The sequence below is a fragment of the Massilia aurea genome, from assembly GCF_024753205.1.
Lineage (GTDB): Bacteria > Pseudomonadota > Gammaproteobacteria > Burkholderiales > Burkholderiaceae_D > Telluria > Telluria aurea.
On record NZ_JANUGZ010000002.1, the window covers coordinates 861,927 to 919,597 of the forward strand.

General features: G+C 61.5%; 48 protein-coding genes and 1 tRNA gene (1 of these 49 only partly in view). 23 read left to right on the forward strand and 26 right to left on the reverse strand.

Annotated features, from left to right (window positions below; all coding sequences use genetic code 11):
• From hutU to ada, 3 genes are all read right to left on the reverse strand, one after another.
• A protein-coding gene (gene hutU, locus NX775_RS09345; protein ID WP_258835749.1) for a urocanate hydratase crosses the window boundary here: on the reverse strand, window positions 1-637 show its beginning. It extends 1,073 nt beyond the left edge of the window; only the first 637 of its 1,710 coding nucleotides appear in the window; the start codon lies at window positions 635-637; its stop codon lies beyond the left edge, outside the window.
• 126 nt (window positions 638-763) lie between these two features.
• On the reverse strand, window positions 764-2,431 hold the full coding sequence (locus tag NX775_RS09350) for an amidohydrolase (RefSeq protein WP_258835750.1): 1,668 nt from the start codon (window positions 2,429-2,431) through the stop codon (window positions 764-766).
• Window positions 2,432-2,528: 97 nt separating this feature from the next.
• Complete coding sequence (ada, locus tag NX775_RS09355; protein WP_258835751.1) at window positions 2,529-3,641, reverse strand: bifunctional DNA-binding transcriptional regulator/O6-methylguanine-DNA methyltransferase Ada; 1,113 nt, start codon at window positions 3,639-3,641, stop codon at window positions 2,529-2,531.
• 157 nt (window positions 3,642-3,798) lie between these two features.
• Here ada and hutC point away from each other — a divergent pair, with 157 nt between their 5' ends.
• The 8 genes from hutC to NX775_RS09395 all read left to right on the forward strand — a co-directional run bounded on the left by hutC (window position 3,799) and on the right by NX775_RS09395 (window position 10,227).
• Entirely contained in the window at window positions 3,799-4,512 is a 714-nt protein-coding gene (gene hutC, locus NX775_RS09360; protein ID WP_502572602.1) for a histidine utilization transcriptional repressor HutC, read from the forward strand.
• A gap of 86 nt (window positions 4,513-4,598) precedes the next feature.
• Window positions 4,599-5,003, forward strand: coding sequence for a response regulator (locus NX775_RS09365; protein WP_258835753.1), 405 nt, complete (start codon window positions 4,599-4,601; stop codon window positions 5,001-5,003).
• Between the two features lie 233 nt (window positions 5,004-5,236).
• Complete coding sequence (gene trxA, locus NX775_RS09370) at window positions 5,237-5,563, forward strand: thioredoxin TrxA (RefSeq protein ID WP_183556197.1); 327 nt, start codon at window positions 5,237-5,239, stop codon at window positions 5,561-5,563.
• Between the two features lie 148 nt (window positions 5,564-5,711).
• Complete coding sequence (gene rho, locus NX775_RS09375) at window positions 5,712-6,974, forward strand: transcription termination factor Rho (protein ID WP_183556196.1); 1,263 nt, start codon at window positions 5,712-5,714, stop codon at window positions 6,972-6,974.
• A 188-nt stretch (window positions 6,975-7,162) separates the two neighbouring features.
• Window positions 7,163-7,432, forward strand: a complete 270-nt coding sequence (locus NX775_RS09380; protein ID WP_183556195.1) for a type B 50S ribosomal protein L31 — start codon at window positions 7,163-7,165, stop codon at window positions 7,430-7,432.
• Window positions 7,433-7,572: 140 nt separating this feature from the next.
• Window positions 7,573-9,291 (forward strand): ArnT family glycosyltransferase, encoded by a 1,719-nt coding sequence (locus tag NX775_RS09385; RefSeq protein ID WP_258835754.1) that lies wholly within the window; start codon window positions 7,573-7,575, stop codon window positions 9,289-9,291.
• A gap of 265 nt (window positions 9,292-9,556) precedes the next feature.
• On the forward strand, window positions 9,557-10,021 hold the full coding sequence (locus NX775_RS09390; protein WP_258835755.1) for a hypothetical protein: 465 nt from the start codon (window positions 9,557-9,559) through the stop codon (window positions 10,019-10,021).
• 121 nt (window positions 10,022-10,142) lie between these two features.
• Window positions 10,143-10,227, forward strand: a tRNA-Leu gene (locus tag NX775_RS09395).
• Between the two features lie 239 nt (window positions 10,228-10,466).
• Here the strand turns inward: NX775_RS09395 and NX775_RS09400 are convergent.
• Complete coding sequence (locus NX775_RS09400) at window positions 10,467-11,204, reverse strand: hypothetical protein (protein ID WP_258835756.1); 738 nt, start codon at window positions 11,202-11,204, stop codon at window positions 10,467-10,469.
• A gap of 510 nt (window positions 11,205-11,714) precedes the next feature.
• Here NX775_RS09400 and NX775_RS09405 point away from each other — a divergent pair.
• The 5 genes from NX775_RS09405 (at window position 11,715) to NX775_RS09425 (ending at window position 15,825) form a co-directional block, all read left to right on the forward strand.
• Entirely contained in the window at window positions 11,715-12,491 is a 777-nt protein-coding gene (locus NX775_RS09405) for a hypothetical protein (protein ID WP_258835757.1), read from the forward strand.
• A 335-nt stretch (window positions 12,492-12,826) separates the two neighbouring features.
• The gene (locus NX775_RS09410) at window positions 12,827-13,210 is read left to right on the forward strand and encodes a DUF6869 domain-containing protein (protein WP_258835758.1); all 384 of its coding nucleotides are present in this window, start codon (window positions 12,827-12,829) and stop codon (window positions 13,208-13,210) included.
• 137 nt (window positions 13,211-13,347) lie between these two features.
• Complete coding sequence (locus NX775_RS09415) at window positions 13,348-13,635, forward strand: hypothetical protein (RefSeq protein ID WP_258835759.1); 288 nt, start codon at window positions 13,348-13,350, stop codon at window positions 13,633-13,635.
• Between the two features lie 627 nt (window positions 13,636-14,262).
• On the forward strand, window positions 14,263-14,535 hold the full coding sequence (locus NX775_RS09420) for a hypothetical protein (protein WP_258835760.1): 273 nt from the start codon (window positions 14,263-14,265) through the stop codon (window positions 14,533-14,535).
• Window positions 14,536-15,225: 690 nt separating this feature from the next.
• Window positions 15,226-15,825: a DUF4114 domain-containing protein gene (locus tag NX775_RS09425; protein WP_258835761.1), complete on the forward strand. Its 600-nt coding sequence runs from the start codon at window positions 15,226-15,228 to the stop codon at window positions 15,823-15,825.
• Between the two features lie 178 nt (window positions 15,826-16,003).
• Here NX775_RS09425 and NX775_RS09430 read toward each other — a convergent pair whose 3' ends face one another.
• The 3 genes from NX775_RS09430 to NX775_RS09440 form a co-directional block, all read right to left on the reverse strand.
• Window positions 16,004-17,272, reverse strand: a complete 1,269-nt coding sequence (locus NX775_RS09430) for a sensor histidine kinase (protein ID WP_258835762.1) — start codon at window positions 17,270-17,272, stop codon at window positions 16,004-16,006.
• Window positions 17,269-18,822 (reverse strand): ATPase domain-containing protein, encoded by a 1,554-nt coding sequence (locus NX775_RS09435; RefSeq protein ID WP_258835763.1) that lies wholly within the window; start codon window positions 18,820-18,822, stop codon window positions 17,269-17,271. The genes NX775_RS09430 and NX775_RS09435 overlap by 4 nt, the downstream gene beginning before the upstream one ends.
• 178 nt (window positions 18,823-19,000) lie before the next feature.
• Entirely contained in the window at window positions 19,001-19,756 is a 756-nt protein-coding gene (locus NX775_RS09440) for a substrate-binding periplasmic protein (RefSeq protein WP_258835764.1), read from the reverse strand.
• Between the two features lie 303 nt (window positions 19,757-20,059).
• Between NX775_RS09440 and NX775_RS09445 the strand changes: the two genes are divergently transcribed.
• Together NX775_RS09445 and NX775_RS09450 are read left to right on the forward strand one after the other, a co-directional pair.
• The gene (locus tag NX775_RS09445; RefSeq protein WP_258835765.1) at window positions 20,060-23,371 is read left to right on the forward strand and encodes an MHYT domain-containing protein; all 3,312 of its coding nucleotides are present in this window, start codon (window positions 20,060-20,062) and stop codon (window positions 23,369-23,371) included.
• Window positions 23,368-24,363, forward strand: coding sequence for a response regulator (locus NX775_RS09450; protein WP_258835766.1), 996 nt, complete (start codon window positions 23,368-23,370; stop codon window positions 24,361-24,363). The genes NX775_RS09445 and NX775_RS09450 overlap by 4 nt, the downstream gene beginning before the upstream one ends.
• 383 nt (window positions 24,364-24,746) lie before the next feature.
• Here the strand turns inward: NX775_RS09450 and NX775_RS09455 are convergent, their stop codons facing one another.
• From NX775_RS09455 to NX775_RS09470, 4 genes are all read right to left on the reverse strand, one after another.
• Window positions 24,747-25,925: a glycosyltransferase family 4 protein gene (locus tag NX775_RS09455; protein WP_258835767.1), complete on the reverse strand. Its 1,179-nt coding sequence runs from the start codon at window positions 25,923-25,925 to the stop codon at window positions 24,747-24,749.
• Between the two features lie 255 nt (window positions 25,926-26,180).
• The gene (locus tag NX775_RS09460) at window positions 26,181-27,110 is read right to left on the reverse strand and encodes an NAD-dependent epimerase/dehydratase family protein (RefSeq protein ID WP_258835768.1); all 930 of its coding nucleotides are present in this window, start codon (window positions 27,108-27,110) and stop codon (window positions 26,181-26,183) included.
• A 1-nt stretch (window position 27,111) separates the two neighbouring features.
• Entirely contained in the window at window positions 27,112-28,152 is a 1,041-nt protein-coding gene (gene gmd / locus NX775_RS09465; RefSeq protein WP_258835769.1) for a GDP-mannose 4,6-dehydratase, read from the reverse strand.
• Between the two features lie 287 nt (window positions 28,153-28,439).
• Entirely contained in the window at window positions 28,440-30,752 is a 2,313-nt protein-coding gene (locus tag NX775_RS09470; protein WP_258835770.1) for an NADP-dependent malic enzyme, read from the reverse strand.
• 148 nt (window positions 30,753-30,900) lie between these two features.
• Between NX775_RS09470 and thiL the strand changes: the two genes are divergently transcribed.
• On the forward strand, window positions 30,901-31,869 hold the full coding sequence (gene thiL, locus NX775_RS09475) for a thiamine-phosphate kinase (RefSeq protein ID WP_258835771.1): 969 nt from the start codon (window positions 30,901-30,903) through the stop codon (window positions 31,867-31,869).
• Here thiL and NX775_RS09480 read toward each other — a convergent pair.
• Both NX775_RS09480 and NX775_RS09485 read right to left on the reverse strand, forming a co-directional pair.
• On the reverse strand, window positions 31,851-34,475 hold the full coding sequence (locus NX775_RS09480; RefSeq protein ID WP_258835772.1) for an EAL domain-containing protein: 2,625 nt from the start codon (window positions 34,473-34,475) through the stop codon (window positions 31,851-31,853). The two genes, thiL and NX775_RS09480, sit on opposite strands and share 19 nt — an antisense overlap.
• Complete coding sequence (locus tag NX775_RS09485) at window positions 34,472-36,505, reverse strand: sensor histidine kinase, YfiR-like protein-associated (RefSeq protein WP_258835773.1); 2,034 nt, start codon at window positions 36,503-36,505, stop codon at window positions 34,472-34,474. The genes NX775_RS09480 and NX775_RS09485 overlap by 4 nt, the downstream gene beginning before the upstream one ends.
• Window positions 36,506-36,906: 401 nt before the next feature.
• Between NX775_RS09485 and NX775_RS09490 the strand changes: the two genes are divergently transcribed.
• Window positions 36,907-37,389: a CinA family protein gene (locus NX775_RS09490; protein WP_370660568.1), complete on the forward strand. Its 483-nt coding sequence runs from the start codon at window positions 36,907-36,909 to the stop codon at window positions 37,387-37,389.
• Between the two features lie 163 nt (window positions 37,390-37,552).
• On the forward strand, window positions 37,553-40,387 hold the full coding sequence (locus NX775_RS09495) for a M16 family metallopeptidase (protein ID WP_258835774.1): 2,835 nt from the start codon (window positions 37,553-37,555) through the stop codon (window positions 40,385-40,387).
• Between the two features lie 38 nt (window positions 40,388-40,425).
• On the opposite strand, the gene NX775_RS09500 is transcribed toward NX775_RS09495, so the two are convergent.
• The 8 genes from NX775_RS09500 to NX775_RS09535 form a co-directional block, all read right to left on the reverse strand.
• A complete protein-coding gene (locus tag NX775_RS09500) occupies window positions 40,426-41,421 on the reverse strand; it encodes a ferritin-like domain-containing protein (RefSeq protein WP_258835775.1) in 996 nt (331 codons plus the stop codon).
• Between the two features lie 2 nt (window positions 41,422-41,423).
• Entirely contained in the window at window positions 41,424-41,834 is a 411-nt protein-coding gene (locus tag NX775_RS09505; RefSeq protein ID WP_258835776.1) for a DCC1-like thiol-disulfide oxidoreductase family protein, read from the reverse strand.
• On the reverse strand, window positions 41,824-43,587 hold the full coding sequence (gene menD / locus NX775_RS09510) for a 2-succinyl-5-enolpyruvyl-6-hydroxy-3-cyclohexene-1-carboxylic-acid synthase (RefSeq protein ID WP_258835777.1): 1,764 nt from the start codon (window positions 43,585-43,587) through the stop codon (window positions 41,824-41,826). Before menD ends, NX775_RS09505 begins: the two co-directional genes overlap by 11 nt.
• Window positions 43,584-45,020 carry a polysaccharide pyruvyl transferase family protein gene (locus NX775_RS09515; RefSeq protein ID WP_258835778.1) on the reverse strand — a complete coding sequence of 479 codons (1,437 nt, stop codon included), beginning with the start codon at window positions 45,018-45,020 and terminating at the stop codon, window positions 43,584-43,586. Before NX775_RS09515 ends, menD begins: the two co-directional genes overlap by 4 nt.
• Before the next feature lie 75 nt (window positions 45,021-45,095).
• Entirely contained in the window at window positions 45,096-46,004 is a 909-nt protein-coding gene (locus NX775_RS09520; protein WP_258835779.1) for a hypothetical protein, read from the reverse strand.
• 75 nt (window positions 46,005-46,079) lie between these two features.
• Complete coding sequence (locus NX775_RS09525) at window positions 46,080-47,648, reverse strand: serine hydrolase domain-containing protein (protein ID WP_258835780.1); 1,569 nt, start codon at window positions 47,646-47,648, stop codon at window positions 46,080-46,082.
• A 20-nt stretch (window positions 47,649-47,668) separates the two neighbouring features.
• Window positions 47,669-48,553, reverse strand: a complete 885-nt coding sequence (locus NX775_RS09530; RefSeq protein ID WP_258835781.1) for an HTTM domain-containing protein — start codon at window positions 48,551-48,553, stop codon at window positions 47,669-47,671.
• A 54-nt stretch (window positions 48,554-48,607) separates the two neighbouring features.
• Entirely contained in the window at window positions 48,608-49,198 is a 591-nt protein-coding gene (locus tag NX775_RS09535; protein WP_258835782.1) for a hypothetical protein, read from the reverse strand.
• Window positions 49,199-49,718: 520 nt separating this feature from the next.
• Between NX775_RS09535 and NX775_RS09540 the strand changes: the two genes are divergently transcribed.
• Window positions 49,719-50,069 carry an ArsR/SmtB family transcription factor gene (locus tag NX775_RS09540; protein WP_258835783.1) on the forward strand — a complete coding sequence of 117 codons (351 nt, stop codon included), beginning with the start codon at window positions 49,719-49,721 and terminating at the stop codon, window positions 50,067-50,069.
• Window positions 50,066-51,073, forward strand: coding sequence for a cation diffusion facilitator family transporter (locus NX775_RS09545; RefSeq protein ID WP_258835784.1), 1,008 nt, complete (start codon window positions 50,066-50,068; stop codon window positions 51,071-51,073). Before NX775_RS09540 ends, NX775_RS09545 begins: the two co-directional genes overlap by 4 nt.
• Window positions 51,074-51,114: 41 nt before the next feature.
• Here the strand turns inward: NX775_RS09545 and NX775_RS09550 are convergent, their stop codons facing one another.
• The gene (locus tag NX775_RS09550) at window positions 51,115-51,642 is read right to left on the reverse strand and encodes an FKBP-type peptidyl-prolyl cis-trans isomerase (protein ID WP_258835785.1); all 528 of its coding nucleotides are present in this window, start codon (window positions 51,640-51,642) and stop codon (window positions 51,115-51,117) included.
• Between the two features lie 48 nt (window positions 51,643-51,690).
• Window positions 51,691-52,581: a tRNA cyclic N6-threonylcarbamoyladenosine(37) synthase TcdA gene (gene tcdA / locus NX775_RS09555; protein WP_258835786.1), complete on the reverse strand. Its 891-nt coding sequence runs from the start codon at window positions 52,579-52,581 to the stop codon at window positions 51,691-51,693.
• 86 nt (window positions 52,582-52,667) lie between these two features.
• Here tcdA and pdxH point away from each other — a divergent pair, with 86 nt between their 5' ends.
• On the forward strand, window positions 52,668-53,924 hold the full coding sequence (pdxH, locus tag NX775_RS09560; protein WP_258835787.1) for a pyridoxamine 5'-phosphate oxidase: 1,257 nt from the start codon (window positions 52,668-52,670) through the stop codon (window positions 53,922-53,924).
• A gap of 104 nt (window positions 53,925-54,028) precedes the next feature.
• Here the strand turns inward: pdxH and msrA are convergent, their stop codons facing one another.
• The 3 genes from msrA to NX775_RS09575 form a co-directional block, all read right to left on the reverse strand.
• Window positions 54,029-54,550 (reverse strand): peptide-methionine (S)-S-oxide reductase MsrA, encoded by a 522-nt coding sequence (gene msrA / locus NX775_RS09565; RefSeq protein WP_258835788.1) that lies wholly within the window; start codon window positions 54,548-54,550, stop codon window positions 54,029-54,031.
• A gap of 158 nt (window positions 54,551-54,708) precedes the next feature.
• Window positions 54,709-55,029: a hypothetical protein gene (locus NX775_RS09570; RefSeq protein WP_258835789.1), complete on the reverse strand. Its 321-nt coding sequence runs from the start codon at window positions 55,027-55,029 to the stop codon at window positions 54,709-54,711.
• 82 nt (window positions 55,030-55,111) lie between these two features.
• Window positions 55,112-55,366, reverse strand: a complete 255-nt coding sequence (locus NX775_RS09575; RefSeq protein WP_258835790.1) for a hypothetical protein — start codon at window positions 55,364-55,366, stop codon at window positions 55,112-55,114.
• A gap of 481 nt (window positions 55,367-55,847) precedes the next feature.
• Here NX775_RS09575 and NX775_RS09580 point away from each other — a divergent pair, with 481 nt between their 5' ends.
• Window positions 55,848-56,360 (forward strand): flavin reductase family protein, encoded by a 513-nt coding sequence (locus NX775_RS09580; RefSeq protein WP_258835791.1) that lies wholly within the window; start codon window positions 55,848-55,850, stop codon window positions 56,358-56,360.
• A 92-nt stretch (window positions 56,361-56,452) separates the two neighbouring features.
• Entirely contained in the window at window positions 56,453-57,646 is a 1,194-nt protein-coding gene (locus NX775_RS09585; protein ID WP_183556159.1) for an acyl-CoA dehydrogenase, read from the forward strand.
• The last annotated feature ends 25 nt before the right edge of the window (window positions 57,647-57,671 follow it).

Consider the following 57,671-nt stretch of genomic DNA (forward strand, 5'->3'; position numbering starts at 1 on the left):
GGAAATCGATGCTGCTTTGCTGGCATTCGACGGTCAGCGACACGGCGCCGGCGAAGCTCGCGGCCAGCGGCTGCGCGCCGCCCATGCCGCCCAGGCCCGCGGTCAGGATCCAGCGCCCCAGCATGTCGCCGCCAAAGTGCTGGCGCCCTGCTTCGGCAAAGGTTTCGTAGGTGCCCTGCACAATGCCCTGCGTGCCGATATAGATCCAGCTGCCGGCCGTCATCTGGCCGTACATGAACAGGCCACGGCGATCGAGCTCGTTGAAGTGGGCCCAGTCGGCCCATTTCGGCACCAGGTTGGAATTTGCCAGCAGCACGCGCGGCGCGTCCGGGTGGGTCTGGAACACGCCGACCGGTTTGCCGGACTGGATCAGGAGGGTCTGGTCGTCATCGAGCTCGCGCAGGCTGGCCAGGATCTGGTCGTAGCAGGCCCAGTTGCGGGCCGCGCGGCCGATGCCACCATAGACGACGAGGCGCTGCGGGTTTTCCGCGACCTCGGCGTCCAGGTTATTTTGAATCATGCGGTAGGCCGCTTCGGTCAGCCAGCTCTTGCAACTGAGCGTGGTGCCGCGCGGGGCCTGGATCACGCGCGAGGGGTCGAAGCGGGGATCGTCGACAACATCAGCATTGTGGTTCATGGCGGCTCCTTCGATAAGGAATGGGCTCCGCGTGCGTACCGGATGAGTTGATCGCCAACCATCACCGCGTGGACGGAGAATCCGTCCACCCTACCGCATTCAGGTTGTCTATACAATCCTGTCCAATTACTTTTTGAAGACCTGCTTGCCTGCCACCCAGGTTTCGAGCACGCCTGTTTTGTGGATGTCGTACGTCGGCATCTTGAACAAGTCCTGATCGATCACGATGAAGTCGGCCAGCTTACCTGCTTCGAGCGAGCCGAGGCTGTCTTCGCGGTGCCCGGCGTACGCGGCGTCGAGCGTGAAGCAGCGGAATGCTTCTTTCAGCGACATCGCCTGGTTCGGGTACCAGCCGGCCACCGGCTGGCCCTGCGCATCCTGGCGCGTGACAGCGGCGTGCAGGCCGAAGAACGGGTTCGGTGCTTCGACCGGGAAGTCCGAGCCGCAGGCGATGCGCGAACCCTGGTGCAGGAAGGTGCGCCAGGCATACGCGCCCTTGATGCGCTCGGGGCCGACGCGGGTTTCGGCCATGTTCTTATCGGACGTCGCGTGGGTCGGCTGCATCGACGGGATGACGCCGATCGACTTGAAGCGCGGGATGTCGCCTGGCTGCACGACCTGCGCGTGCTCGATGCGGTGACGCTGCGCGCTGCTCTTGGTTGCCGAGACTTCTTTCTGGTAGATGTCGAGGATCTGCTTGTTGCCGGCGTCGCCAATGGCATGCACATTGACCTGATAACCGCGGCGCATCGCCTTCGTCATCATGGTGTCCATCTGCCCGCTCTTGAAGAACAGCAGGCCGTGCGAATGCGCGTCATCGCTGTATGGCTTGATCAGCGCCGCGCCGCGGCTGCCCAGCGCGCCGTCCGAATACAGCTTCACGGCGCGCAGTGCGTACATGCCGTTGCCGTAGTCGTTCAGCGGGCCGTTCTTGGCCAGCACATCGAAATCCGCGCCGGCGCCGCCGATCATGCCGTACACGCGCGTTGTCAGCTTGCCCGCATCGGCGTAGGCGCGGTACAGGCGGTCCTGGGTCACGTCCACGCCGGCGTCGTGCACGCTGGTGAGACCCACACGTGCCAGTTCCCCCAGGGCGCGGTCGAGCATCGTGCGCGATTCGGCCTCGGTCTGCGGCGGCAGCACCTTGGTCAGCAAGTCCTGCGCGGTATCGACCAGGACGCCAGTGGCTTCGCCATTCGCATCGCGCATGATCTTGCCGCCGACCGGATCCGGCGTGGCTTTCGTGATGCCGGCCAGCGCCAATGCGCGGCTGTTGGCCCAGCCGGCGTGGCCGTCGACGCGTTCGAGCCACACCGGCCGGTCGCTGACGACGGCGTCGAGTTCGGCCGCGGTGGGGAAGCGCCCCAGCTTCCAGTTTTCCTGGTTCCAGCCGCGCCCGCGCAGCCATGGGTGACCCGGATTGGCGCCTGCGTACTCGCCGATCGACTTCAGCGCGCCGGCCAGCGACGTGCTGTTGAACAGGTCGAGCTGCGTCAGTTGCTGGCCCAGGCCGAACACGTGGCCGTGGGCGTCGATCAGGCCAGGCAGCAGCGTGCGGCCACCCATGTCGATGCGTTTGGCCTGGGGCGCCTTGGCCGCGACATCCGCGCTGGCGCCCACGGCGATGATGCGGCCCGCGTCATCAAAGGCGAGCGCGGTGAACTGCACCAGGTCGCCCTTGGTATTGAGGGTATAGCCGTTGGCGTTGTCGATCAGGGTCGCGGCGTGGGCTGGCAGGCTGCCGGCAACGGCCAGGACGATCAGGGAACACAGGGGGGTCAAGCGGGCGCGCATGCGTGGTTTTCTCCGTCGGTTGGGGTCCCGCGCCTCGTGGGCGCAGCTCGGGAGAGTGTATAGAAATTTGCATGCCCGGCATAGCACCGGCGCCCGTTCAATCCCGGTTGGATACTACAGGCTCCTGCTCGCGTTCGAGCAAGGTGCGCTTGCGCTCGATCCCCCAGCGATAACCGGATAGCGCGCCGCCCGTGCGCACCACGCGGTGGCAGGGAATCGCCACCGCCACCGGATTGGCGGCGCAGGCTCCGGCCACGGCGCGCGCGCCGCCGGCCACGCCGACGATGACGGCCAGCTCGGCGTAGCTGACCGTGCGGCCGGCGGGGATGCTGCGCAGCGCCTGCCACACGCGCTGCTGAAAGGCGGTGCCGCGCACGTCCAGTGGCAACTCGAAACCGATGCGCGGCGCTTCGACCAGCGCGACCACCTGCGCCACGGTCTGCCCGAACGCCGCATCGGCGCCTTCGAGTACGGCGTGCGGAAAGCGCGCCTGCAGATCGTCCAGCAGCGGCGCCGGCGCGTCGCCGATCAGGATCGCGCAGATTCCGCGCGCGGTCGCCGCGACCAGGATCGCCCCCAGCGAGCACTGCCCGATGGCGAAACGGATCGTCTCACCGCGCCCGCCGGCCCGGTAGTGCGCCGGCGCCATGCCCAGCACCGCCTGCGCCCCCGCATAAAAGCGCGTGCTGGAGCCGTAGCCGGCGTCGAACAGCGCATCGAGCACCGGCGCGCCCTGCGCCAGCCCGCGCCGTACGCGCTCGCCGCGCCGCGCGGCCGCATACGCTTTCGGCGTGATCCCGGTCTGCGCCTTGAACACGCGGTGGAAGTGAAAGCGGCTCATGCCGGCCGCCTGCGCCAGGCTGTCGAGATCCGGCGCTTCGTCGGCGGCATCGATCAGGCGGCACACCCGCGCGACGGCGTCGCGCTGGCGCTCGGCGAGCGGCGGCAAGTGCGGCGCGCAGCGCAGGCACGGCCGAAAGCCGGCCGCTTCGGCGGCATTTGGGTCCGCATGAAAGGCCACGTTGGCGCGCCGCGCCGCGCGCGATGGACACGACGGCCGGCAATACACGCCGGTAGTGCGCACCGAGTACACGAAGCGGCCGTCGAAGGCCGGGTCGCGCTGCTCTACGGCGTTCCAGCGCAGATCGGCGCTGTCGGCGCGGTCGGCACCGGTATCGGCATTGGCATTGGCATCGGTGGGAATGGTCATGTTCATCTCCATGGGTCAGGCGGCAAGCCTATCGTAGCCCCATGCCTGCTGCTATGCACGCCGGGTCTTGCTTTCGAATCGAATGCTAGAATCCCGGCTGGTCAGACAGGCCGTCACTTCGGAGAACCGCTTGGACCCAAGGACCACACACGATCCCCTGCAAGACAGCCCACCGGACAAAGCACCCATTTTCCGGCAAATCAAGGACTACCTGGTCGGCGAAATCGCGGCGGGGCGCTGGAAGGAAGGCGACCTGGTGCCGTCCGAACAGGCGCTGGTGCGCCTGTTCGGCGTCTCGCGCATGACGGTCAACCGCGCCGTGCGCGAGCTCACCGCCGAACAGGTCCTGGTACGGCGCCAGGGCTCGGGCACGTACGTCGCACCGCAGAAGTACCAGGCCACGCTGGTCGAGATCCGCAATATCGCCGACGAGATCCGCGAACGCGGCAGGCAGCACACCAGCCGCGTGCTGGTGCTGGCGGCCGGCGTGGCGGACGATGGACTGGCGGCCGAGTTCGCGCTCGAAGCGGGCAGCACGCTGTACCACTCGCTGATCGTCCACTTCGAGAACGACGTGCCGATCCAGTTTGAAGACCGCTGGGTGAATCCGGCCTGCGCCCCGGCCTACCTGGAACAGGATTTTTCCAGCATCACGCCCAACGAACACCTGATGGTGAGCGCGCCGCTGCAGGGCGCGACCTATACCATCGAGGCCCTGCCGGCATCGGGCGACCCGGCCACGCATCTTGGCATCGCGCCTGGCGCGCCGTGCCTGGTGCTGCATCGGCGCACGACATCGGCCGGCCGGATCGCTTCGGTGGCCACGATGTGGCATCCGGGCCATCTGACCCGCTTCACGGGCAGCGTGTAGCGATTAATTATGCGAACAGACAATAAACCATGCCACACTCTGGCCATCTGGCGGAACAGCCATCACCTTCCCCGTCAGGTATGACCATGCCATCGCAAGCCGCCAACGCGCCAGCCCTGGAAGCGCCCTTGCACGTACTGGTGCTCGACGACGATCCGCTGCTGCTGGAAGTAATGCGGGAAATGCTCGCCGCATGCGGACTGAGCAACATCGCGCTCGAAACGCAGGCGTGCAGTGCGCTACGGCGCCTCGACCAATCCATGCCAGACGCCGTGATCTGCGACCTGATGATGCCGGAAATGGATGGCATCGAGTTCCTCCAGGCTGCAGCAGCGCAAGGGTATCAGGGCAAGGTGATCCTGATGTCGGCGCTCGAAGATGGCGTGCGCGAAGCGGCTGGCGAACTGGCGCGTGCACTGGGACTGCAAGTCGTGGGTTCATTTCGCAAGCCGCTCGAACAAAACCAGTTGCGCGCAGCGTTGGCCTGTTGAATTTTTGTACAACCGGCTAAACACTTTTCAAAAAAATGCGGTATTATTCGGCTCATTCCCCGCCTGACACCCTCTAGCCGTTCTTCCAATATTGAAATTCGCACACAGTGCCTCCACCATTGTGTAGTAACAATATTAAGCAACACAGGAAGATACCCGGTAGCCGGTCGAGACGTTCCGCATGTCCTGTCTCAAGGCGTTAATCACAGTTACTACCTCTTATCGAGGAAACCATGAGCGAAAACATCAAACACATCAGCGATGCATCCTTTGAATCCGACGTGCTCAAATCCGAGCTGCCGGTGCTGGTCGATTTCTGGGCCGAGTGGTGCGGTCCTTGCAAGATGATTGCCCCGATCCTTGAAGAAGTCGCCAAGGAATACGGCGGCAAGATCACGATCGCCAAGATGGACGTCGACGCGAACCAGGCTGTTCCAGCCCAGTTCGGCATCCGCGGCATCCCGACCCTGATCCTGTTCAAGAATGGCGAAGTCGCTGCGCAGAAAGTCGGCGCACTGGCAAAAGGCCAATTGACCGCGTTCATCGACAGCAACATCTGATTCAGCTGATACAATAAGCGGCGACGACGCGCCCGCGTCATCGCCTCCCGGCCGGGAGGGCCCACGGCCCATCGCCACCTTCCCGCCTTGATTAACCCACGCAGTTCCCTCCCCTACCTTTTTTACCCGTCACGGGTTACCCAAACACATGCATTTATCTGAACTGAAGGCGATGCACGTTTCCGCGCTGCTGGAAATGGCAATCGGCCTCGATATCGACAACGCAGCCCGCCTGCGCAAACAGGAATTGATGTTTGCAATCCTGAAGAAGCGCGCAAAAGGCGGTGAGCAGATCTTCGGCGACGGCGCTCTCGAAGTGCTGCCGGACGGTTTCGGTTTCCTGCGCTCGCCCGATGCGAGCTATATGGCCTCGACCGACGACATTTATATCTCCCCGTCGCAGATCCGTCGTTTCAACTTGCATACGGGTGACTCGATCGAAGGCGAAGTGCGTACGCCAAAAGACGGCGAACGCTATTTCGCGCTGGTCAAGGTCGACAAGGTCAATGGCGAATCGCCGGAAGCCTCGAAGCACCGCATCCTGTTCGAGAACCTGACGCCGCTGCACCCGAACGAGCCGCTGCGTCTCGAGCGCGACATGAACGGCGCCGAAAACATCACCGGCCGCATCGTCGATTTGATTTCGCCGATCGGCAAGGGCCAGCGCGGCCTGTTGGTGGCGTCGCCAAAGTCCGGCAAATCGGTCATGCTGCAGCACATCGCGCATGCGATCACGGCCAATCACCCCGACGTCACGCTGATCGTTCTGCTGATCGACGAACGTCCGGAAGAAGTGACCGAGATGCAGCGTTCGGTGCGCGGCGAAGTCGTCGCCTCGACCTTCGACGAACCAGCAACCCGCCACGTGCAGGTTGCCGAGATGGTGCTGGAAAAAGCCAAGCGCCTGGTCGAAATGAAGAAGGACGTCGTGATCCTGCTGGACTCGATCACCCGTCTGGCGCGCGCCTACAACACCGTCATCCCTGCCTCGGGCAAGGTCCTGACCGGTGGTGTCGACGCCAATGCGTTGCAGCGTCCAAAGCGTTTCTTCGGTGCGGCCCGTAATATCGAAGAAGGCGGCTCGCTGACCATCATCGCGACCGCGCTGATCGAAACCGGTTCGCGCATGGATGACGTGATCTTTGAAGAGTTCAAGGGTACCGGCAATATGGAAGTGCACCTCGAGCGCCGTCTGGCCGAAAAGCGCGTCTACCCGTCGATCAACCTGAACAAATCGGGCACCCGTCGCGAAGAACTGCTGATCAAGCCGGACCAGCTCCAGAAAATCTGGATCCTGCGCAAGCTGCTGTACTCGATGGACGAGATCGAAGCGATGGAATTCATCCTCGACAAGATGCGCGCCACGAAGAACAACGTGGAGTTCTTCGACATGATGCGCCGCGGCGGCTAAGCCACCGCAACGCATCATGCGCACAGGCAGCCTTCGGGCTGCCTTTTTTGTTGGGCATTGCCGGAAGCCGAAAACCTATTTATAATCGCCGGTTCTGCCCAACCCTGGCAAGTGATCGGCAATCGGGTCAAGAAGCGAGACGACCGACGAAGTGCTGTTTGGCTACCAACTCTATAGAAAGCAAGACCATGAAGACCGAAACTCACCCAGAATACCGCGACGTCGTGTTCCATGACGTGTCGTGCGACTTCAAGTTCATCACGCGCTCGACCATCAACACCCGCGACAAGATCGAACACGAAGGCAAAGAATACCCACTGGTCAAGATCGAGGTGTCGGCTGAATCGCACCCGTTCTTCACCGGCAAGCACAAGATCGTCGACACCGCCGGTCGCGTCGAGAAGTTCCGCCAGAAGTTCGGCGCAGTTGGTTCGAAGACCTCGGTCGCCAACGGCTAATTGCCGATGTAATACCGTCAAAGCCTTCACCGGCTTTGGCCAGACAGCCAGCTTTGCTGGCTTCAAAAAAGAAGCCGCTTACCCGGCTTCTTTTTTTTCGCGGCTATACTACGCGCTCATTTCCGCCATCAGACTTATCGATGAAACCAGTCCGTCTTCCCGCCGCCGCCACCCTGGCACTGCCCCGCTGGGCCCTGCTTGCGCTGGGCCTGTTCTACATTCTGCCAGGCCTGATCGGGCGCGACCTGTGGAAGGAAGACGCCGCCAGCTTCGGCATTATGTGGACGATGGCGCATGGCACGCTGGCCGACTGGCTGTATCCGAACATCGCCGGCCTTGCCAGCGTCGACGAAGGGCCGCTCGCATTCTGGCTCGGCGCCGTATGCATCAAGCTGTTCGGCTGGCTGCTGGGCGACGTGCTCGCCGCCCGCGTTTCGACGGTCGGCATTTTCGTGCTGGGCACGATGTCGCTCTGGTACACCGCCTTCCACCTGGGCCGGCGCGCTGAAGCGCAACCGCTGCGCCTGGCCTTCGGTGGCCAGCCCGAACCGGACGACTATGGCCGCATGCTGGGCGATACCGCCGTCCTGATCTACCTCGGCAGCCTGGGCCTGCTGCTGCAAAGCCACCTGACGCTTGCAGCGACCCTGCAGGGCGCCCTGCTTGCCTTCTTCCTGTACCGCGCCGTACGCTACGTCGAACTTGCCGGCACGCGCAATGCGGTGCTGGTGGGGGTCGCGCTCGGGGCGCTGACACTGACGCAGGGCTTCCTGCCGCCGCTGGTGTTGCTCGTGGCGCTGTTTGCCTGCACCCGCTATCTCGATCTGCCCACGCCGCGCGCGCTGCTCGACCTGGCTGTCGCCGCCGGTGTCGGCTTCGGCATCGCGCTGATCTGGATCGTGCCGGCCACGGCAATCCAGCCTTATGGCCTGTCACCCATTGCCGATTGGCTCGACTGGAACGCGCAGCAGATCGGCTTGCCCGGCTGGCCGGCGCTGAAAGCCTTTTTCCGGATCGGCATCTGGTTCTTCTGGCCAGCCTGGCCATTCGCCTTGTGGGCGATCTGGGCCTGGCGCCGCCAGCAGATGCTGCACATCGTGCTGCCCGTGTTCTTCTTCCTGGCGCTCGTGCTGCAATTGCTGGCCGACCCGGCGCCCGAGAACAGCGACTTCCTGAAAATGCTGCCGCCGCTGGCGCTGATGGCCGCCTTCGGCCTGCCGACGATGAAGCGCGGCGCAATCAACGCCATCGACTGGTTCTCGGTGATGGTGCTGACGATGCTGAGCGCGATCATCTGGCTGTTCTGGATCGCCAAGCTGACCGGCTGGCCGGCGCAGCTGGCCAAGAACGCGCTCAAGCTGGTGCCGGGCTTCACGCCGGAAATCGGCGTGGTCACCTTCATCGTTGCGGCCGGCGCCAGCGTCGGCTGGATCATGCTGGTGCACTGGCGCCTGTCGCGCCAGCCGGCGGTTCTGTGGCGCGCCGTGGTGCTGTCCTCGGGCGGCCTGATCCTGCTGTGGGTGCTGTTGATGACACTGTTCCTGCCCGACCTGAACTACGGCAAGAGCTACGCCGGCGTCGCCCAGCAGATCGCCGCCCGCCTCCCGGCGGACGCCAACTGCATCGCCACCAATGTCGGCGCCGCCCAGCGCGCTTCGCTGGCCTTCTACGGCCGCCTGCCGTTCGTTACGCTCGCCGGCGGCAAGTGCGACTACGTGCTGTTGCAAGACAGCCTGCGCAACCGCGACGACGCGACCTTGCTGCGCAAGTGGAACGTGAGCAATGCGGTGCCGCTCTGGGAAGGCCGGCGTGCATCGGACCGGGACGAACGCTTCCGGCTATTCCGCCAGAAACCCTGAGTCACTTTCCCACAAGCCGCACTTCTGTGCGGCTTGTTCGTTTTGGGCCAATGGCTTGCCAAAATCCACCTGTGCGCGGCAAGTGTTGTCTTTATGAGAAGCTGGCTTCAACGAATGCGTGTTTGCGCGCAGTCAAACGCCAGCCACTGAGCGCTGGTCACAATGATCAAGTCAATGACGATTTAACTAATATTTGGCTGGATATTGCACCAGTTTTCTTGATCGGCGCAAATACGGACTGATGCGAGCAACCAGGGAGAGCACCATGAACAGCGTGACGTTTTCTGAAATTCAGCGCGTCAATCGCCCTGGCTTCCTGCAGCGTATTGATACCTGGCGCCAGTCGCTGCCCTGGGCGCTCACGCTGCTGGCCGGCTTGCCGGTACTGGTGCTGGGCCTACACTTGATCGATCCTGGCACCCCCATGCCGTTCCTCGTGGTGCCCGCCATCATTGGCGGCCTCCTTCCCATCTGCATGCTGGGCCCGGGCCGCTTCGAAATCCGCAGCCGCGTCGATGCCCACCAGATGATCGACACGCTCGACAAAGCGCTCGAAACGCTTGGCTACCGGCGCACAACCACCGACAGCACCACCATCCGCTACTTCCGCCCACGCCCATGGCTGCGCGCGCAGGAAGGCGCGATCGATGTCGCTGTGCGCGAGCACGTGCTCGAGATCGTGGGGCCGATGGGCAGCTTGCGGTTGTTGCAGCATCGGATGACGTGTTAGCTGGCGTGCGGTATGCGATCAGGGCATACGCTCAGCCGTATCTCTCGGGAACTCATAGGGTGAGTTTCGCCACACTGGCCAGCTGAGCAATCAATGTGCTAAGATACCCGCCTGCGATTGGGCCTCTGTGGCGGAATTGGTAGACGCACTTGACTCAAAATCAAGCGCCGTAAGGCGTGCCGGTTCGATTCCGGCCGGAGGCACCACCTACTCGCAGCATGCAGTTGTACTACGCTAAAACCCGTCACCTTTCAAGGAAGCACGGGTTTTTTGCTATCCACCCTCAGTATCATCAAGATCGACTGTCCAGCACCCTGACCGGTGGCATGATCATCATGCATCAGCCCTCTGCCGCTCCCTGCACTGCCGACATTGAGCATGAGCTAATTTTGCCAAATCTAAACCCGGGCTATGACTTGTGCAAAGCTGAGGCTGTGTCCGAATGTCAGACCTGACCCCGACTTCGCTGCCTTACAAAGCTAACGCGTCCTTCAGGTACGGGGGAAGAATTTGGAACATCCAAGTCAAGAGAGAATAGGTGATCACGCAGAACAATAACATTATGGAACAACCAAACTTGCACCCAGGCACCCGGCGTATGTTTCCGAGCCACCTCTTTTAATCTACTCTCAACAGCCTTTGCCTGAGGAAGGATCAACGCGTCATAGACCCCATCATGATTCGCATGCCAGTCAGATGACTTCCTCACAATCTTCGCAAATTGAGTAGCCTTCTTCCTAGACTTATAATAACAATGCGCGCTCGATAAGTTAAATCTATTAAATCCAATAATTTCCTGATAGCTGTTTTCAGATAATATTTTATTGTATTTTTTTAAAGGAAAAACATATTCAACAGGTCCGGGATACTTCTCCTCACGAGGATTTTTCGTAGTAGTGAGAAAAACAAAAGGTGCATCAGAACTTTTGCATTCTATCAACAACTCGGTGATTACTTTAGTTAACTTAGATTCACCTACTTCGACAACCTTTACAGCTTTGATATCGAGTTCACGGGAGATTGATTCCTCTTGATCTCTGAACGCCCAGCTCGAGTCGACGTGAAAGCCTAATGCTTCTGCTTTCCTTGCAATTTCATTTTCGAATAGGTAACCTGATTTTTCGAGCGCTTTGAGCATTTGCTCTGCACTAGGCTGTCCTTTCTTTTCTTCTTCGTTTTTCATTAGAAATTCTACAGTATTTAATTGACAAGATTGAATTAGCTTTTGGTTTGACCAATCATTCGAAAACTTAGGCCAACAATAAGTTAGCATGTTTGCAAGTATTGCACCATGGATTTTGTTAGACTACCCGCGCTAGGCTAAGCGTAATTTAATCATCTGCGCCTACTACGCATGAATTAAGCAGGAGCGTTCTAACCAATTGATTATAAGAATATATAGATTCCGGCCGAATCCAACTCAGCAAAATGACAGGCAGCGAACTGTTGTAGCCCGCCAACAGTTGCAAGCGTTAGTTGCTCAAAATGCAACATTGCCCTACACTCACAATGACCGACCGTTTGATGTCGGCCAGGAGCGACGTGATACCGACCATCTGACGATTGACAATACGAATATCCACTATAAAAAGTTTTTAATAGAAGTTCACTAATTTGCCAACCATTCTAAAATGTGTCTTGAGGAAATTTTAAGGCCCTAATTAACCATTTTTTTCGATCGATTATTTTAATAATGAAACTTTATACTGCGTTTCTTCTAATGCCACTGCACTCAGTTGCTGCCGATAATACTATTCGCGATTATACTAATAGCGATTGGTGGACGGTCTATTTAACAGGGATACTGTGTTTATTTACGCTTGGACTTATGGTGTACACCGCAAAGTTGTGGCATGCGACAGTCAAGCTTTCTAGGGATGCGGAAAAAAATTCAGAGGAACAAAGAGCGCACTTGATCAGCTCTCTTGATGCGACTGAACGCGCTGCTAGCGCAGCTGAAAGAAGCGCCAAAATTTCTGGACAATCGCTATCCACGGCTCAGCGGGCGTTTGTCTTTTTGAAAGGTTTTGACTCTATCCCCAATATCTTTGAAAATGTACTAAAAGAGTACGTAATCTTTGCTTACGCAGAGAATGCCGGGGTGACCCCAGCGCAAGATGTTCGATTCGCAAGTAGTATTCAAATGCAACGAGGATCTGCGCCACAGGTCCCTTTCTTCAAAACTGATTTCACTGGATCATCTACTAGTGTCATGGGGCCCAGGTCACAAGTAAGAAGCGGGTATCTTCCTGTTTCCGCCGGCGATCTATATGATTGCTGGCTAGGTAAAACAAAGATATTCATCTGGATGCGCTTAGAGTACAGAGATATTTTTAGCCAAGAGCTGCTGCATCATCATGAACAGTGTGCGGAAATTAGTCTGATTCACGATCCGCGCAGCGCCCCGCCAATGGGCCACCCACCCTATCTTCAATTTCGGGTAACCGGAAACCAAAATAGCTCATCTTGAGTGCGAGTGTCTGCTGGGGGTCAGCAGCAGACGTTGGTATCACTCATACTTGAATTATGGACTCGAGTTACACTTTTTAGACAGACAAGAGCAACTGCGCATAAATTACGCAATCTATCTACAACTCATTGATTATAAATAAATTAGGATTCCGGCCGGATGCAACTCAGCAATATGCCATGCAGCGGACCATTGCAGCCCCGCAATGCTCACAAGCAGTAGTTGCTCAACATGCAACAGTAGCCTACACTGACCATCGCCGACTGTCCGGTATCGGCCAGGAGCGGTCAGTCGAGCCGGTGCGTATTGTCTAACTGGTTTTTGAAAGGCTTGCGATGAGTAGACCACTGCCATTGAAAGAACTGCTTGACGAATGGTATCGGTGGGCCGAATGGATCTCCTCTGAGAACCGAGATGAAACGAAGAGCGATGACCTTACTGGTTGGTTTGAGTTCAACTGGGTCGTTGAAGATGACCCTGAATTGGCTTGGAAGGCAATTATCGAGGCCATTGATCAGCCAAGAATGGCACCGTATTTAGGCACCTTGGCTGCGGGGCCCCTCGAAGATTTGTTAGACCTACACGGTCCGGCCTTCATCGAACGGATCGAGCAATGTGCACGGTCGAATGCGCGTTTCGCCAGCATACTTGGCGACGTGTGGCAGTCTGCAATGCCTGACTCGATTTGGAAGCGCGTGCAAGCTGTACAAATTTGTTGAGCGGCCGTCCGGTATGGGTCGCATCCGGTCAGTTTCGACAGGCAGGAATCGGCCAATAGCAGACGGTATGCGATCCCGGATTTCAATAAAGGCATCAGATGAGAAGCAACAGAGTGGCTACGATAGTTGGAACCGCCATGATTGCTGGCAGCGTACCGTGCACACTTGCGATCTTGGTCTTTGCTCAACTTATGGCAGCGCGTAACGCTGGGCACCCTGCTGGTGGCGACGCCATCGGGCTGATGATGATGTCACTCGTCGCGTATGCGATTGCAGTGCTCAGTTTCGTATTTGGGATTATCTACTTCGGCTTTGCCGCTCTCAAAAACAAACTGGTCTTAAGCCCTTGGCACTGGTTTGGCATCGTGTATTCCCTTATCCAAATCACGATCCCGATCGTCTACCTTCTATTTCCCCCAAGGTAATTACGCCGTGAACGTCTGCTGTGGGTCGAAACCAGCCGATCGAGACAGGCAGGAAACGGCCAGAAGCAGACGTTGCATGTTTAAAGGAATTGACGATGGTTGAGCAACCTACGTTTCACGAGTTAGAGAGCTACTTGGCCCGGATGCCAGCTCTAATATCACCATTTGGTCGTGGCTTCGACGAGAGCGGAGGATGGTGGATAAAATTCGGGATCGATATCGATCATCCTCTGGCTTGGGGAGTTGTACAGGAGCTTGGGCATGTCCTGAACTATCTTTCAGTCGACCAACAATTGCCAACAGTGTTCAAACCCGTCTCGCCGCCCCCCTACTTGAACGGCGGTCCACGTGACTACCTCACTTGGGTTATCGAATGCCATGATGCTGACTTTCACCCGAGAACGACAGCCGAGTGGCTCGAAGGTAGATTGCCTCGCCCGGTAGACGATTTATCGCAGTGGACAATTGACGACTGAGCATGTCGGAATGTCTGCGATTGGTCGAATGTCTGCGATTGGTCGACAGTTACCTATTCACACAGGCAGTAACTTTCTAACCTGGCAACCTGCTCAGCTGACGCGAACGGCCGAGTTCGGCCAGAAGCAGTCATCCAAACATGGAGCTAGTATGGCGTTGTTGTTGCACGAGGTTTGGGAAGAGCTTGATGAGAATGGGCAGATACTTGAGGCGTTATGCTTGGCTGGGCCGGACGGCGACGCACTCAGGGCAACACTTGGCGAAAGCGCTAACCTAGTCACGACTTTCGAAGCTGCATCCCATGTCGAAGCGATGACGAAATACTATTCAATGTATGGCCGTGGTGAATATTTCGCGGGGCACCCGACCGACTACAATCCGTATCCAAACGAATGGCGAGCACGTCAACAGACCCACTGCTGAGGTGCCAGTTAAGGTTTCTTGTCAACGTCCGCTTCGGGTCGAAAGCAGACGTTGGTAGCACTCACACTTGCATGATGGACTCGAGTTGCACTTTTTGGACGGGCAAAAGCAACTACGCATAAATTACGCAATCAATTTACAACTCATTGATTATAAATAGATTCGGATTCCGGCCGGAGGCACCACTTACTCGCAGCATGCAGTCGTACTACGCTAAAACCCGTCACCTTTCAAGGAAGCGCGGGTTTTTTGCTATCCACCCTCAGTATCATCAAGATTGACTGTCCAGCACCCTGACCGGTGGCATGATCATCATGCATTAGCCCTCTGCCGCTCCCTGCACTGCCGACATTGAGCATGAGTTCATTTTGCCAAATCTAAACCCGGGCTCTGAGTTAGCTCGTGCAAAGCTGAGACCGTGTCCAAATGTCAGACCTGACCCCGGCTTTTCAGTTCTGATCCAGCCCTTTCTATGCGGAAATTATCCAACGTTCCACTGGACATGCACGCTTCGATGCGCTCAAGTAACGATTTTTACACCTCGTCAATCAATGATTTGTCGAAAATAATTACACCATCTTTGATTACAATCAAAGACCTACTCATAAGTCATTGATTTCTCACCAATTCTCACAGTGGCCCATTTATTGCTTAGTATAAGGAATCTATCAAAAAACTTAAGGAATAGTAATGAAAAGCATTTTTATGACATTGGCAGTAGCTGGCGTGATGGCGATGAGTGGCGCTGCTCAAGCTGCGCCTGCTCTGTATTCGCAAGTCGGCACGCAGAATACGGCAACGTATAGCTTCACCGCAGCAACCACTGGCAACCTGACTGGCTATTTTGCTGGTTCCAAAGCCGACTATGAAAACGAAGTCGGCATGATGGTCAATGGCGTTGCTACCGGCCTGTTCGGCTTGAACAACAAGACGTCGGCGTATGGTCAGGCCTTCAACTTCGGCAACGTTGTCGCTGGCGACGTTCTGGTGTTTGTACTGTCGAATATCAAGCCAGGCAACATCGGTCCTTGGTACTCGCAAACGAATTTGAACAGCGATCTGACCAACCACGTCTACTCGTCGTATTACGCAGGCGATGACCGTCTGAGCGCCGGCACCTATGTTGCATTCGAAGACAAGCCACGTGGCGGCGACTTCAACTACAACGACATCAGCTTCGTGTTCTCCAATGTCACGACGGAAGTGCCTGAGCCTGCATCGATCGCCCTGCTGGGCCTGGGTATCGCAGGTCTGGGTCTGAGCCGTCGCAAGAAAGCAGTCAAGGCATAACAAACGCCTGCTGCATGGTCAGGCCAGTGGCATGCGTGCCGTGGCCTGACCATCGTGAAACGCACAGGTTCTGTCGCGCTGTTGATCAAGCAGCGCAATATGCCGGAGCGGCAATCAGACGCTTGTAGTCGTATCACGCTAAAAACCCGCCATCCTTGCAGGAAGCGCGGGTTTTTTGCTATCCGCCGGCCGCATCCTCAGGCGCGACCGGTGCAGCGCCTTCCACCGGCAGCCGAATCGCAAAGGTCGCTCCCCGTCCCCGCCCTTCACTGCTGACACTGAGCGTGCCCTCATGCAGTTCCACGATCCGGCGCGCGATATACAGCCCCAGTCCCAGCCCGGTGGCATTGTCATGCTGCTGCAGCTTGAACGCCCCAAACACATGCGGCAGATCGTCCGCCTCGATCCCCTGTCCTGAATCGGCGATGTCGATCTCGACCCATCCCCCGCTGCGGCGGATACCGATGCGGATCACCCCGCCCACCGGCGTAAACTTGACCGCATTGAACAGCAAGTTCCAGCACACCTGCTGCAGGCGCTGCCCGTCGGCCTCGAAACGGATGTCCGCGCCGTAATCTGCGGGCGTCACCTGCATCAGGATCTGCTTGGCATGCGCGTGCGGCTCCACCGTGGCGATGGCTTCGCGCAGCACTTGCCCCAGCACGATCGGCTTGCGCACGATGGACATCTGTCCGGTCAGCGTGCGCGCCGCGTCGATCAGGTCGTCGACCATGCCGGCCTCCTGGCGCACGTGCACGCGCATCGATTCCAGGCCGCTCACTGCCTTCTCTGGCAGGTCGGGAATCGTGCGCAGCATCAGCTCGATGCGCATCGACAGCGCCGACAACGGCGTGCGCATCTCGTGCGAGACGGTCGCCAGGAACAGCTCGCGCGTGCGGTTCACGCGCGTCAGGTCGTCGATGGTTTCGCGCTGCCGGTCGAGCGTGCTAGAGAGCGTAAGCAGCAGGGTTTCGTAGGTGGCCATGCGCTGCGCCGATACGGGCGCATCAAGCCGCACTTCACTCCACAGCAGATGGCCCGACACGCCGATTTGCCGGCCGATGCGCTCGCAGGCCAGCGGCGAGCTGAAATCGGCAAAGCGCCAGCCGAACACCAGCACGCCATACACGTTGCCGTGCAAGAGCAGCGGCAACGCGCGCACGCAGAAACCTTCGCTGAATTCGCTGGCCGCTGGCGTGCCCTGCTGGCAGACGTCGCGCGCCAGGCTGCGCTCGAGCGCCGTGCCGGGGCCGTCCTCGGCCCACAGCGTCGACTGCTCGGCGAGGAAGGTCGACATGCGCGAGCCGGTCAGCGGGCCGATGCGGCGCACGCCGGTCGCATCGTAGACGGACGTCACCAGCCCGGTCGCCTCGGTGTACTGGCGCAGCGGCGCGCGCCAGTCGTCCCAGTCGATGGGCGGCTTGTCGGGCAGGTCGACGGTAATCACCGGTTCGTTTCGACCGGCTGGTGCGTCGACTCGGGCAAGGGTTCGCCATTGGCAACGGCTTCCTCGATCATCGGACTCTGGCGCGATGGAGAACGCGACAGCAGACCGTAATACGACGAGAACGGCAGTTGCGGGACGGCCTGGGTATTGCTGCCGCTATCGTCCTTCAGGATCAGGCCGCCCACGTCGATCGTGTATTCGCGCGTCACTTGCAGGTTGCGGCTGCCGCGCACTTTCGGCACCGCCAGGGCGCGGCGCAGCACGGTGGAGATTTCCACGTAGTTGAGCAGGATGATGTTGTCGACCAGATGCGAGCCCTTGAGCTCTTCGCTGATCTGCGATACGCCCAGCAGTTCGGGGCTTTCGTAGTTGAACAGCGTCGTGGCCAGCCGGTTCTTGAAGAAGCTCGCCAGCGCGTACAGGTAATCGGCCACTTCGCTGCGGCTGGTCATTTCATACACGGCGATCGAGTCGAACACGACGCAATCGATGCCTTCTTTTTCCACCAGCTTGATGATGCGGTCGAAGTGCACGTCCAGCTCGAGTTCGAGCGGCGACTCGTAATGGATGAACAGGTCGCCCGCATCGACCAGCGCCTGCAGATCGAAGCCGAGGGGCTTGGCGTTGCGCATCAGCTGGCGTGCGTGTTCGTCCAGGCTCACCAAGAGCGCCTTGTGGCCGTTCTTGATCGCGTCGCTCAGGAACTGCACGCTGAGCACTGTCTTGCCGGTGCCGGAAATGCCGCTGACCAGCGTCACCGAGCCCTTGTAGATGCCGCCGTCCATCATTTTGTCGATGGCGGACGAGCCGGTCGACAGGCGTTCTTCCGACGTCGGCTGATCGGGCGACATGACGGGACGCGACTGGGCGCGGCGGTACACGTGCACGCCCTGGTGCGCTTCGATGCGCATGGTGTGGCTGCCGCCGATGAAATCCTGGCCGCGCGACTTGGCCACTGTCAGGCGGCGATGCACGCGGCGGCGCGATTCTTCGAACGTCAGCGAGATGATGGTGTCGAAGACGAAGCGCTCGTGCGCCAGCACGCCGCCGAGCGACGCGTCCTTTTCGGCAGTGACCATCGTCGTCACGCCCAGGCGTGTAAGCCCCTCGATCAGCAGGTGCACGTCTTCGCGGAACGGGATGTCGTTGCCTTCGGCGTACAGGCGCAGTGGCGTCAGGCCGTCGATCAACAGGCGCTTGGCGCCCATCGCCATCAGCGCGGCCGAAAACGCGCCGTCGCTGCTGCGAAATTCGCTCATCAACACGGCCGGGCTGGTCTGAATGATCTTGATGCGGCCCTGGTCGATCATGCCCTGCAGGTCCCAGTCGAAGCCGGCGGCGTCGCGCAGCAGCTTGGCCGGGTCGAGCTCGAACGAGACGATGGCGCCCGGCTCGTCGAAGTCGACGGCGCCGCGGTAGATGAAGCCCAGTCCCAGCGTCGTCTTGCCCGCACCGGGCGGCCCTTCAACGAGCAGGTTGTTATTGCGTGGGATGCCACCGTGCAGGATCTCGTCCAGCCCCACAATCCCCGTCCTCACCAACGCGCTCATGAACTCACCTTTTTTGCAGAATGAACCAGCTTATCATGTGTACAAGCTGCGCTCCAGCAGCAGCGGCACGCGGCTGGGCCTTGTGTCTGGCAACTCCGTCTCGATGCCGATGGTATGTGCACACGTCCATGCGCGCTTTTGGTCTGCGATAGGACACGCAGTGGCGTACTTGCCCCTGTCAACGTGACGTAGCACGCCGCTCGTAGCGCCGCTCGATGGCGCTTGCCGTGCCGTCGCGCTCGATCGTTTCAAACTCCGCATTCAGGCGCTTGACCAGCGCGTCGGGCACGGCCCGGTTGCAGGCCAGGTAGACGGCGACCCGGTTGAACACGAACACCGGCACGATCTGCTTGTCCCAGCCGTTCCGGGCCAGCACGTCACTGCCCGCGCGCCAGCTGGCGGCCCACAGGTCGATGCGGCCCTGCAGCAGCTTGGGCGGATTGAGCATGTCATGGGGCGACGTATCGACGATATGGCCCCGGCTGCGCAGATAGGTGTCGCGGGCGTCGCCGGCATAGGTGCCGATGCGCAGGCCGCGTGCATCTTCGAGGCTGGCGATCCGCCAGGCCCGGTCAGCGCGCCCCATCAGGACCCACTGCGCCTCGTCGGTTGGCCCGATCCATTTGAACAAGGCTTCCCGTTCGGGCGTGCGGGTGGCGGAGTACACGCAGCCGTTGGCCTGCTGCAGTGCGGCCGCGTACGCGCGCTTCCAGGGCAACAGCGTGATGTCGTGGGTGACCCCGGCGCGTTCCATGACAACCCGGATCTTGTCGGTGGCAATGCCGACCACGCGCCCGTCTTCGAGCATGCTTGACGGCGCCGAGCTCTCGGTGGTGATCGACAGGTAGGGCACGGCCGGCGGGGCCGCCCTTGTCATTGCCGACAGGCTGCCCGACAGGATGACAAGGCCAATGCAGAGTTGCCGAAATCGCATTTGATTCTCTTGGATGACCGCCATGGGCACGGCGCGCAAGGGCGACGGGACGTTGTTGACTGCGCCCCCAGCATACCAGCGAGCATGATTTTTACGCAATGAACAGCCTGAGATGGTCGCTTGGACGCTACAGAACACAACAATTCGTCCGGCAATCTCACGTGCACCAACACAGTAAATTCGGAAAATGCGATACTTCGATTTAATGCTCCATGGAAGTTTTTTTTACTTCAGTACAACCATACCTTCACTATGCTGCCATCGTTTGCCGTTCCTGAAGATCCATCCCTGCTGACGTATGGGATGTACGACCCCACCCTGGTGGTGCTGTCGCTGCTGGTGGCGATCTTCTCGTCGTGGATGGGGTTGCAGGTGACCGGCCAGGCCAGCACCCATCCGTCGCACCGGGCCATCGCGCTTGGCACGGGCAGTCTGGCGCTCGGCGCCGGGGTCTGGGCGATGCACTTCATCGGCATGCTTGCCTTCGACCTGTGCACGCCGGTGCATTACGACCACTGGACAACGCTGCTGTCGGCGCTGCCCAGCATCGGCGCGTCGTGGGTGGCGCTGAGCCTGATCTCGCGTCCCGAAATGCGCCTGTCGCATTTGCTCGTGGGCGGCGTGCTGGTCGGCGCCGGCATCGGCGCGATGCACTACGCCGGCATGGACGGCATGCGCATGCGCCTGTCGCTGCACTACGATCCGTTCACGTTCGCGGTCTCGATCCTGGTTGCCGTGATCCTGGCCACGCTGGCCCTGAGCGTGCGTCACGGCCTGTCGCGCTTCCAGTCGGTGTCCGAATCGCGCCGCCTGCTGCTGTCGGCCTGCGTGATGGGCTGCGCGATCGCCGGCATGCATTACACCGGCATGGCCGCTGCGCGCTTTTCGGGCACGGTCGATCCGGGCGGCGCGGCCGATACCAACAGCGGCTTTCTGGCGCTGTCGATCACGGTGACCACGGTGGCGCTGTCGGTGGCCGTGCTGGGCGTGAACGGCCTGCTGCGCTATCGCCAGATGTTTCAGGATCTCTCGCGCAGCGAAGCCTGGATGCGCGCCCTGCTCACCACCACGGTCGACGGCGTGATCACGGTCGGGCGCGATGGCGTCATCACTGAATTCAATGCGTCTGCCGAGCGTATCTTCGGCTGGCGCAGGGGCGAAATCGTCGGGCGCAGCATCGGGCTGCTGCTCACCGAGCGCGGGCGCGCCGCCAACTTCAACGTGCTGACCGTGCTGGCGCGTGGCAGTCTGGAAGGCATCAACACCAGCACCGAAACCTGGTGCCTGCACAAGGATGGCCACGAAGTCCCGGTACGGGGCGCGATCGGCCATGCGCGCCTGGGCGAGCAGGACCTGTTCGTCTGCTTTGTCACCGACATCAGCGAGCGGCGCGCGATGGAAAGCGCGCTGCAGGCCAGTGAGCAGCAGTTCCGCTCCCTGATCGGCAATATTCCCGGCATCTCGTACCGCAGCGCGCTCAATGACGAGTGGCCGATGATCTTCATGAGCGATGCGGTCGAACGCGTCACCGGTTATCCGGCGCGCGACTTCCTGGGCAGCCCGCCGCGCCGCGTGTTCGGCGCGATGATCCACGCCGAAGACCGCCTGCGGGTGGGCAAGGAAACCAGCGCCGCGATGCGCGAGCACCGGCCGTACCTGGTCGAATACCGCCTGCTGCATGCCGATGGCAGCGTGCGCTGGCTCTGGGAAAACGGCACCGGCGTGCACGACGACGCCGGCAACCTCCAGTACCTCGATGGCGTCATCCTCGACATCACCGAGCGGCGCGAGATGGAAGAAGCGCTGCGCTGCGCCAAGGAGAAGGCCGAGCAGGCCGCGGCCGCCCGCGCGACCTTCGTGGCGAATATGAGCCACGAAATCCGCACGCCGATGAATTCGATCCTGGGCTTTACCGACGTGCTGCTCGACGGCGAACTCAATCTCGAGCAGCGCCGCCACCTGGATACCGTGCGCTGCGCCGGCCGCGCCCTGCTGCGGCTGCTCAATGAAATCCTCGACACGGCCAAGCTCGAAAAAGGCGCGGTCGAACTCGAACAGAACGACTACAACCTGCTGTCGCTGATCGATGAACTGTCGTCGACGCTGGCGGCCAATGCGCGCGCCAAGGGCCTGCACCTGGATATCCAGTACGACCCGGCGCTGCCGACCGGCCTGCGCGGCGACGAACTGCGCATGCGCCAGGTGCTCACCAACCTGCTCGACAACGCGATCAAGTTCACTGCCACCGGCGGCGTGACGCTGACGGTGAGCGCCGATGTCGACCAGCTGTGCATCGCCGTGATCGACACCGGCATCGGCATCGCGCCCGAGCGCCTGGCAGCGATCTTCGATCCGTTCACCCAGGCCGACGCGTCGATGACGCGCCGCTTCGGCGGCACCGGGTTGGGTACGACAATCAGCAAGCAGCTCGTCGAGCTGATGGGCGGGCGGATCTGGGCCGAGAGTACGCCGGGCCAGGGCGCGACCTTCCACGTGCGCGTGCCGCTGATCCTGGCGCGCTTTGGCAACCAGGCGCCGCGTGTGCGCAGCGCCGCCGTGCTGCCGCCGCTCCGCGTGCTGGTGGCCGACGACGTGCCGCAGAACCTCGAACTGATGCAACTGCTGATGACGCGCCGCGGGCACACGATGACGGCCGCGCGCGACGGCGGCGCGATTGTCGAACTGGCCACCAGCGGCGAGTACGACGTGGCGCTGATGGACTTCCAGATGCCGGTGATGGATGGCCTGGACGCGACCCGCGCCATTCGCGGGCACGAGGCACGCCACGGAAGGGCGCGCCTGCCGGTGATCGCGATGACCGCCAGCGTGCTGGCCGAGCACCGCCAGGCCAGCGTCGATGCCGGCATGGACGGCTTTGCCAGCAAGCCGGTCGACTGGTTCGCCCTGTCACACGAGATCGCGCGCGTGCTCGGTCTCGAAGGTGGCGTGCCGGTCGAAGCGACCGCCGTCCCGACGGCGCCACGCGAAGTGCTCAACCGGCGCGCCGGCCTGCACCGCTGGAGCAACCGCGAAGACGCCTACGCCGAAGCCCTCGACCACTTCAGCCGCCAGTACGCGCAGCTGGATGGCGCGATGCGCCTGCATGCCGCCGGTGGCGAGCACGTGCAGCTGCGCATGCTGGCGCACAAGGTGCGCGGCGCCGCCGCCAACGTCGGCCTGGAGCGCTTGTCCGATGCGCTGGCCACGCTGGAGCAGGCGACCAATGCGGTGCCGACCGACGAGCGGCACGCGGCCGAGGCCCTGGGCGTGGCAGGACAGGCGCTAGAGGCCGCGCTGGCCGCGATCGGCAACGTCGCCGCCACGCCGGCGCCGGCCACGCCAGGCGCCGGCGTCGACCTGACACGCGCGCGGCGCGCCGGCGGCGTGCTGCTCGAAGCGCTGCGCCGCGGCGCCCTGAACGACGGCGCCATGACCAGCCTGGGCGTGGCGCTGGCCGCCCATCCGGCCATCACCCGCGTGGTCCAGGTGCAGTCGGCCATCGCCGATTTCGACTTCGATCTCGCCCTCGATCACCTGGAAGCCGTGCTGGCGATCCTGGGGACCGAGTCCTCTGACGGCGCGCCCGGCGACGCCACCAACGATCCTTTCGCATGAACCAACCGAATACCCGACCGCTGATCCTGGCCGTCGACGATGAAGCGAGCAACCTGCAACTGCTGCGCCAGATACTGCAGGACCACTACCGCCTGCTGTTTGCCAAGGATGGCGCGCGCGCACTCGAACTGGCGCGCCAGGAGCAGCCCGACCTGATCCTGCTGGACGTGATGATGCCGGGGATGTCCGGCTACGAAGTGTGCGCGGCGCTGAAGGCCCATCCGGCCACGGCGTCGGTGCCGGTGATTTTCGTGACCGCCCTGACCGAGACAGCCGACGAGGTGGAAGGGTTCGAGGCCGGCGCGGTCGACTACATCACCAAGCCGGTCAGCCCGCCGGTGGTGCGCGCGCGCGTGCGCACCCACCTGTCGCTGGTGCGCATGGAAGCGCTGCGCGCGAGCCGCCTGGAGATCGTCCAGCGCCTGGGCCTGGCGGCCGAGTACAAGGACAACGAGACCGGCCTGCACGTGATCCGCATGAGCCATTTTGCGCACGTCCTGGGCATCGCGGCCGGCCTGAACGAGCTGGAAGCGGACGACCTGCTGCACGCGGCGCCGATGCACGACGTGGGCAAGATCGGCATCCCGGATCGCATCCTGCAGAAACCGGGCCCCCTTGACCCCGACGAGTGGAAGATCATGCAGAGCCACGTGACGATCGGCGCCGAGATCATCGGCGAACACGCGAGCGGCATGCTGGCGCTGGCGCGCCAGATCGCGCTCACGCACCACGAAAAATACGATGGCAGCGGCTACCCGAACGGCCTGGCCGGCGAAGCGATCCCGCTGGTCGGCCGCATCGTGGCCATCGCCGACGTTTTCGACGCCCTGACCTCGCTGCGGCCGTACAAGAAAGCCTGGACCGAAGAAGACGCAGTCGCCTTCCTGCACGACCAGAAAGGCCGCCACTTCGACCCCCAACTTGTCGACCTCTTCACCACCCGCCTCCCCGCCATCCGCGAAATCCGCACCCGCTGGGCCGAAAAAGCCTAACCCCACCCCCAAAAAACAATGAGGGTCAGAGTAGAATTGTTGGGCAATTACCCAAAGTTGCCAAACAATTCGACTCTGACCCTAATTATTTTGGGGGCTTTTTTGGCGGTGCGCGGCGTTTCTGATGCCGGCTGTAATCGAATTTTTTCGGAGCATCAAATTACGCGCCAAACTGGCAAAAATTAATTAGGGTCAGAGTCGATTTATTGGGCAATTCCTCAAAGTTGTCAAACAATTCGACTCTGACCCTAATTGTTTTTCAAGGGTTTTTGGGCATGGATTTGTGTTGGTGACAGCGACTCAGGCGGGGATTGGGGAGGCGATCGGCGTTGCCGATCGCGGGGCGATGCGTCGTCTCAGACTTTCGTCTGCGATGCGTCGTCTCAGACTTTCGTCTGCGACAAACCTGCGTCTGTTTGTTCGAGGGAAGCGGTGCTCGAGCCGGTGGCGCGGCGGGCTACCAGGTCGTGGTAGAGCGCGGTGTAGTTGGCGGCCATTTGCTCGGATGTGAACAGCTCTTCGAAGCGTGCTGCTGCGCGCCGGCCCATCGTGCGCGCGAGCTCGGGGTTGTCCCACAGCTTGCGCATCGCGGCGCGCAATGCCAGTGCGTCCGATGGCGGGACCACCAGGCCCGTGTCGCCATCGACGTTGATGTACGTGGTGCCAGTACCGATCTCGCTCGAAATCATGGGCTTGCCGTACATGGCGCCTTCGAGCAGCGAGATGCCGAATGCTTCCGAGCGCAGGTGTGACGGGAACGATACTGCATAGCACAGCGTCAGCAGCGCGGCTTTGTCGGGTTCGTCAATCGCGCCGACAAACAGTACGTTCTTCAGACCAAGGCGCGCAGCTTGTTCCTTGAGCTCTTGCTCGATCGGGCCGGCGCCCACGATGACAACCGGGTAATCGGTGCCGGCCGCTGCCTCGAGCAGGATGTGCAGGCCCTTGTAATAGCGCAGCACGCCAACGAACAGGAAGAACTTGGGACCGACCCGCTCGCGCCAGTACGCCAGGCGATCGGGATCGGGCTGCGGGTAGGTGTTACGGTCCAGGCCGAACGGGATGACACTGGTCTTGCCCGGATAGCGCGCCAGCACGGTCGACGACCCCAGGTAATTGGGCGAGGTCGCGACGATGGCGTCGACGCTGCGCAGAAAGCGGTGTTTGAGTGGCTGGTACAGGCGCAGCAAGTGGCGCTGGCGTACGATATCGGAGTGGTACGTGACCACCGTCGGCTTGTTCACCCGCGCCATGAAGTGCGCCAGATCCATGAACGGCCACGGAAAGTGGTAGTGCACCACGTCAGCGTCACGCGCCAGGCGCGCAAGCGCGCCGATCGACTGGAACGAGATGGCGTTGGACGCGATCTCGGCATTGAGAGGGACACGGTGCACCATGTGGCCTTCGAACTCGAACGGTGCGAGGTCCTGGTGGCGCGACAACGACAGCACGGTATTGGTCACGCCAAGCCGCCCGGTACCCACGGCCATCTGGCGGATCACCTGTTCGACGCCGCCAACCGAATCCGGATGGTAGGTCTTGTAAAAATGAAGGACACGCATAATCAACTCAGCTTACTGCGAAAGTACGGCTTGGTACACGTTTGCCGTCAGGCGTGCAGTGTTTTGCCACGAGTCGTTCGGCACGTGCACGCCCAGCGGCGATACAGCGCGTGTGCGCAACACTGCTTCGTGCCAGCGTGCGCATGGCCGCGGCCAGTTTGCCCGCCATGTACCCGCCGCTGCCATCCAGGCGCCAGCCTGTCAGGCCCGGTTCGACCATGGTCGTTCCAGGCCCGACGCTGATCACTGCAGCGTTCACGCCAGGTACATCCAGCGCAGGGTCTCGGACAGCGGCGTCGGGGCCAGGTCGCCCACCACGGCAGTCAGCTTGCGATTGCTGCCAGTCAGTTGCAACACGTCGTTGGCGCGCACGAAGGCCGGGTTGACCTGCACGTCGATGCGGTAACCGGCGATCTCGCCCATCATCTCGATGACATCCGACAGCGAGTGCGGCGTGCCCGAGCAGACGTTGAAGGCTTCGCCGGCCGGCGCTGCCGCCAGGATGCGGCGGTAGGCACGCGCCACCATGCGCACATCCGAGAAATCGCGCGCGATCGCGAGATTCCCCAGTTCGATGCGCGCTTCGTGGCGGCGGAAATGCGAAACAATTTTAGGCAGCAGGAAATTATCCGCCTGCCCCACGCCGGTGTAGTTGAACGGCCGCACGATCGTGATCGGCAACTTGTCCATCCACAGGCGCGCCATGTATTCCATGGCCAGCTTGCTTACCGCGTAATCGTTGGCCGGCGCCGGCGGCACGTCTTCATCGATGACGGGCACGCTGGCATTGCCATAGATGTTGGCCGACGACGCCAGCAGCACGCTGGCTGGCCGGTGACTGCCGGCAGCAAGCGCCTCGAGTAGATTGCGCGTGCCGACCACATTGACGCGGTAGATCGCTTCAACGTTGGCGTGGCCGACAAACGCAATGCCGGCCAGGTGCGCCACGACATCGGGCTGCACGTCGGCCACCATGGCAGCGACCGCATCGCGGTCACACAAATCGACCGCGAACATGTCGGGGCCAACCTCTTCGCCCGGCATTACGGTGCCGAACACGCGGTAGCCGGCGGCTGTCAGCTCTTGCGCCAGGTAGTACCCGGTAAAGCCGCGCAGGCCCGTGATCAGGGCGCGCCGCCCTTCCCCTTCACGCAGCAGGGTGTCGTCCGTGGCCAGGCGCGTCATATCAGAACGAAAAGCCCAGTTCGTTGCGACGCAGGTCGGCATCGACCATCATCTGGCACAGTTCTTCGAGCGTGGTCTTCGGTTCCCAACCCAGCTCGCGCTTGGCCTTGGCCGGATCGCCAATGAGCAGCTCGACTTCAGCCGGACGGTAGAACTTTGGCGAGACGCGCACCAGTTGCTTGCCGCTGGCGGTGCAATGGGCCACTTCGTTGTCGCCGCTACCGCTCCAGTCGAGCGACACGTCGATGGCCTTGAAGGCCATGGTAACGAAATCGCGCACGGTCTCGGTGCGGTTGGTCGCGAGCACATAGGTATCAGGCTTGTCGGCCTGCAGCATGCGCCACATGCCTTCGACGTATTCCTTGGCGAAACCCCAGTCGCGCTTGGCGTCCATATTGCCCAGCTCGAGCACGTCCTGCTTGCCCAGCTTGATCTTGGCAACAGTATCGGTGATCTTGCGCGTGACGAACTCACGGCCACGCAGTGGCGACTCGTGGTTGAACAGGATGCCCGACGAACCGAAGATGTCGTACGACTCGCGGTAATTGATGGTCATCCAGTGCGCGTACAGCTTGGCCACGCCGTATGGGCTGCGCGGGTAGAACGGCGTCTCTTCGATCTGGGGGATCGCCTGCACCTTGCCGAACATTTCCGAGGTCGACGCCTGGTAGAAGCGGATCTTGGGGTTGACGATGCGGATTGCCTCGAGCAGGTGAACAGCACCCAGGCCGGTGATCGATGCGGTGGCCAGCGGCTGGTCGAACGACACGCCCACAAAACTTTGCGCGGCCAGGTTATAGACTTCGGCCGGCTGCGCCGTTTCGAGCAAACGGATGCTCGAAGCCAGATCGGTCAGGTCATATTCGACCAGCGACAGGTTCGGATGTGTGGTAACTCCAAGCTCATCCATACGCCAGAAATTGACCGAGCTCGAACGACGATAAGTTCCAGTGACGTGGTAGCCTTTTTCGAGAAGCAGTTGCGCCAGATAGGCGCCATCCTGGCCCGTGATACCGGTGATGAGTGCTCGTTTGTTGTGCATATGATGGATGATTGAAGGTTGGTCTTGCGGGCGCGCGTAGTAAAAACAGCGCCCGGCCAAACGAAGATTGTAACAGAGGACCTCGCCAAACTGGCTTATGCCCCGGGGCTTATTGCAATCCACACAACGCTTATCTGAACAATTGTGACGCGAAAGTGACGCGATAAACTGCTCGCTTACGGTTTGTTACGTGTCCGTAAGGCGTGACAAGAGGTGACAAGCAAAGACAATGTGCGTGCAGGGTATCGCGTGGACGGCGGCGCCATCCACGCATTCGCCGATGAACCTCAGCGTGGCGAGACCGCCTCGACGACGGCCAGCGCCGTCATGTTGACGATCCGGCGCACGGTCGCTGACGGCGTCAGGATATGCACCGGCCGCGCGCAGCCCAGCAGCACTGGGCCGATGGCGATGCCGTTGCCGGCGGCCGTTTTGACCAGGTTGTAGGCGATGTTCGCGGCGTCGATATTCGGCATCACGAGCAGGTTCGCATCGCCCTTGAGCGTCGAGTTCGGCATGATCTTGGCGCGCATCTTGGCGTCGAGCGCCGTGTCGCCATGCATCTCGCCATCGATTTCGAGGTCGGGCTTCTTCTGCTGCACGAGGGCCAGCGCGGCGCGCATCTTTTGCGCCGATTCCGAATTGGCGCTGCCGAAGTTCGAGTGCGACAGCAAGGCTGCGCGCGGGACGATGCCGAAGCGTTCCATCTCTTCGGCCGCCATCACCGTAATCTCGGCCAATTGCTCGGCGTTCGGGTTTTCGTTGACGTGGGTATCGACCATCGCCAGCTGACGCTCCGGCGTGATGACGAAGTTCATCGCCGCATAGACCTTGGCGCCGGCGCGCTTGCCCAGCACCTGGTCGACGAATTCCAGGTGCATCTGCGTGGTGCCGTAGGTGCCGCAGATCATGCCGTCGGCTTCGCCCTTGTGGATCATCATCGCGCCAATCAGCGTGTGGCGGCGGCGCATGGCCAGCTTGGCCAGGTCCTGCGTGACGCCCTTGCGCATCACCATCTGGTGATAGCTCTGCCAGTAATCGCGGTAACGCTCGTCGAAATCGGGGTTAATGACGTCGAAGTGCACGCCGAGTTTCAGGCGCAGGCCGAATTTCTCGATGCGCTGCTCCAGCACGGCCGGGCGGCCGACCAGGATCGGGCGCGCCAGCTTTTCGTCGACCACCACCTGCACGGCGCGCAGCACGCGCTCTTCTTCGCCTTCGGCGTAGACGATGCGCTTGAGCTCATCCGGCGCGCTCTTGGCGATCGTAAACAGCGGCTTCATGAAGGTGCCGCTGCGGTACACGAACTGCTGCAGGCTCTCGGCGTAGGCGCCCAGGTCTTCGATCGGACGGGCGGCAACGCCGCCGTCCATCGCGGCCTTGGCCACGGCCGGCGCGATATGGGTCAACAGGCGCGGGTCGAACGGCATCGGGATCAGGTATTCCGGACCGAATGACAGGTTCGAGATGCCATACGCCGAAGCGACGATGTCCGACTGCTCGGCGTGGGCCAGGTCGGCAATCGCGTGGACGACGGCGATTTCCATTTCGCGCGTGATCGTCGTCGCGCCGCAATCGAGCGCACCGCGGAACATGTACGGGAAGCACAACACGTTATTGACCTGGTTCGGATAATCCGAACGGCCGGTGGCGATGATCGCGTCGCTGCGCACGGCTTTCACGTCTTCGGGCAGGATCTCGGGATTCGGGTTGGCCAGCGCCAGGATCAGCGGGCTCGGGCCCATCGACGCGACCATTTCTTTCTTGAGCACGCCACCAGCGGACAGGCCCAGGAAGATGTCGGCGCCCGGGATGACCTCGGCCAGGCTGCGGTGCGGCGTGTCCTGGGCAAAGCGTTCCTTGTCCGGGTCCATCAGTTCGACGCGGCCCTTGTAGACCACGCCGGCCAGGTCGGTGACATAGATGTTTTCGATCGGGAAGCCCAGGTCGACGATCAGGTCGAGGCAGGCCAGCGCGGCCGCGCCGGCGCCGGACACCACCAGTTTGCACGACGTGATGTCCTTGCCCACGACTTTGAGTCCATTCATGATCGCGGCGCCGACGATGATCGCGGTGCCGTGCTGGTCATCGTGGAAAACCGGGATCTTCATGCGCTCGCGCAGTTTGCGCTCGATGTAGAAGCACTCGGGCGCCTTGATGTCTTCAAGGTTCACGCCGCCAAAGGTTGGCTCGAGCGAGGCGATGATGTCGACCAGTTTGTCGGGGTCGGTTTCGTTGATCTCGATGTCGAACACATCGATGGCGGCGAATTTCTTGAACAGCACGCCCTTGCCTTCCATCACCGGCTTGGAAGCCAGCGGGCCAATATTGCCCAGGCCCAGCACGGCGGTGCCGTTGGTGATGACTGCCACCAGGTTACCGCGCGCCGTGTACTTGTAGGCGTTGGCGGGATCCTTGACGATTTCTTCGCATGGCGCCGCGACGCCCGGCGAGTACGCCAGCGCCAGGTCGCGCTGGTTCAGCAGGCCCTTGGTGGGCGTGACGCTGATCTTGCCGGGACGTGGGAACTGGTGATATTCGAGCGCTGCTTGGCGCAATTGCTGACGCAATTCTTCTTTTTTGTCAGATGACGAATCCATGCTGAAAGGCCTTCCTGGTGCGAAACGGGGCTTTCGATTCTATCAGAGAGGGTCTTGGCAACGACTACGTATTTTCAACATGATTATGTGCGGTTGCAGCAAAATCGCCCGGGCTGGCTGGCCTTGGCGCCACGGTACAATCGCGGCCATGCTCTCCGAATTCGACCTCATCAAGCGCTACTTCAAGCGCGACCGGCCTGGCCGCGCGCCCCTGGGCATCGGCGACGACTGCGCCCTGCTCGCCATCACGCCGGGCCGCCAGCTTGCCATCTCGTCCGACATGCTGGTGGAAGATCGCCATTTTTTTGCCGGCGCCGACCCGCGCATGCTGGGCCACAAGGCGCTGGCCGTGAACCTGTCCGACCTGGCGGCCATGGGCGCCCGCCCCGTCGCTTTTACCCTGGCTCTGGCGCTGCCCGAGGCCAACCCGGACTGGCTCGCCGGCTTCTCGCAAGGCCTGTTCGCCCTGGCCGACGCGCACGAGTGCGAACTGATCGGGGGCGACACGACCAAAGGACCGCTGAACATCTGCATCACCGTGTTCGGCGAACTGTCGCCCGGCCACGCACTACGGCGCGATGCGGCGCAGGTCGGCGACGACATCTGGATCTCGGGCACGCTGGGCGACGCGCGGCTGGCACTGGCGGGGTACTGGAACGAGCTCGCACTCGACCCGGCATTACACGCAGAGGCGGCCACGCGCATGCACCTGCCAACGCCGCGCGTGGCGCTGGGCCTGGCGCTGGCCAGCCTGCCGCTTGCCCATGCGGCGCTGGATATTTCGGATGGCCTGGTGGGCGACCTTGGCCACATCCTGCACGCCTCGCGGGTCGGCGCGACGCTCGATGTCGATGCGCTGCCGGCCGGGCCGGTGCTGGCGCAGCAGGCGCCGGCATTGCGGCGGCGCTTCACGGCCGCCGGCGGCGACGATTACGAGTTGTGCTTTACCGCGCCGCGCACAGCGCGCGAGGCCGTGCTGGCGGCGGGGGCGCAGGCCGGCACGCCGGTCACGCGGGTCGGCACGATCGACGCCGCGCCGGGGCTGCGCCTGGTCGATGCGCACGGTGCGCCGCTCGATCTGGCGCTGTCAGGCTGGGATCACTTCAGCGGCGCCTGATGCGCGGTGTCCCCGTGCACGGGCTCATCGCCTTCGCGCGGCGCCTTGCGGTCGTCATACGGTCCATGCGTCATCCAGTAATGGCGAAACGCCAGCCGGATATTGTCGCGCAGTTCCATGTCGTCCCACGGTTTGGTATAGAAGCGGTAGATCGCGCCGCGGTTGATCGAATCGAGCACCGCCTCCACGCCCGTATCGCCCGACAGGATGATGCGGATCGTGTCCGGATACATCTCCTTGACCTTGCTGAGAAACTCGGTCCCGCTCATCACCGGCATGCGCTGGTCGCACAGGATCACATGCACGTGGTACAGCGCCAGCAATTCGAAGCCTTCGCTCGATGACGATGCCGTCAGCACGCGGTAGCCGTCGCGCCGGAACAGCCGGTGCAGCGCGGCCAGCACGTTGATATCGTCGTCGACGATGAGCAGCGTCTGCACGTTGTCGATCACTTCCGGCGGCTCGTTCGGATTGGCGCGGTTCGAGACCACGAGCTTGGCCAGCTGCGCGGCCGGCAGCGCGCGTGAAAAGTAGAAGCCCTGGATTTCATCGCAGCGGTTGCGCCGCAGGTAAGCCATCTGGGCGCGCGTCTCGACGCCTTCGGCAACGACCAGCATGTGCAGGCTGTGCGCCATGCTGATGATGGCCAGCGCGATTGCGGCGTCGTCCGGATTGGTGATGATGTCACGCACGAACGCGATATCGATCTTGAGCTTGTCGATCGGGAAGCGCTTGAGGTAAGCCAGGCTCGAGTAGCCGGTGCCGAAGTCGTCGATCGCGATGCGGATCCCCAGCGCCTTCAGGCGCGTGAGCACCGCCGTCGTGCGCTCGACATTTTGCATCAGCGCGCTTTCGGTCAGCTCCAGTTCAAGCAGGCCCGCCTCGATGCCGTGGCGTTCGAGGGCGCTGCGCACCACCTCTTCCAGGTCGCCTTCGACGAACTGGCGGCTCGAGACGTTCACCGCAACCCGCACGTCGCGCACGCCCTCCGCGTTCCAGGCCGCGATCTGGCGGCAGGCTTCGTTGATGATCCAGTCGCCCACGCGTACGACCAGGCCCGTCTCTTCCATCACCGGCACGAATTCGGCCGGATACACGAGGCCATAGCCGGGCCGGTTCCAGCGCAGCAGCGCTTCGCTGCCGGCAATGCGGCCCGTATTGAGTTCCAGCTTGGGCTGGTAGTGCAGCACAAACTGGTTGTCCGCCAGCGCGCCGCGCAGCGCCAGTTCGAGGTCCAGGCGTGCCAGCACCTGCACGTTCATGCCGGCGGTGAAGAAGCGGTAGCCGTCGCGGCCTGCTTCCTTGGCGCGCACCATGGCCGTGTCGGCGTACTTGACGAGCGTGCCCGGGTCGATCGTGTCGTCCGGGTACATCGCGATGCCGATGCTGGCCGTGAGCGCGGCCTGCTGGCCGTGCAGGTCGAACGGCAGGCGCAGCGATTCGCGTACGTCGTTGGCCATGTTCACGGCGTCCTGCTGCTCGCGCGGCATCGTCAGGATCAACGCGAATTCATCGCCGCCCAGGCGCCCGACCGAATCGCGCACCTTCACGCAGCGCACCAGGCGCGTGCTGAACTGGCGCAGCAGCTCGTCGCCCGGCGCCGTGCCGAGCGAATCGTTGATCACCTTGAAGCGGTCGAGCGTGATGCACAGCACCGCCACGCGCCAGTTCTTGTCCTGGGCCAGCTCGATCGTACCGCGCAGGTTTTCAAAGAACAGCGTGCGGTTCGGCAGGCCGGTCAGTGCGTCGTAGCTGGCCGCGTGGCGCAGCCGTTCCTGGGCCTGCAGGCGCTCGCTGATGTCGCGTGCCACGGCAATGAGCATGCGCTGGGCATTGCGCTGCCCTTCCGGGTCCTGCAGCTTCCAGCTGATTTCCACCGGCACCGAGCCTTCGCCGCCGGCGCGCAGCAGGTCGGTCTCGACGATGTCGGGTTCGGGCCGCCCGCCCTGCGCGGCCGCGCCCATATGCCGCTCGAGCTGCGTGCGCGAGGCCAGGCCCAGCGCCACCGGATCGATGCGCAGCAGCGCGTCGCGCGAAAAGCCCAGCATGCGGCAGGCGCCTTCGGACACGTCGACCATCGCCATGCTGGCCGTGTCGATCAAAAACAGCGCATCGGGCGTGGCGTCCATCGCGCCGCGAAAGCGCGCCAGTTCGGCGGTGCGCTCGCGCACCTGGCGTTCGAGTTCACTGCCGTAGTCGAGGGATTCGCGGTGCAGCAAGCGCACCTCGAGCAGGTTGCGGATGCGCGTCATGACCTCGACCGTGTCGAACGGCTTGCCGATGAAGTCGCGCGCGCCGGCTTCGAGCGCCGCCAGTTTCTTGTCCGGCTCGGCCGTCACCACCAGCACCGGCAGCCACGAGTCGCTCTCCAGGGGTTTCAAGGCCTCCATTACGTCGAAGCCATCCATGCCGGGCATGTGCAGGTCGAGGATGATCAGGTCGAAGCGGTGTTTCAGGTGCAGCGCCACGACCTGGCGCGGATCGAACGTCGAGGTGACGTTTTCGTAGCCTGTGGTCTTGAGGAGATATTCGAGCAGCTGTACGTTGACCGGTTCGTCATCGACGACCAGGATACGGGCCCGTCTGATGTCGGACAGCGAAATCATGGGTGGTTCCTTTCGCCTGACGCCGCCAGGTCGGGCCCCTCCGCCAGGGTGCTGTTGATCGCTTCAGTGAATTTCTCGATGTCGATCGGCTTGGTCAGGTAGCGGTGGAAGCCCGCCGCCACGCCACGCTCGATATCGCGCGGCATGGCGTTAGCGGTCAGCGCAATCACCGGGATGTCCGCGGTTTCCGGGTCCGCACCCAACTGGCGCAGCACCTCGAAGCCGCTCATGCCAGGCAGATTCAGGTCCATCAGGATGATGTCGGGGCAGTGCGCCCGCGCCAGTTGCAGGCCCAGGTGGCCGTCGTGCGCCGACAGCAGGCGCAGGTCGCGCCGGAACGCCACGATTTCTTCGACCAGGCGCAGGTTGGCCGGATTGTCCTCGACGTACAGCAGCAGGCGCGGTACGAATTCCGCCCCGGAAGCAGCCGAGGTCGTCCCGCCGCCGGGCGCGGCGCGTTCGGCCAGGCTGGACGTGCGCGGCGCGGTGCTGCCCAGCTCGATCCAGAACACGCTGCCCACGCCCGGACTGCTGGTCACGCCGATCTCGCCGCCCATCAGCTCCACCAGGCGCTTGGTCACGACCAGGCCGATGCCGGTGCCTTCCTGGGCGCCGGACTCCTGGCCCAGCCGGTTGAACGGCTGGAACAGGCTCGCGACCTGCTCGGGACTGAGGCCGTTGCCGGTGTCCTGCACCGACAGGCGCATGCGCGTGGGCGTGCACTGGTCGCACGTGAGCACCACGGCGCCTTCGTCGCGGTTGTACTTGACGGCGTTCGACAGCAGGTTGAGCATCACTTGCTTAAGGCGCGTGCGGTCGGCCATCACCACGGCGCCGTCGACCTCGGGGAACAGCACCCGCACCTTGCGCGTGGCGGCGATCGGCTCGATCATCGTGCGGCACTCGAGCAGGATGTCGGCCAGCGCGACCGGCTCCATCGACAGTGTGATGGTGCCCGATTCGACCTTGGCCAGGTCGAGGATCTCGTTGATCAGCGTGAGCAGGTGGCGGCCTGACTTGAGGATGTGGTTGGCAAATTCCTTCTTTTGCTCGAGCGTCGACGGCAGCGTATTGGACGTCAGGATCTGGGCAAAGCCCAGGATCGCATTGAGCGGCGTGCGCAGCTCGTGGCTCATCGACGACAAAAAGGCCGACTTGGCCTGGTTGGCGCTGCGCGCTTCTTCGTTGGCGTTGGCCAGTTCGGCGTTGGCCAGCGCCAGCTGCAGCGTGCGCTCGTCGACGCGCTGCTCGAGCTGCTCGTTCAGGCGCATCACCTCCTGCTGGGCGTGCGAGCGTTCGGTGGCCGAGCGCAGAGTGGCGTTGTGCGAGTCTTCGAGCTCGCGCGTGCGGCCTTCGATTTCGGTGAGCATGGCGTTGAACGAGTCGGCCAGCTCGGCCGCCTCGTCGTCGCCGACCCGCGGCGCGCGGCGCGAATAGTCGCGTGTGGCCACCACGTCACGCGCCACTTCGCTGATCGCGATGATCGGCGAAGTGAGCACGCGTCCGAAGCGCCGCATCATCAGGTAGGCGATCGCCATCGCGATCAGGGTCACGCCGACAGCGATGGCAAGGTAATCGATGAAGCGCGCGAGTATGCGATTCTCGGCGCGCATCACGACGGTGCCGACCGTCTCGCCATTTTCGACGATCGGCTGGCTGACCACCATGATGCCGTCGCCGCTGTCGTCGATCTGCTCGAGCCGCTCGGGCACCGCCCGCTTTTCACCGGCGGCGGAATACGACGCGAACAGCTGGCCACGCGCATCGTAGATGGCGGCGCCGCGCACCAGGGGACTGGCCCGCAGCAACAGCAGGTCTTCATTGGCAAGGCGCGGGTCGTCGAACGTGAGTGCGGCAGACGTCATGTGGCCGACCAGTTCGGCGTCGGTCGACAGGTCATTGACAAGCGTGTGGTGATAGCTGCGCAGGTCATAGGCCACCACAAGGGCGATCGAGACCAGCAGTGCGACGAGTGTGGTCGTCATCACCATCGCTACCAGCTTTTTGCGGATCGAGCGCTGGCGGCTCATGCTTCCTCCCCGTACCGTTTCACGAAACGGCGACGCGTGTGCGCGGGGCGCTGACCCGGTTGGGCTGGCGACTTCACGATCGGGCCAACCCTGGCTGGCCACATGCGATGCGTCCGTACGGCATTGTAAGATCTACGTAAAACAAAAAAGAGGCATCCAGACACAGAGGCCAGCTGCGTTCCAGCATAGCAGTCCGGCCAAGCCGCATGTCGCACGGAACATCTGTCAGGGTTCGACAACAACTTTGCCTTGGATATGTCCATGCTGAAAGCATAGCATCTTTACCTATGGCAATATCAAGCGGCAGACTGCTCTGCAGCCGGCGTGCCTTGCCGGCGCACTGCGCGCTAGAATGGAATCACACGGACAAGCCCGTCCGCCGACTGCACAAGGAGACGCACGTGACGCATGAACTTACCGATCTTGCAAATCAGGTCAGCCAGACGCTTGGCGCCAAAAAAATGATGCTGGCCACGGCCGAATCCTGTACCGGCGGCGGCATCGCGCAGGCACTCACCGACATTCCCGGCTCGGGCGACTGGTTCGATTGCGGTTTTGTCACCTATTCGAACACGGCCAAGAACGACATGCTGGATGTGTCCGACGCCGTGATCGCGCAATTTGGCGCCGTCAGCGAAGAAGTGGCCGCCGCCATGGCCGCAGGCGCCGTCGCCAACAGCAGCGCCGATGTGGCCGTCTCGACCACCGGCATCGCCGGCCCGACCGGCGCTGTGCCCGGCAAGCCGATCGGCACCGTGTGCTTCGGCTGGGCGCAGGGCGACCGCGTGCAGACCGAGCGCCTGGTGTTCCAGGGCGACCGCCAGGCCGTGCGCGCGCAGGCCGTGGCGCATGCGCTGCGCGGGCTGCTGCGCTTCGTCGAATAGCCGGGCAATGGCGGCGCCGGCCCACGCCTTTCGTGCGTATCCGCGATAATAGCGTGTTGTGCAAGGCCAGTTCGACGGTGTCCTGCAGCCCCCACCTGCCGGCTGGCCGGGGCGCCGCCTGGCCGACGCCGGCGTCGTTGCCAATGAATTATCTGGAGAATGCTTGAATATTCCTACCCTGATGGTCCCCCTGATGCTGGCCGCTGCGCCGGCCTCCGGCCCGGCCCAGGCGCAGCCCCCCGCCCCTGCATCGTCATCGGCAGCCGCGCCGGTGCCGGCGATCGCGTTTGACAAACTGGTGCTGCCCAACGGCCTGCAAGTGATCCTGGTCGAAGACAAGCGCCTGCCGATCGTGGCCGTTAACCTGTGGTACCACGTCGGGCCGGCCAACGAGGCGCCCGGCCTGACGGGCTTTGCCCACCTGTTCGAGCACATGATGTTCGCGGCCACCGCGCACATCCCGCGCGGCATGGCCGACCGCCTGCTCGAAGGCGCCGGCGCGACCGACAGCAACGGCGGCACGGGTTACGACAGCACCAGCTACTACGACACCGTGCCGTCGAACCAGCTCGAACTGGCGCTGTGGGTGCACGCCGACCGCATGGGCTACCTGCTCGACGTGCTCGACCAGCAGGCGCTGACCAACCAGCAGGACGTGGTGCGCAACGAGCGGCGCCAGACCGTCGAGGGCGAGCCGTATGGCATCGTCGAGGAAGCGCTGGCGCGCACGCTGTTCCCGCAGGGGCACCCGTACGCGGCCTCGATCATCGGTTCGCACGCCGATATCCAGAGCGCCCGCCTGGAAGACGTGCGCGCCTTCTTTACCCAATACTATGGCCCCAACAATGCCAGCCTGGTGATCGCCGGCGACATCGACAAGCAGACCGTGCGCGATCTGGTCACGCGCTACTTCGGCGGCCTGCGCCGTGGACCGGACGTGGTGCGTCCGCACGTGGTCACGCCCCCGATCACGGCCGAACGCCGCGTCGTTGTGCGCGACCGCGTCGAGCTGCCGCGCGTGTTCATGGGCTGGCTCACGCCGCCGGCGTACCAACCGGGCGACGCCGAACTGATGGTGGCTGCCACGATCCTGGGCGGCGGCAAGTCGAGCCGCCTGTACAAATCGCTCGTCTACGAACGCCAGATCGCGCAGGACGTCTCGGCCTCGCAAGGCTCGCTGGGCCTGGCCTCGACTTTCGTCATCGACGTGACGGCGCGCGCCGGCCACACGCCGCAAGAGATCGAAGCGGCGATCGACGCCGAACTGGCTTTGCTGCGCACCGAAGGCCCGACGGCGCGCGAGGTCGAACGCGCGCGCAACAGCCTGGAGACGTCGCTGCTGGCGTCGCTGGAAAAGCTGGGCGGCGATGGTCTGGCCGAGCAGCTCAATCACTACAACCTGTACACGGGCGACCCGGGCTACCTGGACAAGGACCTGGCGCGCTTGCGCCGCATCGACGCCGCCGCCGTCCAGCGCGCGGTGCAGACCTGGCTGCCAGAGCAGGCGCGCGCCGTCGTCACGGGCGTGCCGGGCAAGCCGAAGGTGGACGATCCGCGCGCGGGCAAGCCCGCCCGCGCCGTGGCCGCGCCGACGCCGGTGGCGCCGGTCAACGTGGCAGAAGCATGGCGTGCAACGCCGCCCAAGGCCGGCCCGACGCCGCGCTTCAAGCAGCCACGCGGCGAGACCTTCACGCTGGCCAATGGCCTGACCGTCATCCACTACCGCAATCCGGCGCTGCCGCTCGTGTCGAGCCAGCTCGTGGTGCGCAGCGGTGGCGCCGCCAACCCATCCGACCTGCCCGGCCTGGCCGGCTTTACCGCCCAGATGCTGGAAGAAGGCACGGCCACGCGCAGCGCGCCGGCCATTGCCGACGACATCGCCCAGCTGGGCGCGTTCATGGACACGGGCAGCAGCGACGACGTCTCCACCGTCTCGCTGCTGGCCCTGACGTCCACGTTCTCTCGCGCGCTGGAAATCGTCGCCGACATCGTCCAGCGCCCGGCGTTCCCTGCCGCCGAGATCGAACGCCAGCGTCAGGACCGCCTTGGCGCGCTCACGCAGCAGCGCGACGACCCGGAAACCGTTGCTGCGCTGGCGGCGGCAGGTGCGCTGTTCGGTGCCGGCCATCCGAAAGGCTATGGCCAGCTTGGCCTGGAGCCCGCCATCCGGCGCACGACGCGCGACGACATCGTCGGCTTCTGGCGCCGCCACTACGTGCCGTCGAACGCGGCGCTGGTGGTCACGGGCGACATCACGCGCGCCGAACTGGAAGCGCTGGCGCAGGCGCAGTTCGGCGGCTGGACGGCGGCCGAGGCACCAGCGGCTTCGGTTGGCCCGGCCAGGCCGACCACTGCGCGCCTGGTTGTGATCGACCAGCCGGACGCCGGCCAGACGGCGCTGCAGGTGGCGACGATGGGCCCGGCGCGCGACACACCCGATTTCCCGGCGCTGCAAATCATGAACGGGGTGCTGGGCGGGATGTTCTCGAGCCGGCTCAACAACAATCTGCGCGAGACGCGCGGGCTCACGTACGGGATCCATTCGCACTTCGACTACGACCGCCAGCCGGCGCCGTTTTCGGTGGAAGCGAGCGTGCAGCAGAATGCGACCGGCGAAGCGGTGCGCGAAATCCTGCGCGAAGTCGCGCTGCTGCGCGAGCAGCCGATTTCCAGCGACGAACTGACCGCGGCGCGCAATGCGCAGCTGCTGTCGCTGCCGGGACAGTTCGAGACCAACGCCGACATCGGCGCCAGCCTGACGGAGTTGTTCGTCTATGGTTTGCCGGCGGATTACTACGACAGCCTGGCCACGCGCCTGGCGACCGTCGGCGTCGACGACGTGCAGGCGGTCGCGCGCCGCTGGTTTGACCCTGACCGGATGATCGTGGTGGCGGTCGGTGAACGGAAAAAGATTCTGCCGCAGTTGCAGAAGCTGGGACTGGGGCAGCCGGAGATTCGGGATGACGATGGGCAGGTGCCAATCCGGTCCGGGCGCTAATACCTGTTACCTGCCGAAACTACTCGAGCGGTCACTGCTTACTCGCGGTAACGTGCAGAGAGCCGCTCGGGAATCAGTCCCAGAACAGCGAGCTCGGGAACGATAATGCCAAACAGGGCATGATGAAACTTGGCGTACACACCGTTTTCCCGCGCGTAGGTTTCGGCCGCGCCCACCGGCCAGCCGCACTGGGTGAAGACAGGCGTAGGCAGCATCAGATCGCGCGCCAGGGCACAGGCGTCGGCGGCAAAGTCTTCGCGCTCAGTCATATCGTGCGGCGCCAGCGTGGTGAGAAAGTCTTGCACATATTGAAATCCGAAATTTGTATGACGTGACTCATCTCTCAGGATCAGCTGCAAGCCCTGCTTGAGGACCGGGTCGTGGGATTCACTGACGGCGATGCGGAACGATGCAAGCGCCAGACCTTCGATGATGACTTGCATGCCGATCAATTTGATGTCCCATTGCGACGACGCCATGATCGCATCCAGCAGGGCCTTCAAGCGCGCTGAAACCGGATACGCGTAGGGAAAGCTGCGCTGAAGGTATTTGGTGAAGAATTCGACATGGCGTGCCTCATCGGACACCTGCGAGGCTGCAAACAGCTTGGCGTCGAGGGTGGGCGCGCCGACGCATAGCTGTGCCGATACCAGCAGTGCTCCCTGTTCACCATGCCTGAACTGATTGATATGCCAGACATGTTCGCGCTGATAGAACGCGAATTTTTCTGCCTGCGGCATTCGGCGGTAAGGCTCGAACCCGCGCCAGGGGCTGCTGTCGTTCAACCAGGCATCGATCGCCGATCGTTGCGTAGCCGGCATATCCCGGTTGAACAATGGACTGCCGGCAGCTTGCCAGTCGATGTCCTTGTCCGCATCCCAGCTCAGATTTTTCGCGAGCTCATACAGCCGTGTGTTGCGGACGTCTCCCTGTCCATACAGCCAGTCGTAAGCACCAATGAGCGGCATGAAAAAATGTTCCGGTGTGCCGTGATCGGGCGTCGCGCCATTGCTGCTGTCCTGGTTGAACGACATGGCTAGCTCCCGCGAGGCGTATCGTCGGACGGGTCGATCGGGCCGCGTCCCAGCAGATACAGCGACGCGTTCCGTCCTGTCACCAGCAGCGGATAAAGAATTCGTGCTGCGCGCGGTCGAGAAAAAATGGAGGCCGTCAGCTTGTTGAACCACGACGACCGTGTCGACATCAGCGCCAGGCGTTGCATGCATTCCGCACCATGAAACAGCTTGCCATCAACGGACAGGATCATCCCGGCGTTGATGTCCAGCCCGACGCCACGCAACGCCTTGACCAGCGCCGGTGCATCGCGTGCATTCATCATGACGAAGTGCGCCAGCGCGCGCTCGAGGCGCACTTTCTGCATGTAGCGATTGCAGAACGGACAGTCGCCATCGTAAAGCAGGAAGTTGGAAGGAAAGTCAGGTGTCATGCCGCATCTCTATCTGGCTCGCATCGGCCGCGGCAACCATTGCCGCGAACAACAGAACGGTCTGATCGCCGTGCCGCGACGGCGGTATCACGGCCTCGATCAAGTGGATTCCGGTGCCCCTGGCATAAGCGTCGATGCTGTCGCCAAGCGCGCCTGGATTGTCACAGCGGCTGGCTGTGATGTGAAATCCGCTCGCGATTGCCACCACATTGCAGCCATTGCTGCCTCGCACTGCGGCGGCATATCCCTCAATGCCGCTGCACGGCAGATAATCGAACAGCCCGCCGCCGGCATTGTTCAGCACGACAATCAGGGCCCGCTCTGGAATATGCGAAGCCAGTTGCAATGCGGCGATGTCGTAAAGAAACGCCTGGTCTCCAAGGATCAGCAGACCGTCCGATCTGCTGACCAGCAATTCGCCGAAGAACTGCGCCAGTGTGCCTTCGATCCCACTCGCGCCACGCGCCCCATAGATGGCTTCCCGGGTGTGCGAACGGCTATCCAGCAGCAAATTGGCCAGGCGTATTGTCAGCGAATTGGCCAAGTGGACGAGACCGTATTCAGCTGATTCGAGCAATGCGCCAATGACCGCGAGCCCGCACCAGGAATGCTGCTGCCGCGTGACCATCATGGCCCGTTGGTCAGCCGCCAGCAGGGCATTCTGCCATCCCGCATCCGGCGGCGGCAATGCTGAGAGCAGCGCGTCGAGGACGGATTCCTCCAATGGGAGACTCTGGACCAGGTTAGGGTGCAGCATGTTCTTGCACGGCGCAAGCGCCAGTTTGACCACGGGCGCTGGCAAGTCTGCCAGGTAGCGCTGCATGGTATGCGATACCGGAATCTGGCCGATGCGGATCACCATATCGGGCGGTTCAAAGCGCAGCCAGGCACTGAGCACCAACGCATCCATTGACGCCAAGCACAGCTCTGCCACATCGGAGCGCCGCAGGCCGGAGCAGGCATCGGCCATGACCAGCCAGCCGGCCGATCGAACGAAGCGCATGACGATGCGCCGCTCGGCCTGTCCCAGCTCACCTATGACGATCAGCCCTCGGCGCGCGCGCGCTGCAGCAGCCAGGCACATGGGATTGCAGCGGGCGGCATCCGGCCCCGCGGCATGCAGGGTCGGCGCATCCGGCGCCGGCAACACGGTGGTCAGGGCGGCACTGGCCGTTGCTGGCTGCCAGCCGCTGTCCAGTTCCGTCGGGCAGATCTGCGCGGGCATTGGCAGGTTGATGTGGATTGGACCGGCATCGGCCAAGCCGGTCAACTGCCCCCGCAGCAAACTGCACAGGGACGACAGAGATGCAGCCTCTGCATCGGGCAGCGGCAAGTCGATCGTGCGGCTGACAAACGCGGCACAAGCAGCGATCTGGTCCACCGTCTGCGGCATGTCGGTGGCGCCATGCCACTGGTCGCGGTCGGCCGTCAGTACAATCAGCGGCAAGTGCGCTGCACGCGCCTCCATCAAGGCAGGAATCAGATTGCCGACGGCCGAACCCGAGGTCACGGACACCAGTACCGGCCCGCCACCCGCGCGCGCCATGCCGACGGCCAGGAAGCCTGCACAGCGCTCATCAGCGGGAGCAGGGCTGCATCGCAAGGCCGGATGGGCATGCGCGAGCAAATTGAACATGGCATTGCGGCCACCGGAGCACGATACCGCTCTGCGAACCCCGGCGCGGACCAGCTCGTCGATCACCAGCGCGCACCAGAATGCGTTCAGGTTGCGCAGGCGTAGCGGCAGAGTCATCCACAGTACTCCGCTGACGTCTCGGCGAGCAGAGCTTGCATGGCCGGGCTCAATGGCGGCAGGTAGCGGGCCCAGGGCAGGCCGGCATCGAGCGTGTGCACGTGACTGGCTGATGCCTGCACCGCCTGGACCAGCGCCCGCCCCATCTCGCCCAGGCGCCGCAACTGCAATGCATGACCGAGCAAGATCGTTTGACGCACCGCTGCACCCTTCTCGAGCAAGCGTGTGGAGAGCTCCTGCAATTCGGCACACAACGCGATGCTGTCGGTTCTCAGCAGCAGATCGTCCAATCCCATATCCCGGTAGAGCGCCTCGAGGCGCCCGTCCATCGAAACAGCGATACAGGGCACGCGTCCGAGCAACGCCAGGATGGCGGCATGGAAGCGGTTGCTGACGACGAAGTCGGCGCCCCCCAGCAAGGCGGCTATGCTTTCCGGCGTGCTGGCGCGCGCTGGCACCACCTTGGTCTGGATCGCCACCCGCGCATTGATGTCCGCGCAGATGACGCTGTCGACACCGTCCATTGCCAACAATACCGGCACTTTGTTCAAGCGCTGCCGGCACCAGTCGATATAAGCCGCGTACTGTTGCACGTAATGCTCGTAGCGCTGGCGCTGGCTGTCATCGAAACAATGAAAGTAGGCGCCGTTGAACTGGGTGTCCCGATAACGGCCGGTGGCGGAGAAGACCTCCAGTTTTTGCCGGTCGAGCCTGACGGGCCACCAGAACGGATTTACCGGACAGATCACCACATAAGCGCCATCGCTGCCGTAGGTCTGCCTGGCTTCGCGCAACGCACGGCTATCCGCACCGGGCGCACCGTACGCCCACGCCGGATCGGCGCCCAGCATTGCAGGCAGTCCATGTGCTTGCATCGATGCGACAGAGTCGCGGTTGCGGCAGAAAATGCTGCAGCCGCCACTATGCTCCTGGACAAAGGTCAGCAACCGCGCGGACATGGCATCCGTTTCAATGCCAAATGCGATAGCGGGCTTGCCGTTGCGCCGACGTTGCGCCAGCGCGGCCACGAAAAACATCGCCAGGTCGTCCGAAAAGGTAGAGGTAAACAGGCTGCCCTCGGCGACGATCACCGCGTCCGCATTCACCAGGCGGTCCTTGACGAATGTTGGCAGGTAGCTGTCGATCGCCAGCTGTTCGGTATTGTCGAATTGTGCAAACGGGATGGCGCGCCCCAGCACGGTCATGCGGGGCCGGCAGCCAGGCACCAAATGACGTACGTGACGTATCGTTTCCGCCGCCCGCAAATCGGCTCCCAGATTGCCGTTGCCGCAATAGCTGACCACCACTGGCCGCCACGCCGCGCCTTGCCGCGGCGCCGCGGGATCGTCCAGCACCTCGATACTGTGCTGCAGATGGCGCTGGTAGGTCTGGTCGGGATCTGCCGCAATCAATAATTCATCGTTCCAGCCCATCGATCACATCCTCCGTCTGTATCGCGTCGAACTAAAGCGCGCGAACGGCAACTGCACCGCCGACGCGCGCCCTCATCAGCCTGCTTTTTTGGCTGGATACTTGACAGACAAGGCCATCAAGACGCAATTCAAGCCGACGTCGAATGGAGGATAGTCATTGTTGTACTTGTAAGTTTCCATATACGCGTACATATTGGCGTCGGGCGTTTCTTTCGCCAGCGTTTTCACCAGCGCCACCACTGCCGATGCCGGCCATGTGAATGTCGCCTGATTGGGCAGTGCCGAAAATGCCTGATACAGCCAGTTGATCAGGTAAGTTTGCTGATCGCTGGTGAAATTTACATTGCTCATCAGATTGCTCAGCCGCTGCCATTTTAGCGGTGTCGACAGGTTCAGCCAGACCGAGATATTTTCGTTGAATTGCAGGACCTGATCCGGCGTCAATCCTGCCTTGGCGCCGGCGGCTGCGGCACCAGACTTATCGCCCTTTTCCATGTCGGCAATCATCATCGCCATGAAAGCCATATTACCGGCCTTGAAAGCAATATCGACAATGTCCTTCGTTACGCCCCACACGGACTTGGCAACGTCCTTCCAGGTCGATACCTTGTCTTCGGCCGGAATTTCGTTTGCCTGATCGACGGCTGCCCCGACGTTTTCCTGGTTCTCTTCCAGTTGCAGGTTGGCTGCGGGATCGTCATCGACGACGACTTCATTCGGGGGCGGTTCTCCGCCTTCCGCGGCGGCGCCCTCGGCCGCTCCAGCTTCACCGCCTTCCGCCGCTGCCGCCTCGCCGCCTTCCGCCGCTGCCGCTTCGCCGCCTTCCGCCGCTGCCGCTTCGCCACCTTCCGCCGCTGCAGCCTCGCCGCCTTCCGCCGCTGCCGCTTCGCCGCCTTCCGCCGCTGCCGCGGCCGCTTCGCCACCTTCCGCTGCTGCCGCTACTGCTTCTCCGCCCTCTGCTGCTGCCGCTACTGCTCCGCCCATGGTATTCCCCTTAGATTAGGTCTCGCTCATCGATAAAAAATTGGGGCACTCTTCACCCCTGCTCACTTACCAGCACTACGAACAAACGAACTCGAATCCGCCGATTTCACAGGCGTTCACGGCACCGAACTGATCAAAGAAAAATCTGGCTTTTTCGCCGCAAAAAAATGCCACCTCGCCGAGCCGGAATTCATCCGCTCCAGCAGGTTCCAACAGCACGTCTTCGACGCCCTGAACCAGATGTAGCTGGCCTTCGTCCAGATAGCACACCACCTCACCGAAGTAAGGGTTGAAGAAAGTTCCGGTGTAGTGCTGCAGCGCATTGCCGGTCTCGGACCCGGCATGTTCTCCGGCCCGCCGATACACCAGGCTACCCAGCCTGAGCTTTATCGCTCTTTCGCCGGAAAAGATAAAATGCGGAAGACAAGCCATCACGCTGGACGGCATGAAATGGTGCTCGCTCAGCACACGCAATTCGACCCGCTCCCCTTCATAGTCAAGCGCAAGACCGGCGCCGCTGGGCAAGACCTGCACACAGTCGGATGCGTTCTGATAGATGCCGCAGTAATTGGTCGCCTCAATTTTGGGTACTCGCGGCTTGGCTGTAATTGCCTTCCCATTCAGACAGTGCGCAAGAATGGAATACAGGAGAATTGCCAGCGGGATCTGGCAGGCGCCGCGGTTGCACATGACGGCACCAGCCACACCCCGCTCTGGAAACATGACAATAAATGCGCTATATCCGAATGCGTAGCCGAGATGCGTGACGGCACTCTGCGCCAACACCCGCTGGCGGCGCATCCCCATGCCGAGATCGAGCCCTCGAACAGACGGGCGATTCCAACCGGTGCCGAGAATGCTGGCAATACCGGAACGCATCGGCGCGTCATCGCTGAATCGATCGGACGCATGGAAGAACGCCTGCATCCAGCGCAGCATGTCGCGCGTTCCCGTGTAGAGCCCCGAGATCGACGGCGGCAGGACCCAATCCGCAGCGGGCAACAATTTCGCATCCGGCGTAGGGAAATCCATCGGGCGCGCTGTCGAATAACCCTGAACCACGCATTGGCCAGCTTGAATCAGTTGACTTCGGCTGCCGAAACGCGCCTCTTCCATTCCCAAGCGATCCAGCACGTGCCCGGCCAAATACTTGCTCACGCAGACCTTGGCGATTCGCTCGATAATACAGCCCAGCAAAAAATAGCCAAGATTGCTGTATTTGCATGGATAACTGTTCTTGTCGATGAATTCAATGCGACCGACCGTGGCCAGCAGATGCGCATACGCGCTGTCGCTATCGAAATGTCCCCAGAACGGCAGCCCGGACCGATGCGCCAGTAACTCTTCGACGGTAATACGCTGCATTCGTGTCGGCATGGCCGACGCCAACGGCGGTGGAAGCAAGGGCGCAATCACATCGTGCAAGGCGAAGTGGCCTTGTTCGATCATCTGCAGGATAGCCAGCGCCACGAGCGGTTTGCCGACGCTGCCTATATTGAACATGGTCTTTTCACCGACCGGCCGGGACGATATGGCCTGGCCCGTGTGGTACTGCAGGCATTGGCCATCGGTACTGTAGAGTGCCATACCTATGGCCGGGATTCCGTGCGCCTCTTTGCAGCGCTCGACGGCCCCAACAATCATGTCCCGGTCCCAGACGCACATCATCGGATCGCCCACAGGTACAGGGATTCAAGATCGACCGGGTCGATGAACAGGACCAGGCCTGTCATCATGACCCACTGAAACAGGCGAATGCGCAGACAGTAATCCATCCCCAGGTGAAACAACAAACCGACTGCAATGGCGGGATAGCGGAACTCGTCTATCCAGATCAGGATGCTGAGACTTCCCCAAATCGCGATGGTCGCGTAATTCATGGATTGGTAGCTCAGTTTATTCCTGAGCACAGTCGGCAAGGCAAAGCGCCTGTAGCGGTCAATATTCAACACATAGTAAACCGCCCTGCCGGACAACCACCAGCGCCCGTGCAGCTTCCAGTACATGGACTTGAAATAGATCGTGGACACAAGAATTTGGAGCAGGCGATAGGCCCATGGATCGATGGTTGACTGTACCGGCTTTGCACCGATCGCGGTAAGCACGGAAAAGCTGGCATCGGCCGGGGCAAAGATCATCAGAAACGCCATCAGGCGCATGGCCACATCGCCCGAGTTGACGGCGAAAGGATTGCGATGGTGATACGAAGTCAGCCCGGCGAAAATGACAAATGCCGCGATATTGCTGAAGAAACCCAGCAGCAAACAGATGATAGCGGTGACGTGAAGAGCAAACCAAAGATGCAGGCGCGCAGGCTCGTCGGCGCCCCAGTTGTAAATGGAGAAGAATCTGGCCCTGAAATCACGGATATAAATTCCACGATCCAGGATCCCGGTCGCGCCATACAGGAAAATCAGCGACTTGGCCAGATACAGCGCATCGGCCAGCAACAGCAGACCGAAGGCGATACGAAACATGACCAGCGAGTCAGGGGCGATCGCGTGATGAAAAAAGTAGTGCCATGAACCGGTCAACTGGTGAATCGACAAAATAGAATTCGACACTGGCCCCCCAATTTTCAAGTTGAAAGAACACTGCGCTACTCAGGCCGCCACTCGGCGATCACACGGCTCAGTCTGATCGATGTCTTTTTTCCATATTCTGTCTTTTGAGAAATCGTGCAGATACGTTTCTTCCTCAAAATGAAAATTGTTATAGTTAAATTGCCTGGGCGGCCAAAGTGGCTTTAATTGATATAAACGTATCAGCCTGATCTGGAAAATATTGACAGCGGAAATGTCGGGATGGCTACTCAAGTAACGCCTGGCGCAATATAATGCAACCGCTGGCTTCAATGCATTACTGCCTTTGCAAGTCAGGGAATGCAGCATCTTGAGGGCACGTATATCATGGGGACGCTGAGCAGCGCCGACCATACCCATACAATCGAGAACAACCTCGTGCCAATTGCCGTCGTTCAGGCGAATCTCGACACGCAGGCGTTCATTGCTGGAAATGGGATTAGGCGCAAACATCGACCAGTTATGGGATAACCCCAGCCAGACGATGGGCTTGGAAAAGCGATGGACAAAGGCCTTAACTCTACTTCCTTTTGGCAAGTCCCATCCCCACAGCAAGAGCAGCATGGCGCCAATGAAAACATTGGATATGTGCGTGAGAGCAATATCGAACACAATAACCTCCCTCCAGAACAGCGACCAACCGCTCAAAGAACAGACGTTTTTTCTTGTTCAATTCAAACTGCATATAACATCAATAAAACCGGTTCGCGATCCAATATACGGGATGACCTGCATTGAAAGCTCTCCAATTGTAACCAAACGAAAATTCAATTAAACATCTGGCTCTTCTTTTTAGCCACTATGAATTGAATCATCAGATTATTTTTTAATGCTCGTCCACAATATTTACAGAACTCACGCGCCCGCACAATTTATTATCCTTCTCGAATATCTTTTCAAAGTTTATACAGTGATTAAGTAATTTTTTACGCATAAGTTTTCACATCGTTTTCCGCGTCAAAACTTTTTAGCACCACCGTCTCAGCGATTCATCGTCCGGGAGCGATGGCCGGGTATTGCGAATATCTTGCTTTCGCTTACGCGCTCTGCCGTTGGAGTTGTACTACGCAGCACTTGCCCGGCGACTTCGTTTGCCCTAACATGTGAACACCTATTCACATGTTAGAGTCGCATGCACGAACACACCCACACGCACCCGGCCGCCCACCCGATCGCCCCGCCGCCCGAGGAAGCGATCGGCCAGCTGGCCGACCTGTTCCACTTGCTGGGTGATGCAACGCGCCTGCGCATCGTGCTGGCCTGCCTGACGCAGCCGACGGCGGTGGGCGATATCGCCAGCACGCTGTCGCTGTCGAGTTCACTGGTCAGCCACCACCTGCGTCTGCTGCGCGCAGCCCGCATCGTCAAGGCCGAGCGCCAGGGCAAGCAAGTCTTCTACGCAGCTGCCGACGCCCATATCAGCAGCCTGCTTTCCACCATGTTCGAGCACATTGCCGAACCCGCCACCGGAATGGACGCATGAGCCAACATCACCAGCACGATCACGATCACGACCATGGTCACGAGCACAAGCACGAGCACAAGCACGACGACCACAAGCACGACGATCATGGCCACGGCTTTGGCCACCATCACCACCACATGCCCTCCCCTGAAGGCAACGGGCGCGCTTTCGCGCTGGCAATCGGGCTCAACATGGCCTTTGTCATCATCGAATTCGCCTACGGCTTCATCGCGCACTCGACGGCGCTGATGGCCGACGCAGGCCACAATCTGTCCGACGTGCTGGGCCTGGTGCTTGCCTGGGGTGCGGCGGTATTGGCCAAAAGCGTGCCGACCGGCCGCTATACCTACGGCCTGCGCGGCTCGTCGATCCTTGCGGCAATGGGCAACGGCCTGCTGCTGATGGTGGCGTGCGGCGCCATCGCCTGGGAAGCCGTGCAGCGCTTCGCCGAACCGGCGCCCGTGGCCGGCGCCACGGTGTCGATCGTTGCCGCGATCGGCGTGCTGATCAACGGCTTCTCGGCCTGGCTGTTCCTGGCCGGCAGCAAGGGCGATCTGAACATCCGCGGCGCCTACCTGCACATGGCGGCCGATGCGGCGCTGTCGCTGGGCGTGGCGATCTCGGGCCTGATCATCATGTTCTGGGGCTGGACCTGGATCGACCCGGCGGTGAGCCTGGTGATCGTGGTGGTGATCGTGCTGGGTACATGGTCGCTGCTGCGCGAATCGGTGCAGCTGTCGATGGCGGCCGTGCCGCCTGGCGTGGATGCCGACAAGGTGCGCGCCTTCCTGCTCGCGCAGCCCGGCGTGGCCGACCTGCACGACCTGCACATCTGGGCGCTGAGCACGACCGAGACGGCGCTGACGGCGCACGTCGTGATGCCTGCCGGATATCCTGGCGATGCGGCGATCGATGCGATGGTGGACGGGTTAAGCGCGCAGTTCGCGATTCATCACTGCACGCTGCAGGTCGAGGAAGGCACGACCCATCATCACTGCACGCTGCACGGGCACGCGCACTGACAGACTGGCGTGGCCCGGAACTGGGCCACGCCGGAACAGCCTTACTTCACATTGAGCAGTTCGACGTCGAAGATCAGATCGGAGTCCGGCGGAATCATCCCGCCGCCCGCGCCACGCTTGCCGTAGGCCAGCGCGCTCGGGATGATCAGCGTGCGCTTGCCGCCGACCTTCATGCCGGCCACGCCCTGCTCCCAGCCCTTGATCACGCGGCCTGCGCCCAGCTGGAATTCCAGCGGATCGCGGCCGTTGTCGAGCGACGAATCGAACTTGCGACCGCGCTGCTGCTTGGCCAGCGGTTTGTGGAACCAGCCCGTGTAGTTGACGACGACATTGCTGCCCAGCGAGGCTTCCTTGCCGGTGCCGACCACGCGATCGACGATCTCGACCTGCGGTGCCTGGGTTTCGGCGGCGACCGGCGGCGTGACCGGGGTAGCAGCAGGTGCAGTCGCTGGCTGCTGCGCTTCCGGTGGCGGCTGGGTTGCGGGCTTGCTGGCGTCCTGTGCGCCTTCCTGGGCCTGGGCGCTGCCTGCCATCAGGAGCAGGGCGATGACTGCGGATCGACGAATCATGTGTGCTCTTCCATCAAAAGGTCGCAACCGGGCGGTTGCATCTGGCACCTATGATAGCAAGGCGGCCTCAGCTTGCACAGTTTGCCCGGCGGCTGCAGCGGCATCGGCAGCCGCAGCCTGGGCATTGGCGGCCTCGGCCAGCCGGCGCAGTACCTGCCCCGCCGTCACCATGCCGAAGGTGGCGGTCACCACCATGCACGAACCGAATCCGGCGCAGTTCAGGCCAGTGATGCCGTTGTCATCGATCTCGCAGGCGTCCCCCGTGTCCGGATACCGCAGCGGTTCCATCGAAAACACGGCGTCGATGTGGTACTTCTGCTTTTCGCCGCGCGAAAAACCGTATTGCGCGCGCAGCAGCTTGCGCACTTTTTTCAGCAGCGGTTCCTGCTCGGTGCGGGCCAGGTCGCGGATCTCGACCTTGGTCGGATCGATCTGGCCGCCGGCGCCACCCACGACCACGAGCGGCATCTTGTTGGCGCTGCACCAGGCGATCAGCGCCGCCTTGGGCTTGACGCTGTCGATGGCATCGACCACGTAATCGAAGCCCTGGTTGGCCACCAGCGTCTCGATGTTCTCCAGGTCGATGAAGTCCTCGACCAGGGTCACCTGGCAAAACGGATTGATCTCGGCGATACGCTGGCGCAGCGCTTCGATCTTCGGCATGCCGATGGTCGATGACAGCGCCTGGATCTGGCGGTTGATGTTCGATTCGGCCACGTTGTCGAGATCGATCAGGGTCAGGTGACCGATGGCGCTGCGCGCCAGCGCCTCGACCACCCACGAACCGACACCGCCGACGCCGATCACGCAAACGTGCGCCGCGCGAAAACGTTCCAGCGCAGGCTCACCATACAGGCGCCCGATGCCGCCAAAGCGGCGCGCAAAGTCGACATCTTCCGTGGGCGTTGCCGCCGCCCCTTGCTCAAGTAATTGATTCATACCGATATTGTAGCGGACAGGTGTTTCGCGACTACACTAGAATAATCGTTCGTCAACCAAATAACCTGCGTGTCTTCCACAGAACAATGACCTCTCTCCTGCCCGACACCGCCCCCGATTTCTCCCAGCCGATCGCCGTGCTCAAGCATTGCCATGGCCGCATCCGCAAACAACTGTCGACCCTCGAGAAGCTGGTGCCGCACCTGGCCGAACACGGCGTCGACAAGCAGGCGCGCGACGCCGCCGGCGCCGTACTGCGCTACTTCGACAAGGCGGCGCACCTGCACCACGACGACGAAGAACAGGACCTGATTCCGATGCTGCGCGCCACCGCGCAGGGCGACGACGCCGCCACGCTGCAGGCGCTGGCGCCGACGATCGTGCAAGACCACAATGACATGGACGCCCTGTGGCAAGACCTGCATGAGCAACTGACGGCGATCGAGGCAGGTACCGGGACCATGCTCTCCAGCACGGCGGTCGAGCGCTTCGTCGCCCGCTACACGGCGCACATGGAGCGCGAGGAAAGCACGCTGGCGCCGATGGCAATGCGCCTGTTCTCGCCCGAGCAGATGGCGCAGCTGGGCCAGGCAATGCAGCGCCGCCGCGGCCTGCTGGCGCCCGAGGCGTTTGACCAGCCGGTGGCATCGGCCACAGTATCGGCCACGGTGTCGGCCACTGCGGCAGCTAAGACAGCCGGCGTCGGCCAGGCGGTCGCCGACCTGCGCCAGGATTACGGTCAGGCCAGCCTGAATGAAGACGATGTGCTGGATGACCCGATCGCGCAATTCACGGCCTGGTTCGAGCAGGCCCTGGCCGCACAAGTGAACGAGCCGAATGCGATGACGGTGGCAACTGTCGGCCCGGGCAACCGGCCAAGCTCGCGCATCGTGCTGATCAAGCAGTTCGATCCGCGCGGTTTTACCTGGTACACCAACTACGACAGCCAGAAGGCGCAGGAACTGCGCGGCAACAACCAGGCCGCCCTGCTGTTCTTCTGGAGCGAGCTCGAGCGCCAGATCCGCATCGAAGGCCGCGTCGAGATGACGTCGAGCGAAGAAAGCGATCATTATTTCCGCAGCCGGCCGCTCAAGAGCCGGGTCGCGGCAATCGCGTCGCAACAGAGCAGCCCGATCGCCAATCGCGCCGCGCTGGAAGCGAATTACGACGCCGTGGCGCAGGCTGCCGGCGATGATCCGGCGCGCCCCGACAACTGGGGTGGTTTCCGCCTGGTACCGGAGCGCATCGAGTTCTGGCAAGGCCGCCGCTCGCGCTTTCATGACCGGATCGTCTACCAGCGCCAGCCGGACGGCAGCTGGACGCGTAGCCGCCTTCAGCCGTAGGGTGGGCGGCTAGGCCGCCCACGCGGTGATGGTTGGCAGCGAGATCATCCGGCGCGCGATCGGCACCAGTATCGATCACCGCGTGGGCGGCACAGCCGCCCACCCTACCGTAGTCGTTCCGCAAACGTGGCGCGGAACTTGCTGACCTTCGGCGCCACCACGAACGCGCAATACCCCTGCAGCGGGTGTTGCGCGAAGTAGTTCTGATGGTAATCCTCGGCCTTGTACCAGGTTTCCTGCGGCAACACTTGCGTCACCAGCGGTGCATCCCACACCATTGCCATCTCGGCCATCACGGTGCGCGCGACGGTGTCCTGCGCCGGCGACGTGGTAAAAATCACCGACCGGTATTGCGTGCCGACATCGTTGCCCTGACGATTGAGCGTGGTCGGATCGTGGATCGTGAAAAAAATCTCGAGAATGTCGTGGTAGCTGATCACCGACGGATCGAATTCCAGGCGCACGACTTCGGCGTGGCCGGTGGTGCCGTTGCAAACGGCCTCATAGGTCGGTTGATCGGCATGGCCACCCATATAGCCTGACTCCACGCGCGTGACGCCGCGTGCTTCGAGAAACACCGCCTCGATGCACCAAAAACAACCTCCTCCTAAAATACCAACTTCCATAGTTATAACTCCTTTAAGTCAACAACTTACAAGAAAAACGATGTGCCTATAATTTTTTCAATGGGCTTATTTTAAATAGAATAAAAGAAATAAAGTCAAAATCAAATTATCAATAATATCGAATTTTTGGCAATAAAAAAGCCCCGAAGGGCTTTGGTTCAATCGTCGTCGCCTCTATCTCTAAAGGTGTATTGGCATTCTGGGCAATGCACGTCTTGTCCAGCTTCACGATTCCGGATGGCGTCTGCAACTTCGTCCATAGCAATCATATTGCCACAGTCTTCGGTTTCACAAGCAATCTCAAAATGTGGAGAAATTTCATTTCTAAAAACAAAGCTTTGCTTATCCGAAAGATTAGCAATGCTGTTATCGCCTATGATTTTTTTTGCGATACCTAAAGCTGACCCTTCCAGCAAATCATTTTCAATCATTGCCTCTAATGCACTTTTGCGACTTTCGTCGTCTTGTGCTTGTTCCATATACCTTTTCGTCATTGACATAGTTTTCTCTCTCTATATATTTTTTATCTCAAACACAGGATAACCAGAATGCTTATTCTGCTCAAACCCCAATATAACTATAGCCTTTATCTGTAACTATGAAAACTTGGCCGGAGTGATTGACACCACCACCTTTTACGAGCCCTTGATTTTCCATTTCTTCAAGCGCCGCAATATATTTTTGGCAGTTTCTAAAATTACCTTTTCCAAAGTCTGTAGAACCTATTTTAATGTCACCCCCGTCGTGACTTTTACGGTTTTCAATACGTCCGTGGCCTTTGGCAGTCGTAAGAATTTCCTTAATAATATCTTCCATTTCTCTCTTTCTGTATAGTTAAAAAAAAAGCCCCCAAAAAATTTGGGGGCTTAATTGTCTGCTAGAAATTCTCCAGCTGAATCATTATACAAAAAAACAGCTTCTTGTCAAGTTTGGTATTTTTATCAACATTTAGGGCCTTGGAGCACGTCCCAAACCCGTTCATTCCGAATGATCAATCCTTTCGGGATGCCTGAATTTTGCCAAAATTAGCTCAATGAAGTATTGTAGCTATGTAAGCATTTGATTTTATTAGGTTTTACTTTCCATACACCAGAAGCAGCCGCCCCCGAGGATGGCGACCTCGCCCGTTGTTTGCTCACTCATGATGAACCTTGTTTCGTAAAATTTCGATAAGCTTAATGTAGCGCAAAGCTCGGCTGCCCGCTGTATTGACCCGCTGCCGATACGGCCAGAGAGCATGGCGCGGCAAGCTTGCGCAGGACGGTGGCATAATGAGCGTCACAGTTCCAGGAACACCATGAATACACTTTCTGCCCGCGCGACCACGCGCGGCTTCGATACGACCCATTTCCGCCAGGCGCTGTCGCAGTTTGCGACCGGCGTCACCGTCATTACCACCCGCCTGGCCGACGGCACCTTCCGCGGCCTGACGGCCAGCTCGTTCAACTCGGTTTCGCTCGATCCGCCGCTGGTGCTGTGGAGCCTGGGCGCCGGGGCGAACAGCATGCCGATCTTCAGCGGCAACTCGCACTACGTGATCAATGTGCTGTCCGCCGGCCAGGAAGACCTGGCGATGCGCTTTGCGCGCCGCGGCGAGAACCCGTTCGAGGGCGTCGACTACGAGCTGTCGCGCACCGGCCTGCCGATCCTCAAGGGCGTGTCGGCCTGGTTCGAATGCCACAACCGCAGCCGTTACCCGGAGGGCGATCACGTCATCTTCGTCGGCGAGGTCGAAGAGTGCCAGTTGCAGCCGCAACCAGCGCTGATCTTCCACGGCGGCAAGTTCGGCAGCACTGCCAGTCAAAAATGAAAATGCCTGTCGCAGTTTGAAAAGATCAGGCTGCGCCACGTTTCTATAATGGTCAGGTAACTTCTAACCAGAATTCAGAGACAGGATTTCCGATGACCCGTACCGACTCGCCCAAGAAAGCCGCTTTTCACTGGGATGACCCGCTGCTGCTGAACAGCCAGCTGACCGATGAAGAGCGCATGGTGCGCGACGCCAGCGCTGCCTATTGCCAGGACAAGCTGCGCCCGCGCGTGCTCGAAGCGTTTCGTCACGAGTCGATGGATGTCTCGATCTTCCGCGAGATGGGCGAGCTGGGCCTGCTCGGGCCGACCATTCCCGAAGAATACGGCGGCCCGGCAATGGGGTATGTTGCCTACGGCCTGATCGCACGCGAAGTCGAGCGCGTCGATTCCGGCTACCGCTCGATGATGAGCGTGCAGTCGTCGCTCGTCATGGTCCCGATCTTTGAATTCGGCAACGAAGCCACCAAACAGAAATACCTGCCGAAGCTGGCTACCGGCGAATGGATCGGCTGCTTCGGCTTGACCGAGCCGAACCACGGCTCCGACCCCGGCTCGATGATTTCCCGCGCACGCAAGGTCGAGGGCGGCTACAGCTTGAGTGGCGCGAAGATGTGGATCACCAATTCGCCCGTGGCCGACGTGTTCGTCGTGTGGGCGAAGGACGATGAAGGCGCGATCCGCGGCTTCGTGCTCGAAAAAGGTTGGAAAGGTTTGTCGGCCCCGGCAATCCACGGCAAGTTCGGCCTGCGCGCATCGGTCACCGGCGAAATCGTCATGGACAATGTGTTCTGCCCCGAAGAAAACGCGTTCCCGGACGTGCGCGGCCTGAAGGGCCCGTTCACCTGCCTGAATTCGGCCCGCTACGGCATCGCCTGGGGCGCGCTGGGCGCAGCTGAGGATTGCTGGCACACGGCGCGCCAGTACACGATGGACCGCCAGCAGTTCGGCAAGCCGCTCGCGGCAAACCAGCTGGTGCAAAAGAAGCTGGCCGACATGCAGACCGAAATCACGCTCGGCCTGCAAGGCTGCCTGCGCCTGGGCCGCATGAAGGACGAAGGCACGGCGGCGCCGGAGATCACGTCGATCATGAAGCGCAATTCGTGCGGCAAGTCGCTCGACATCGCCCGCATGGCGCGCGATATGCTGGGCGGTAACGGCATTTCAGATGAGTTCGGCATCATCCGTCACATGGTCAACCTCGAGGTCGTCAACACCTACGAAGGCACGCACGACATCCACGCGCTGATTCTTGGCCGCGCACAGACCGGCATCGCCGCTTTCTGATCATGTAGTTCACCCGGCGCGGCAA

What these genes read in the sequence shown, in the direction of transcription:
- gmd (WP_258835769.1), bottom strand. Translation starts at nt 28,152, where the DNA reads ATGCACAACAAACGAGCACTCATCACCGGTATCACGGGCCAGGATGGC.
- NX775_RS09410 (WP_258835758.1), top strand. Translation starts at nt 12,827, where the DNA reads ATGAGTAGACCACTGCCATTGAAAGAACTGCTTGACGAATGGTATCGG.
- pdxH (WP_258835787.1), top strand. Translation starts at nt 52,668, where the DNA reads ATGACCTCTCTCCTGCCCGACACCGCCCCCGATTTCTCCCAGCCGATC.
- NX775_RS09480 (WP_258835772.1), bottom strand. Translation starts at nt 34,475, where the DNA reads ATGATTTCGCTGTCCGACATCAGACGGGCCCGTATCCTGGTCGTCGAT.
- NX775_RS09525 (WP_258835780.1), bottom strand. Translation starts at nt 47,648, where the DNA reads ATGATTGTTGGGGCCGTCGAGCGCTGCAAAGAGGCGCACGGAATCCCG.
- NX775_RS09390 (WP_258835755.1), top strand. Translation starts at nt 9,557, where the DNA reads ATGAACAGCGTGACGTTTTCTGAAATTCAGCGCGTCAATCGCCCTGGC.
- NX775_RS09385 (WP_258835754.1), top strand. Translation starts at nt 7,573, where the DNA reads ATGAAACCAGTCCGTCTTCCCGCCGCCGCCACCCTGGCACTGCCCCGC.
- NX775_RS09450 (WP_258835766.1), top strand. Translation starts at nt 23,368, where the DNA reads ATGAACCAACCGAATACCCGACCGCTGATCCTGGCCGTCGACGATGAA.
- NX775_RS09545 (WP_258835784.1), top strand. Translation starts at nt 50,066, where the DNA reads ATGAGCCAACATCACCAGCACGATCACGATCACGACCATGGTCACGAG.
- NX775_RS09445 (WP_258835765.1), top strand. Translation starts at nt 20,060, where the DNA reads ATGTACGACCCCACCCTGGTGGTGCTGTCGCTGCTGGTGGCGATCTTC.
- tcdA (WP_258835786.1), bottom strand. Translation starts at nt 52,581, where the DNA reads ATGAATCAATTACTTGAGCAAGGGGCGGCGGCAACGCCCACGGAAGAT.
- NX775_RS09440 (WP_258835764.1), bottom strand. Translation starts at nt 19,756, where the DNA reads ATGCGATTTCGGCAACTCTGCATTGGCCTTGTCATCCTGTCGGGCAGC.
- NX775_RS09580 (WP_258835791.1), top strand. Translation starts at nt 55,848, where the DNA reads ATGAATACACTTTCTGCCCGCGCGACCACGCGCGGCTTCGATACGACC.
- NX775_RS09500 (WP_258835775.1), bottom strand. Translation starts at nt 41,421, where the DNA reads ATGTCGTTCAACCAGGACAGCAGCAATGGCGCGACGCCCGATCACGGC.
- NX775_RS09515 (WP_258835778.1), bottom strand. Translation starts at nt 45,020, where the DNA reads ATGGGCTGGAACGATGAATTATTGATTGCGGCAGATCCCGACCAGACC.
- NX775_RS09540 (WP_258835783.1), top strand. Translation starts at nt 49,719, where the DNA reads ATGCACGAACACACCCACACGCACCCGGCCGCCCACCCGATCGCCCCG.
- NX775_RS09415 (WP_258835759.1), top strand. Translation starts at nt 13,348, where the DNA reads ATGATTGCTGGCAGCGTACCGTGCACACTTGCGATCTTGGTCTTTGCT.
- msrA (WP_258835788.1), bottom strand. Translation starts at nt 54,550, where the DNA reads ATGGAAGTTGGTATTTTAGGAGGAGGTTGTTTTTGGTGCATCGAGGCG.
- NX775_RS09485 (WP_258835773.1), bottom strand. Translation starts at nt 36,505, where the DNA reads ATGAGCCGCCAGCGCTCGATCCGCAAAAAGCTGGTAGCGATGGTGATG.
- NX775_RS09400 (WP_258835756.1), bottom strand. Translation starts at nt 11,204, where the DNA reads ATGAAAAACGAAGAAGAAAAGAAAGGACAGCCTAGTGCAGAGCAAATG.
- NX775_RS09425 (WP_258835761.1), top strand. Translation starts at nt 15,226, where the DNA reads ATGAAAAGCATTTTTATGACATTGGCAGTAGCTGGCGTGATGGCGATG.
- NX775_RS09550 (WP_258835785.1), bottom strand. Translation starts at nt 51,642, where the DNA reads ATGATTCGTCGATCCGCAGTCATCGCCCTGCTCCTGATGGCAGGCAGC.
- NX775_RS09435 (WP_258835763.1), bottom strand. Translation starts at nt 18,822, where the DNA reads ATGAGCGCGTTGGTGAGGACGGGGATTGTGGGGCTGGACGAGATCCTG.
- NX775_RS09575 (WP_258835790.1), bottom strand. Translation starts at nt 55,366, where the DNA reads ATGGAAGATATTATTAAGGAAATTCTTACGACTGCCAAAGGCCACGGA.
- NX775_RS09380 (WP_183556195.1), top strand. Translation starts at nt 7,163, where the DNA reads ATGAAGACCGAAACTCACCCAGAATACCGCGACGTCGTGTTCCATGAC.
- thiL (WP_258835771.1), top strand. Translation starts at nt 30,901, where the DNA reads ATGCTCTCCGAATTCGACCTCATCAAGCGCTACTTCAAGCGCGACCGG.
- NX775_RS09570 (WP_258835789.1), bottom strand. Translation starts at nt 55,029, where the DNA reads ATGGAACAAGCACAAGACGACGAAAGTCGCAAAAGTGCATTAGAGGCA.
- NX775_RS09455 (WP_258835767.1), bottom strand. Translation starts at nt 25,925, where the DNA reads ATGCGTGTCCTTCATTTTTACAAGACCTACCATCCGGATTCGGTTGGC.
- NX775_RS09350 (WP_258835750.1), bottom strand. Translation starts at nt 2,431, where the DNA reads ATGCGCGCCCGCTTGACCCCCCTGTGTTCCCTGATCGTCCTGGCCGTT.
- menD (WP_258835777.1), bottom strand. Translation starts at nt 43,587, where the DNA reads ATGACTCTGCCGCTACGCCTGCGCAACCTGAACGCATTCTGGTGCGCG.
- ada (WP_258835751.1), bottom strand. Translation starts at nt 3,641, where the DNA reads ATGACCATTCCCACCGATGCCAATGCCAATGCCGATACCGGTGCCGAC.
- NX775_RS09405 (WP_258835757.1), top strand. Translation starts at nt 11,715, where the DNA reads ATGAAACTTTATACTGCGTTTCTTCTAATGCCACTGCACTCAGTTGCT.
- trxA (WP_183556197.1), top strand. Translation starts at nt 5,237, where the DNA reads ATGAGCGAAAACATCAAACACATCAGCGATGCATCCTTTGAATCCGAC.
- NX775_RS09365 (WP_258835753.1), top strand. Translation starts at nt 4,599, where the DNA reads ATGCCATCGCAAGCCGCCAACGCGCCAGCCCTGGAAGCGCCCTTGCAC.
- NX775_RS09420 (WP_258835760.1), top strand. Translation starts at nt 14,263, where the DNA reads ATGGCGTTGTTGTTGCACGAGGTTTGGGAAGAGCTTGATGAGAATGGG.
- NX775_RS09505 (WP_258835776.1), bottom strand. Translation starts at nt 41,834, where the DNA reads ATGACACCTGACTTTCCTTCCAACTTCCTGCTTTACGATGGCGACTGT.
- rho (WP_183556196.1), top strand. Translation starts at nt 5,712, where the DNA reads ATGCATTTATCTGAACTGAAGGCGATGCACGTTTCCGCGCTGCTGGAA.
- NX775_RS09520 (WP_258835779.1), bottom strand. Translation starts at nt 46,004, where the DNA reads ATGGGCGGAGCAGTAGCGGCAGCAGCAGAGGGCGGAGAAGCAGTAGCG.
- NX775_RS09585 (WP_183556159.1), top strand. Translation starts at nt 56,453, where the DNA reads ATGACCCGTACCGACTCGCCCAAGAAAGCCGCTTTTCACTGGGATGAC.
- NX775_RS09470 (WP_258835770.1), bottom strand. Translation starts at nt 30,752, where the DNA reads ATGGATTCGTCATCTGACAAAAAAGAAGAATTGCGTCAGCAATTGCGC.
- NX775_RS09460 (WP_258835768.1), bottom strand. Translation starts at nt 27,110, where the DNA reads ATGACGCGCCTGGCCACGGACGACACCCTGCTGCGTGAAGGGGAAGGG.